This window comes from Deltaproteobacteria bacterium RBG_16_64_85 (assembly GCA_001798885.1).
Classification (GTDB): Bacteria; Desulfobacterota; Deferrimicrobia; order Deferrimicrobiales; family Deferrimicrobiaceae; genus FEB-35.
Window position 1 is genome coordinate 1 of record MGQW01000007.1, and the last position, 57457, is coordinate 57457.

49 protein-coding genes and 4 tRNA genes (1 of these 53 cut by a window edge) are annotated in these 57457 nt (G+C 63.5%); 10 read left to right on the forward strand and 43 right to left on the reverse strand.

Annotation, left to right across the window (positions count from 1 at the left end; translation table 11 throughout):
- Positions 1–132: 132 nt before the first annotated feature.
- From A2Z13_08815 to A2Z13_08890, 16 genes are all read right to left on the reverse strand, one after another.
- Positions 133–208, reverse strand: a tRNA-Thr gene (locus tag A2Z13_08815).
- Positions 209–228: 20 nt separating this feature from the next.
- Positions 229–304: transfer RNA gene (locus tag A2Z13_08820), tRNA-Gly, on the reverse strand.
- Between the two features lie 123 nt (positions 305–427).
- Positions 428–512 (reverse strand) — tRNA-Tyr (locus A2Z13_08825).
- Positions 513–524: 12 nt separating this feature from the next.
- Positions 525–599: transfer RNA gene (locus tag A2Z13_08830), tRNA-Thr, on the reverse strand.
- Between the two features lie 371 nt (positions 600–970).
- Entirely contained in the window at positions 971–1693 is a 723-nt protein-coding gene (locus A2Z13_08835) for a 23S rRNA (guanosine(2251)-2'-O)-methyltransferase RlmB (GenBank protein OGP81219.1), read from the reverse strand.
- 25 nt (positions 1694–1718) lie between these two features.
- Positions 1719–2411 carry an orotidine 5'-phosphate decarboxylase gene (locus tag A2Z13_08840; protein OGP81285.1) on the reverse strand — a complete coding sequence of 231 codons (693 nt, stop codon included), beginning with the start codon at positions 2409–2411 and terminating at the stop codon, positions 1719–1721.
- Entirely contained in the window at positions 2408–4138 is a 1731-nt protein-coding gene (locus A2Z13_08845) for a proline--tRNA ligase (protein ID OGP81286.1), read from the reverse strand. Before A2Z13_08845 ends, A2Z13_08840 begins: the two co-directional genes overlap by 4 nt.
- The gene (locus A2Z13_08850; GenBank protein ID OGP81220.1) at positions 4138–5214 is read right to left on the reverse strand and encodes a 4-hydroxy-3-methylbut-2-en-1-yl diphosphate synthase; all 1077 of its coding nucleotides are present in this window, start codon (positions 5212–5214) and stop codon (positions 4138–4140) included. The genes A2Z13_08845 and A2Z13_08850 overlap by 1 nt, the downstream gene beginning before the upstream one ends.
- Positions 5215–5257: 43 nt before the next feature.
- Entirely contained in the window at positions 5258–6241 is a 984-nt protein-coding gene (locus A2Z13_08855) for a hypothetical protein (GenBank protein OGP81221.1), read from the reverse strand.
- Positions 6238–9630 carry a hypothetical protein gene (locus A2Z13_08860; GenBank protein OGP81222.1) on the reverse strand — a complete coding sequence of 1131 codons (3393 nt, stop codon included), beginning with the start codon at positions 9628–9630 and terminating at the stop codon, positions 6238–6240. The genes A2Z13_08855 and A2Z13_08860 overlap by 4 nt, the downstream gene beginning before the upstream one ends.
- Before the next feature lie 27 nt (positions 9631–9657).
- The gene (locus tag A2Z13_08865) at positions 9658–10107 is read right to left on the reverse strand and encodes a hypothetical protein (protein OGP81223.1); all 450 of its coding nucleotides are present in this window, start codon (positions 10105–10107) and stop codon (positions 9658–9660) included.
- Complete coding sequence (locus A2Z13_08870; GenBank protein ID OGP81224.1) at positions 10104–11093, reverse strand: hypothetical protein; 990 nt, start codon at positions 11091–11093, stop codon at positions 10104–10106. Before A2Z13_08870 ends, A2Z13_08865 begins: the two co-directional genes overlap by 4 nt.
- 2 nt (positions 11094–11095) lie before the next feature.
- Complete coding sequence (locus A2Z13_08875) at positions 11096–11548, reverse strand: hypothetical protein (GenBank protein ID OGP81225.1); 453 nt, start codon at positions 11546–11548, stop codon at positions 11096–11098.
- Positions 11535–12041, reverse strand: coding sequence for a hypothetical protein (locus tag A2Z13_08880; GenBank protein OGP81226.1), 507 nt, complete (start codon positions 12039–12041; stop codon positions 11535–11537). Before A2Z13_08880 ends, A2Z13_08875 begins: the two co-directional genes overlap by 14 nt.
- Before the next feature lie 136 nt (positions 12042–12177).
- Positions 12178–12954: an RNA polymerase subunit sigma gene (locus tag A2Z13_08885; protein OGP81287.1), complete on the reverse strand. Its 777-nt coding sequence runs from the start codon at positions 12952–12954 to the stop codon at positions 12178–12180.
- Between the two features lie 20 nt (positions 12955–12974).
- The gene (locus tag A2Z13_08890; protein OGP81227.1) at positions 12975–13298 is read right to left on the reverse strand and encodes a hypothetical protein; all 324 of its coding nucleotides are present in this window, start codon (positions 13296–13298) and stop codon (positions 12975–12977) included.
- A gap of 104 nt (positions 13299–13402) precedes the next feature.
- Between A2Z13_08890 and A2Z13_08895 the strand changes: the two genes are divergently transcribed.
- Positions 13403–14005: a dephospho-CoA kinase gene (locus A2Z13_08895; protein OGP81228.1), complete on the forward strand. Its 603-nt coding sequence runs from the start codon at positions 13403–13405 to the stop codon at positions 14003–14005.
- A gap of 70 nt (positions 14006–14075) precedes the next feature.
- Here the strand turns inward: A2Z13_08895 and A2Z13_08900 are convergent, their stop codons facing one another.
- The 4 genes from A2Z13_08900 to A2Z13_08915 all read right to left on the reverse strand — a co-directional run bounded on the left by A2Z13_08900 (position 14076) and on the right by A2Z13_08915 (position 17983).
- Complete coding sequence (locus A2Z13_08900) at positions 14076–15182, reverse strand: alanine dehydrogenase (GenBank protein ID OGP81229.1); 1107 nt, start codon at positions 15180–15182, stop codon at positions 14076–14078.
- A gap of 6 nt (positions 15183–15188) precedes the next feature.
- Positions 15189–17213 (reverse strand): hypothetical protein, encoded by a 2025-nt coding sequence (locus A2Z13_08905; GenBank protein OGP81230.1) that lies wholly within the window; start codon positions 17211–17213, stop codon positions 15189–15191.
- Between the two features lie 132 nt (positions 17214–17345).
- On the reverse strand, positions 17346–17549 hold the full coding sequence (locus tag A2Z13_08910) for a cold-shock protein (protein ID OGP81231.1): 204 nt from the start codon (positions 17547–17549) through the stop codon (positions 17346–17348).
- 194 nt (positions 17550–17743) lie between these two features.
- Entirely contained in the window at positions 17744–17983 is a 240-nt protein-coding gene (locus A2Z13_08915) for a hypothetical protein (GenBank protein OGP81232.1), read from the reverse strand.
- Between the two features lie 660 nt (positions 17984–18643).
- On the opposite strand from A2Z13_08915, the gene A2Z13_08920 reads away from it, so the two are divergent.
- Genes A2Z13_08920 through A2Z13_08935 form a run of 4 tightly spaced genes read left to right on the forward strand, consistent with a single transcriptional unit; the run spans position 18644 to position 28740 of the window.
- A complete protein-coding gene (locus tag A2Z13_08920) occupies positions 18644–21325 on the forward strand; it encodes a hypothetical protein (GenBank protein ID OGP81233.1) in 2682 nt (893 codons plus the stop codon).
- A complete protein-coding gene (locus tag A2Z13_08925) occupies positions 21322–26328 on the forward strand; it encodes a hypothetical protein (GenBank protein OGP81234.1) in 5007 nt (1668 codons plus the stop codon). Before A2Z13_08920 ends, A2Z13_08925 begins: the two co-directional genes overlap by 4 nt.
- Before the next feature lie 43 nt (positions 26329–26371).
- A complete protein-coding gene (locus A2Z13_08930; GenBank protein OGP81235.1) occupies positions 26372–27706 on the forward strand; it encodes a cytochrome BD ubiquinol oxidase subunit I in 1335 nt (444 codons plus the stop codon).
- A gap of 2 nt (positions 27707–27708) precedes the next feature.
- Positions 27709–28740 carry a hypothetical protein gene (locus tag A2Z13_08935; protein OGP81236.1) on the forward strand — a complete coding sequence of 344 codons (1032 nt, stop codon included), beginning with the start codon at positions 27709–27711 and terminating at the stop codon, positions 28738–28740.
- Here the strand turns inward: A2Z13_08935 and A2Z13_08940 are convergent.
- The 9 genes from A2Z13_08940 to A2Z13_08980 all read right to left on the reverse strand — a co-directional run bounded on the left by A2Z13_08940 (position 28731) and on the right by A2Z13_08980 (position 37073).
- Entirely contained in the window at positions 28731–29669 is a 939-nt protein-coding gene (locus A2Z13_08940) for a hypothetical protein (GenBank protein OGP81237.1), read from the reverse strand. The two genes, A2Z13_08935 and A2Z13_08940, sit on opposite strands and share 10 nt — an antisense overlap.
- A gap of 1 nt (position 29670) precedes the next feature.
- Positions 29671–30393 (reverse strand): ABC transporter ATP-binding protein, encoded by a 723-nt coding sequence (locus A2Z13_08945; protein ID OGP81238.1) that lies wholly within the window; start codon positions 30391–30393, stop codon positions 29671–29673.
- Between the two features lie 21 nt (positions 30394–30414).
- Complete coding sequence (gene livG, locus A2Z13_08950; protein ID OGP81239.1) at positions 30415–31191, reverse strand: high-affinity branched-chain amino acid ABC transporter ATP-binding protein LivG; 777 nt, start codon at positions 31189–31191, stop codon at positions 30415–30417.
- Positions 31188–32141 carry an ABC transporter gene (locus A2Z13_08955; GenBank protein ID OGP81240.1) on the reverse strand — a complete coding sequence of 318 codons (954 nt, stop codon included), beginning with the start codon at positions 32139–32141 and terminating at the stop codon, positions 31188–31190. The genes livG and A2Z13_08955 overlap by 4 nt, the downstream gene beginning before the upstream one ends.
- A gap of 16 nt (positions 32142–32157) precedes the next feature.
- Entirely contained in the window at positions 32158–33042 is an 885-nt protein-coding gene (locus tag A2Z13_08960) for an ABC transporter permease (GenBank protein OGP81241.1), read from the reverse strand.
- Between the two features lie 12 nt (positions 33043–33054).
- Positions 33055–34188 carry a branched-chain amino acid ABC transporter substrate-binding protein gene (locus A2Z13_08965; protein OGP81242.1) on the reverse strand — a complete coding sequence of 378 codons (1134 nt, stop codon included), beginning with the start codon at positions 34186–34188 and terminating at the stop codon, positions 33055–33057.
- Between the two features lie 119 nt (positions 34189–34307).
- Positions 34308–35456, reverse strand: a complete 1149-nt coding sequence (locus A2Z13_08970; GenBank protein ID OGP81243.1) for a sorbosone dehydrogenase — start codon at positions 35454–35456, stop codon at positions 34308–34310.
- Between the two features lie 7 nt (positions 35457–35463).
- Positions 35464–36558 carry an A/G-specific adenine glycosylase gene (locus A2Z13_08975; GenBank protein ID OGP81288.1) on the reverse strand — a complete coding sequence of 365 codons (1095 nt, stop codon included), beginning with the start codon at positions 36556–36558 and terminating at the stop codon, positions 35464–35466.
- Positions 36559–36641: 83 nt separating this feature from the next.
- Positions 36642–37073 (reverse strand): ferritin, encoded by a 432-nt coding sequence (locus tag A2Z13_08980; protein ID OGP81244.1) that lies wholly within the window; start codon positions 37071–37073, stop codon positions 36642–36644.
- A 173-nt stretch (positions 37074–37246) separates the two neighbouring features.
- Here A2Z13_08980 and A2Z13_08985 point away from each other — a divergent pair, with 173 nt between their 5' ends.
- Positions 37247–38173 (forward strand): thioredoxin-disulfide reductase, encoded by a 927-nt coding sequence (locus tag A2Z13_08985; GenBank protein ID OGP81245.1) that lies wholly within the window; start codon positions 37247–37249, stop codon positions 38171–38173.
- A gap of 7 nt (positions 38174–38180) precedes the next feature.
- On the opposite strand, the gene A2Z13_08990 is transcribed toward A2Z13_08985, so the two are convergent.
- The 5 genes from A2Z13_08990 to A2Z13_09010 form a co-directional block, all read right to left on the reverse strand.
- Complete coding sequence (locus A2Z13_08990; GenBank protein OGP81246.1) at positions 38181–38531, reverse strand: hypothetical protein; 351 nt, start codon at positions 38529–38531, stop codon at positions 38181–38183.
- A 333-nt stretch (positions 38532–38864) separates the two neighbouring features.
- Complete coding sequence (locus tag A2Z13_08995; protein OGP81247.1) at positions 38865–39068, reverse strand: cold-shock protein; 204 nt, start codon at positions 39066–39068, stop codon at positions 38865–38867.
- A 146-nt stretch (positions 39069–39214) separates the two neighbouring features.
- The gene (locus A2Z13_09000) at positions 39215–40333 is read right to left on the reverse strand and encodes a hypothetical protein (protein ID OGP81248.1); all 1119 of its coding nucleotides are present in this window, start codon (positions 40331–40333) and stop codon (positions 39215–39217) included.
- The gene (locus A2Z13_09005) at positions 40330–42363 is read right to left on the reverse strand and encodes a hypothetical protein (protein ID OGP81249.1); all 2034 of its coding nucleotides are present in this window, start codon (positions 42361–42363) and stop codon (positions 40330–40332) included. The genes A2Z13_09000 and A2Z13_09005 overlap by 4 nt, the downstream gene beginning before the upstream one ends.
- A gap of 57 nt (positions 42364–42420) precedes the next feature.
- Entirely contained in the window at positions 42421–42792 is a 372-nt protein-coding gene (locus tag A2Z13_09010; GenBank protein OGP81250.1) for a hypothetical protein, read from the reverse strand.
- A 93-nt stretch (positions 42793–42885) separates the two neighbouring features.
- On the opposite strand from A2Z13_09010, the gene A2Z13_09015 reads away from it, so the two are divergent.
- Positions 42886–44160, forward strand: coding sequence for a DEAD/DEAH box helicase (locus A2Z13_09015; GenBank protein OGP81251.1), 1275 nt, complete (start codon positions 42886–42888; stop codon positions 44158–44160).
- Here the strand turns inward: A2Z13_09015 and A2Z13_09020 are convergent.
- Together A2Z13_09020 and A2Z13_09025 are read right to left on the reverse strand one after the other, a co-directional pair.
- Entirely contained in the window at positions 44150–45136 is a 987-nt protein-coding gene (locus A2Z13_09020; GenBank protein OGP81252.1) for an aldo/keto reductase, read from the reverse strand. The genes A2Z13_09015 and A2Z13_09020 overlap by 11 nt on opposite strands.
- 18 nt (positions 45137–45154) lie before the next feature.
- Entirely contained in the window at positions 45155–45568 is a 414-nt protein-coding gene (locus tag A2Z13_09025; GenBank protein OGP81253.1) for a hypothetical protein, read from the reverse strand.
- Positions 45569–45674: 106 nt separating this feature from the next.
- Here A2Z13_09025 and A2Z13_09030 point away from each other — a divergent pair, with 106 nt between their 5' ends.
- Positions 45675–47096 carry a hypothetical protein gene (locus tag A2Z13_09030; GenBank protein OGP81254.1) on the forward strand — a complete coding sequence of 474 codons (1422 nt, stop codon included), beginning with the start codon at positions 45675–45677 and terminating at the stop codon, positions 47094–47096.
- Between the two features lie 4 nt (positions 47097–47100).
- Here the strand turns inward: A2Z13_09030 and A2Z13_09035 are convergent, their stop codons facing one another.
- The 7 genes from A2Z13_09035 to A2Z13_09065 all read right to left on the reverse strand — a co-directional run bounded on the left by A2Z13_09035 (position 47101) and on the right by A2Z13_09065 (position 55768).
- Positions 47101–47325, reverse strand: a complete 225-nt coding sequence (locus tag A2Z13_09035) for a hypothetical protein (GenBank protein ID OGP81255.1) — start codon at positions 47323–47325, stop codon at positions 47101–47103.
- A gap of 85 nt (positions 47326–47410) precedes the next feature.
- Entirely contained in the window at positions 47411–49780 is a 2370-nt protein-coding gene (locus A2Z13_09040; protein OGP81256.1) for a hypothetical protein, read from the reverse strand.
- Between the two features lie 16 nt (positions 49781–49796).
- Entirely contained in the window at positions 49797–50504 is a 708-nt protein-coding gene (locus tag A2Z13_09045; GenBank protein OGP81289.1) for a protein-L-isoaspartate O-methyltransferase, read from the reverse strand.
- Positions 50504–52918, reverse strand: a complete 2415-nt coding sequence (locus A2Z13_09050) for an ATP-dependent protease (protein ID OGP81257.1) — start codon at positions 52916–52918, stop codon at positions 50504–50506. Before A2Z13_09050 ends, A2Z13_09045 begins: the two co-directional genes overlap by 1 nt.
- A 126-nt stretch (positions 52919–53044) precedes the next feature.
- Positions 53045–53515: a hypothetical protein gene (locus tag A2Z13_09055; protein ID OGP81258.1), complete on the reverse strand. Its 471-nt coding sequence runs from the start codon at positions 53513–53515 to the stop codon at positions 53045–53047.
- A gap of 108 nt (positions 53516–53623) precedes the next feature.
- Positions 53624–54928, reverse strand: coding sequence for a guanine permease (locus tag A2Z13_09060; protein OGP81290.1), 1305 nt, complete (start codon positions 54926–54928; stop codon positions 53624–53626).
- Positions 54929–54991: 63 nt separating this feature from the next.
- Positions 54992–55768, reverse strand: coding sequence for a hypothetical protein (locus A2Z13_09065; GenBank protein ID OGP81259.1), 777 nt, complete (start codon positions 55766–55768; stop codon positions 54992–54994).
- Between the two features lie 113 nt (positions 55769–55881).
- On the opposite strand from A2Z13_09065, the gene A2Z13_09070 reads away from it, so the two are divergent.
- Together A2Z13_09070 and A2Z13_09075 are read left to right on the forward strand one after the other, a co-directional pair.
- Complete coding sequence (locus tag A2Z13_09070; protein OGP81291.1) at positions 55882–56493, forward strand: peptide-methionine (S)-S-oxide reductase; 612 nt, start codon at positions 55882–55884, stop codon at positions 56491–56493.
- Between the two features lie 259 nt (positions 56494–56752).
- Positions 56753–57457 carry the start of a hypothetical protein gene (locus A2Z13_09075; protein OGP81260.1) on the forward strand. 1854 nt of this gene lie beyond the right edge of the window, so 705 of the gene's 2559 nt are visible here — the first part of the coding sequence; the start codon lies at positions 56753–56755; the stop codon falls past the right edge of the window.

The following is a 57457-nucleotide window of genomic DNA, read 5'->3' on the forward strand; positions in this document are numbered from 1 at the left end:
CGCCGCCGTCAGCGTCGTCTTCCCGTGATCCACGTGGCCGATCGTACCTACATTCACGTGCGGCTTCGTGCGCTCAAACTTCTGCTTGGACATGGCTTTCCGCTCCTCCAGGAAAAATGGTGTTGGCCAAAGTGGAGCCCACGAGCAGGATTGAACTGCTGACCCCGTCCTTACCAAGGACGTGCTCTGCCGACTGAGCTACGTGGGCAATCTCCTTGCCGGAATCACTGGAGCGGGCGACGGGAATCGAACCCGCGACCAACAGCTTGGAAGGCTGTGACTCTGCCAACTGAGTTACGCCCGCTCTTTCCGTAACCTTAAAAGTTTATATAGAAAATTCAAGCGCGTCAATCCCTTCGTGCGATCGACGCGCAACCCCTCCGACTCCCCTGCGCCCGCCTGCCGGCTGCGGGGGGGGAAGGAAGCCTGGTGGAGGGGGGAGGATTCGAACCTCCGTAGGCGCTGCCAGCAGATTTACAGTCTGCCCCCTTTGGCCACTCGGGTACCCCTCCACGCCGTCATTCTGGAGCCGACGAAGGGAATCGAACCCCCAACCCCCTGATTACAAATCAGGAGCTCTACCGTTGAGCTACGTCGGCGCATCCCCTTGCGGCGCAAATCCGGAAATCATTAATTTGACTCCGTTAACGGTAAGTTGTCAACGGGTTTCGACGCAATAACGAAACGTCGGCCGACTCCGTTTCCTGATTCCGCTGGATTCCTCACGTGGGGGCTTCCTCTCTGCTGCGGCATCCCGCGAGGAAAGGGAACTTGCAGCCGCGTCGGTACGTGCACCTAACGGAAGGCGCATACTGCGGGAGGGTACGGCGGAGCCGCCGCAGGAGGGGGGCGAAGTGAGGTAAAGCGCAGACGTGCGGGTCCACCGCACGTCGAGCCACGAACGGAGTCCCCCTCCGAGGCGGCGAAGCCGAAGGGGGTCCGGCGCAGCGAGTCGCCGCGGCGGAAGCGGCTATTTCGCCATGAGGTTGCGAAGATGGAAGGCCAGGATGCCGGCGGTGACCCCGACGTTCAGGGAGTCGACGCCGGGCTCCATCGGGATCCGGACGGATCCGTCGCATTTTTCCCGGACGAGCTTGCGGATCCCGTGCTCCTCGCTCCCCAGGATGATCCCGGTCCGGGTCGCGGGCTTCATCGTGGAAATGTCGGTTTCCCCTTCCTCCTCCGCCGCGTACAGCCAAAAGCCGTCCTCCTGCAGCGTTTCGACCGTCCTCGCAAGGTTGGTCACCTGCGCGATGGGGACATGCGCCGCCGCCCCGGCCGAGGCGCGGAAGACGGCCGCCGTCACCGGGCAGGACCGGTCCTTCGGAACGATTACCCCGTCGACACCGAAGGCGCGGGCGCTGCGCAGGATGGCGCCCAGGTTGTGCGGGTCGGTGATCCCGTCCAGCAGGAAAACCGTTGCGCGCCCGGGAAGCGCCGCAACCCACTCGTGAAAATCCGCGTACCGGTATTCCCCCAGCTCGGCCGCGATCCCCGGTCCTCCGCGTTCCCCCGTGCGCCGCTCCCACTCCTCCTTTGGACACGCAAGGCACGGGATCCCCAGGACCGATGCCCTGCCCGCGAGACCCTTCTTGACTTCCGGAGAAACCGACCCGGAGAGCAGCAGCCGAAGGGGCTTCTGCCGCGTCGATGCGAGCAGCTCCTCCACCGGATGCCTGCCGGTGATCCACATCGGGCTCACCTGGAGGCTTTCCGCATCAGAGGGTCCGTCTCATCTCCGAGGCGAATTTCCGCGCCGCCGCCACGGGATCGGACGCTTTCGTTATGGGACGTCCGACGACGATATAATTCGCACCGGCCCGGACCGCCTCGAATGGGGTCACCACCCGTTTCTGGTCCCCGACGGAATCCTCGGGAAGCCGGACGCCGGGGGTGACCAGAACGACCTCCTTCCCCACGCGAGCACGGACGGCGGCAACTTCCTTTGCCGAGCAGACGATGCCCCCGATCCCGGCATCCACCGCGAGTCCCGCCAGCCGATCCACGGCTTCCGCCGCGCGCAGGGCAAATCCGACGGAGGAGAGGTCCGCGTCGTCAAGGCTGGTAAGGACCGTGACCGCGAGGAGCGTCGTCCCGCTGCCCTCCGCGGCGGCCGCGGCCGCGGCGAGCATCGCCTTCCCGCCGGATGCGTGGACGGTCGCGAATTTCACGCCCAGTGCCACGGCGGACCTCACCGCGCCGGCAACCGTGTTGGGAATGTCGTGGAACTTCAGGTCGAGGAAGACCTCGGCGCCTGTTGCACGGATCCTCTCGACCAACTCCGGCCCCCCTCGCGGGAACAGCTCCATCCCCACCTTGAAGAGACCGACCTCCCCCGCCAGGGCGGAAACGGCCGCCAGGGCGGCCTCCGGTGAGTCGGTGTCCAGCGCCACGATGATCCGCTCTTTCATGGAGAGCACTCCTTTTTCTTCGCTTCCACCGCCGCCGCCACGGTTTCCACGATCCGGGAAATCTCCACCCGGTCGGTCTCCCCCGTCTTCCGGTCCCGGACTTCCGCGTAGCCCGCCGCAAAGTTCTTCTCCCCGAAGGTCACCCGCAGGGGAATCCCGCAGAGGTCGGCGTCCTTGAACTTGATCCCCGGGCGTTCGTCCCGATCGTCCAGGAGGACCTCGATTCCCCGTGAAGAAAGTTCCTCCGCCGCCAGCGAAGCTTCCCGAGCCAGCCTCTCGTGCTTCCTGTTCACCGGGACGACGATCACCTCGAACGGCGCGATGGAGATGGGCCAGAGGATGCCGTCGGCGTCATTGTGCTGTTCGATTGCGGCGGCGGCCGTGCGCCCGACACCGATCCCGTAGCACCCCATCACGATCACCTGCTCTTTTCCCGCCGCGTCCAGGTACGTTGCGGAAAGCGCCTTGCTGTACTTCGTGCCGAGCCGGAAGACGTGGCCCACCTCGATCCCCCGGGAGAAGCGCAAGCCTCCTCCGCATCTCGGGCAGGGATCTCCCTCCGTTACCAGCCGCAGGTCCGCATACGCCTCCGGCGAGAAGTCTCTCCCGGGGACCACGTCCACCCAATGGGCGTCCTTCTCGTTGGCGCCGGTCGCGCCTGCCGCGATCCGCCGGACGGAGTGATCGGCCAGAAGCCGCATCGAGAGACCCACCGGACCTGCATACCCCGACGGCGCGCCGGTCAGCGCCCGAACGCGCTCCTCCGCCGCAAGGCGGACCCAGTCGGCGCCAAGAAGGTTTTTGACCTTGACCTCGTTAATCTCGTACCGGCCGGAGACCAGTACGGCAACGTCTCCCTTGTCCGTTTCGAGCACCAGCGTCTTGATCAAGGCACCGCGTTCGATTCCGAGGAACCCGGCAACCTCCTCGATGGTCCGCTTCCCGGGGGTGGAAACCTTTCGGGCCGTGCGGAGAGCGCCGCCGCAGGCAGAGGGACGGTCTCCTGGGGTCGCGCACTCCGCCTTTTCGACGTTCGCACCGTATTCGCAGGCCTCGCAGGAGACGATGGCGTCCTCCCCGGAATCCGCGATCACCATGAACTCGTGGGAGCTGCTCCCCCCGATCGACCCCGTGTCCGCCTCCACCGCTCGGAATTCCAGGCCCATTCTCCTGAAGCTCCGGCGGTACGCCTCGTACATCTTCCGGTAGGATTCCGCCGCCCCCTCTTCGTCCGCGTCGAAGGAATAGGCGTCCTTCATGAAGAACTCCCTCCCACGCATCAGCCCGAACCTAGGTCGGATCTCGTCCCGGAACTTGTCCTGGATCTGGTAGAGATTCATCGGCAGCTGGCGGTACGACCGGATCTCCCTGCGCACCAGGTCCGTGATGACCTCTTCATGCGTGGGCCCCAGGCAGAACTCGCGGTCGGCCCGGTCCTTGACCCGGAGCAGCTCCTTGCCGTATGCCTCCCAGCGGCCGCTCTCCTTCCACAGCTCCGACGGGATCAGGGCAGGCATCAGCACCTCGTGCGCCCCCGCCCGGTCCATCTCCTCCCGGAGAATGCGCTCCACCTTGCGCAGGACGCGAAGACCGGCGGGCAGGTAGTTGTAGATGCCGGACGCCACCTTCCGGATCATCCCGGCGCGCAGCATCAGCCGGTGGCTGGCCACTTCCGCGTCGGACGGCGTCTCCTTCGAAGTCGGCATGAGGTAGTTCGAGTACCGGATCAACGGGCTCTCCTTCCCGAAGCGGCCAGGCGACGCGCAAGCCGGACCACCTCGGCCACGATCTCTTTTTCCTTCACCTTCTTCATGATCTTCCCCTTCACGAAGATCAACCCCTCCCCCTTGCCGCCCGCAACCCCGACGTCGGCCTCTCTTGCCTCTCCCGGCCCGTTGACCGCGCACCCCATGACGGCCACCTTGAGAGGGACCTCAAGTCGCGAGAGACGGCGCTCCACCTCCAGCGCGATTCCCGTGACGTCGATCGAAGCCCTTCCGCACGTCGGACAGGAGATGAAGTCCGGCCCCCTCTCCCGCAGCCCGAGGCTTTTGAGGATCTGCCACCCCGCCCTCACCTCTTCCTCGGGGGGGCCGGTGAGCGAAACCCGCAGGGTGTCGCCGATCCCTTCCGAGAGGAGGATCCCCAGGCCGACGGCCGATTTCACGGTGCCGGAGAACGTCGTCCCCGCCTCGGTTACCCCGATGTGGAGGGGGTAATCGAATCGGCGGGAGAACAGGCGGTTCGCCTCGACGGTGGCAACGACGTCGGAGGCTTTCAGGGAGAATTTCAGCCGCGTGAAGCGGGCCTTTTCGCAGAACCGGACCCAGCGCGCGGCGCTCTCCGCCAGCGCCCTCGGGGTCGGCCCTCCGTATTTGCGCAGGAGATCCTTCTCCAGAGAGCCGGCGTTCACGCCGATCCGCACGGGGATGCCATTCGCCCGCGCGGCGGAAAGGACTTCCCGGGTCCGTTCCTCTCCCCCGATGTTCCCGGGGTTGATCCGTAAGCCGTTCGCCCCCGCGTCCGCGCAGGCAATGGCAAACCGGTGATGGAAGTGGATGTCGGCGATCACGGGGATCGGCGAAGCCGCCCGAATCCTCCGGAACGCCCGCACGGCGGCCTCGTCCGGGACCGCGACGCGGACGATCTCGCACCCCTCCCGGGCGAGCGACCGGATCTGGCCGATCGTCGCCCGCACGTCCCGGGTGTCCGTGTTGGTCATGCTCTGCACGGATATCGGCGCGCCGCCGCCCACGCGAACGTCGCCCACGCGAATGAGGCGGGTCTTCCTTCGTTCCTTCATCGTGAAGGATTACTATAAGCGAGAAGGGGCTTTACCGTCGACGCTATTTTTGACTGGCGATCAGCCGGAACGAGTATTCCACGTCTCCCCCGTCCCCGTCGGAGAGCAGGAGGACGACCGGTGCATCTTTCCCCGGCGGCAGGGCGGATTCCCTCCAGGAAAGAGCGGTCTCGGAAAGATCGATCCCATCGGGGAGCGACTTCGCGAGAATGGTGACCGGGTCGCCGTCGGCATCTCGGACACGGAGATTGGCCGTGAAATACCCCCCGGTTCCCCGCGTGATGGCGACCTGCTCCACCGTGGGGGGGGAATTGATCACGAGAACCTTCGGGGTGAACCGCTTCGAACCGGGGGAGATGCCGTCAAACGCCTGGACTTCGGCGTGCACCCACGTCCCCTTCGGCACCTTCTCCAGGGAAAGGGCGTTCATGGACTGGCCTTCCACCTCTTTGTCGTTCAGGAACCACCGGTACCGGAAGGACACCGGATCCCCGTCTGCGTCCTTCCCGGACGCGAGGGCGCGCACCTCCTGCCCCGTCTTCGGCTCCATGTTGGACAACGCTGCGGAGAGCACCTCGGGCAGGCAGTTGCGAACCGTGATCTCATGGCTGGTCAGGATCTCCGTCTTCCCGCCCGCTTCGATCTCGGCAATGGCCTGCACGCGGTCGCCCCTCCGAATCATACCGGCCGGGAGCCGTTCCCTTTCGCCGGGAAATCCCGTCCCGTTGATGAACCAGCTCACCTTTTTCCACTGCACGGCGACCTCCGGAGGGATCCCTGCCAGTCTTGCCCGCACCCCGCTTTCCGCATCCGGGTTGTCGGGGGCGAGCACGAGACTCGCGTTGATCCGCGGCTCGGCCGTTCTTGCCGGAGTGCTCTCCGCGGGCGAGGGGAGAGCGGGCGTCGCCTGGGGAACCGGAGCCGGGGGATGGGGGGGCGGGGGCTGCTTCTCCCCTCCCCTCCCGCACCCGGAAAAAATGATCCACAGGAAAGCCGCAAGAAACAGCGCCGGGCGAGCCGTTGTCACTGGGAAATGAACTCCTTCCATCTCCTGAGGCGCTTGAACGCCGCGGGAGAGTCGATCGCGAACGACTGCACCCTTGCGGCGTTCGTCGTTCCGATGTAGAGACTGGCGCCGCCGGAAGCGCTCATCGAGACGACGGGACTGCTCGGGATACCGCCGGAATCGAGCAGGCGGCTGCGGACGCGTGTGGTTCCGCTCGCGGGGATTAACCCACCGGCCCCCGCCGACATGTCGGACGTCCCCGTGGAAGCGGACAGGGAGGCCCTGATGCCATAGAGCCTCGCTTCCCCTCCACCCATGCACAGGTTCGTCGTCTCGGATCGGAAGGCCGAGAAGAAGAGCACGTCGTTGAACAGGACCGGGTCGGAGAGCACCTTCTCGTTCGTGTTGGGCATCACCGCGTACCACCCTTTCTGCGTGGGGGTCACGGTTCCGGTAACCGTGCTGTCCACGTTGGCGATGACCGAGGTGAAGTTGCTCAGGTTCGATTCGCTGTATGGCGTAGACGGCACGGTCCCGTCGTCACGGATGGCGTAGATCCGTCCCGTTCCCGTGTTCTCGGGCTTTTCGCGGTCGCCGGTGCCGAAGAAGATCCACCGGTTGAACCCCGCGTCGAAGGCGACCTCCACCCGGTGGAAGCTCCTCTGGACGGTGGGAGTCGTCGAGGGTGAGGCGGCAAAGTACCGGACGCCGCTCCATTCGGTTCCCGTGATGAGATTCGAAACGTTGTCGAACGTGGCGGGGGTCCCGACATTAAATCTCCACAATTGACCGCCCAGGTCCACGATGTAGACGAAGTTGAGGAACCCGTCGTTGTCGCTGTCGACCCCCACCGGTCCGGAGGTCATGGGATACGCCACGGCATTGTCGCTCGCGGACGAGGCCTCCAGGCTCCAGATGACCTTCCCCAGCTTGATGTCGACCACATAAAAACCCCTGGCGATGCCGGAGGACGAGACCACCTCTCCCGCCGTGTGGGCTCTGGTGATGCGGCCGGTTCCGGAGGATGGAATCCCCGTGATGGACGTAGTGGACGACGATCCGAAGTTGATCCCCCCCTCGGTGCCGATGGAGAGAATCCCCGTGCCCGAGGAGGGAAACCCTGTCGAGTCGACCACGCTGATGGAGGTCGCTCCCGCCGCGGCGTTGGCGGAGAGCGTCGTGTTGTGCCAATACCCCCCGCCGACGAAGGCCACCCACCGGTCCTTGACGTCCGTTCCCTCCCGGATCTTGACCCGGCCGATAAACGGCTCCGACCAGGTCTGTCCGAAGTTCGGGACGGTGGCGTTCGTGATTTCCCACAGGGGGACCGGATACGGGTCGCTGACGGAGTCCAGGTTCTCGGGCGAGGTGATGTCCAGCGCGAACAGCCCCCTGCCGCCCTTCCGCTCCCCGGTGATGATGACGGTCTTCCACTCCAGGGTCTCCTGGAGGCCGTCGTTGTCGGCGTCGAGCCAGACATCCGCTGCCTTCGGCGAGCTGTCCACCATGTACTGGTGGGTCGAGGTGGTGGTCACCGTCATGTTCTTGAGGCTGGGCAGGAGGTTGTTCGGGATGTACCCGAATAGTTCATTCCCCCCCCCAACCCCTCCGGCGTTGTAGGCAGGTGGACTTAAAGTTGTATCCCAGATCCCGGCGTTGAACGCATGGAGCATCCCGTCGTTGGACCCTGCGTAGATCACCCGCTGCCGGTGGATCTTATCCTGCAGGAAGCTGGTGCCCGAGCCCACGTTGGTGCTGAAACCGGGGGCGGTGAAGAAAAGGCTCGGTGCGCCCACGACCACCGGCGTCGAGTGGAAGATGTCCCCCAGGCGCTTCGTACTGGAGGCCCGAAGGACGACATTGTCGACCAGACTGGCCTTCACAGCCGACGGGACGGCGAGGATGTTGTTGTCGAGCCAGCCGTTCGAGTTCGAGAACTCCTGCCGCGACCACGTTGTCCCCGAAACGGAGGCGGTGTAGACCTTCCGGGGATTCGTGGAGTAGTTCCGGTTCGTGCTGTTGAGCTTGCTTCCCGCATCCCAGTTCGTTGCGGCATCGAGATCCGCGGGGATGGAACCGTCCACGTTCAGGTTGATCGACTTGCACGCCCCCTCCCAGTACGTCTCCGGCGGGTTGTCCGGCCGGAAGGTGGAGAGATAGAGCCGGTTGGAGTCCGTCGTCCGCACCGCGGGGACGACGGGAGCGGTAAAGGAGTACGCCTGGATGATGATCGTGTCGAAGACCTGCTGCAGGGCGGCCAGCAGTTCGGTCGCGTCTTCCGCGAAGAAGGTCTTCCCCGCGCCGATGGCGGTGTTGTCCCCGTTCTGTGCCACGTATGTATACTCCGCGGCCGAGAGATCGATGTTTTTCTGTTCGGCCATGCGCCGCACGACCTGCCGGAGGACCTTCAGATGCGGAACGTCGTTCCCCGCGCTATCCCGCTTCATTCCGATCCCGACGACTAGGAGGATTACGTTGTCGTCCGCCAGCAGCTTCGCCTGGGAGATGCTCTCGGTGTTGCGCGCCTTCTGTCCGGTATTGGTGGATCCGGGATACCCATTGGCATTGAAGTTGGCTAATATCCCGTAGTTCGTGTCGGTCGTCGCGTCGGGCTGGGAGCCGCCGGGGCCGTAATATTTCGGCACGTTCCCGGATCCGCTGGCGGCGATCGTGTCCTCCCCGTCCGTGATGAGGACGACGAACTTCATCCGGCACGCAGTGGAGTTGTCGCTGGCCGCCGCAATCGGGAAATAGCGTCTTCGGGCCGCTTCCAGGGAACGCGCCATCGGCGTCGGGTTGTTCCCCGGGGTCAGGTTGTTCTTGATCGCGCTCCAGAAGGAGGAGTAGCTGGTGTTGAACGGCGGGAGGTTGTTGTCCGTCCCGTTGATCTGGACGGGAACGCGGATGTACTGGAACGTCGGGGACCCGGAACTGGGCCAGGTGATGTTGGGGCCGTAGATCATCAGACCCAGCCGCAGCTTCACGGCATCCTCGTCGGCGCTTGTCAGGTTCTGGTTGTATTTCAGCCCGTCCGTTCCCGATCCGTCCGGGGAGACGTGGGATCGCTGGGTGGGAAAGGACGATGTGAGACCGCTGGGTACCGAGCCGTTTCCATTGAGAAGCTGGTACAGGACGCGGTAGGCGACGTCGACCCGGCTGCTGGTCTGGGTCCCGGTCCCCCCGAAGGCTGCCCGGGTCTGGCCGTCGAGGTCTCCCACCTCGGTACCGCCGTACGTTCGGGCCATCGATCCGGAGTCGTCCACGATGACGAGCACGTTCGGAGTGGCCCGGAACCGGAAGATGTCGGAGTCGTCCGCGAAGGAAGGCGGCGGGACCCCCCCGAGAGAGACGGCGAACGCGAAGCCCGCGATCAAGAGGGGCCGTAAGGAACCGAATCGTGCGGTCGTCATGGTGGGTACCTCCTTGGATTTCCGATACTAGTAGGACGTTCCGGCCGGGATGGGGCCGTAATTGACGGTCGCATCCACCCGGCCACTGGCGGTGAACCCGGACGGCGGCGCGGATAGGGTCGACGTCACGTCGTAATTGGCGAAGCGGAAGTTCGCCCCGTACCCGGGCTGGATCACGAGGGCCCCCGAGATGCCCGATGTCACCCTGTAGGTGGCCGTCATGTTCTGGCCCACGGTGAGGGTCTGGAAGGCGGGGGCCGCGCTGTCGAATGTGATCGGGACCGCATCGATCCCGAAATACACCCCTGCCTCGGCAACATTCCGCGAAATCGTCCCCACGCGCGAATGCAGGGTGATGTCCATCTCGGTGGTCGTGATGCTGACCGCGTAGACCCCTATCGCTGTGAGGATCACCAGCAGCATCATCGTGATGATCATTGCGTTGCCTCGCCGGTTCATCCGCGTCGTCTCCTTCATGGGAGTCCCGAGTTCCGGACGTGGACGACCTTGTCCAGGATCCTGCGCTTGTACCCGTCCGCCGTCGTCCCGGCGGCCCTGTTCCCAAGGGCGGGACGTATCTCGTTCCAACCCGTTTCCTGTGTGCGCGTCCTCGCGAGGAGGAAAATGCGGACCTGCCGGATCTGCGTGATCTGCGCGGTGGTGACGTTGTCGACCCAGGTATCCACGATGCCATCCGGTGTCCCCGTTGTGTCCAGGCCGTACCGGAACTGCATGTCCTCGATGTCGTCGGCCACGGGCTGCGGGGCCTGCCCCGCCATCATCCGGTCCACCATCAAGGTCGGGTGCACCGGGTCGGTCACGCTGTCGATGAAGTACCGGAGGAACCGCGCCTTGGCGACCGTGGAAGCGGGGGGGCCGACCCCATAACCCCCGGCGGGGAATTTCGGGTGTGCAGCGGTGTTGTAGTTCATTCCGCCCCCGAACGTCAGCACACCGCCTGCCGCAGCCGAAGTTTCGAACAGGTCCGCCGTGATGCCGTCGGTGATGAGGACCAGTTCTCCCCCCCCCGCCAGGAAGCCGGAAATGCTGGCCACACTGACTTGTCCGGAGCCACTCAGCATGATGTTGGTGTTCGTGGTGGGGGGCTGGTTGGTATCCATATCATAGAGATAGAGGATATACAGGGAGTCGGGTCCCGCCGTGCTGTCGACGGGGAACAGGGTGCGGATCGCGGTCCCCGACGGAAGAAGGCCGACGGGAACCGTCACCCCTTCGGGCGCCCCGGCCGAGGGAATCCCGTACCCGGCCATCCGGATGTCGCGATCGAGGTACGCCTCAGCCAGCCGCAGGTTCTGCTGCATCTCGGCGATCCTGCTCTGCGTGGTGTAGGATTTCTGCTGGAAATCGAACGTGGAAAATACCGCGGCCATCGCGATCGTCAATATCGCCACGGCCGCCAGGACCTCGACGAGAGTGAATCCGCTCCTTCCTGCGAGTCGCATCGTCAGGTTCCCAAGGGGGTGCGCTGGGTGACCAGCATCACGTTGTGCCAGTTCCCGCGGTCGTCCCGCCAGCAGCACCATACGGTGATGGTCTTGAACGTGTTGGCGGGATTGCTGTTGACGAACCATACCCTGTAGAATGGCGTCCCCCGGACGGACCTGCTATCCCCTTCCGCCCCCGGAAAATTCGCGTACGCCGGGATCATCGGTACCGAGGAGTTGTCGAGTCCGGTGGAGGATAAGATATTATCCCATCCGCTATTGCGGAACCACTCCAGCTTGTCCTGGGCCAGCCCAGTGGCGACGGTCGACTTGGATGCGGTGGCGTTCCCCTTGATGGCCGTTACCTGAAGCAACGCCAGTCCCAGGAGTCCGACCGCCAGGATCGCAAGCGAGACGAGCACCTCGATCAGGGAAAACCCTTCCTCACCGGCACGGGAATTACGTCCAGCCATTCTCCAACCTCGTTTTCGCCGTCCAGCCGAAGATCCGGATCGTGTACTGGTCGCCGACCGAACTGCGGATGTAGATACGGGCAAGGTCCAGAGGGAAGGTGTCGCCCGCCGGATTGAACAGGATCGTTGCCGTCCCGACGGCATTCGTCGTCACCGCGCCTTGTGTCGTCAGGACGTTGTCGATGAAGGAACCCGCGGGCACCGGGATCGTTGACCGGACGGCCGTCCAGGCGGTGGAACCCGTCCCTAGATTGCCCCTTTCCAGTAAAACGCTCTGGGCCGTGAGATCGATCACGATGCGATGCTGGAATTGGGAGGACAGCGCACGGGTCCTCGCCTCCTGGCATTCCGAGTAGAATTGGCGCTGGAACCCGGAGAAATTCGATCGATACACCCAGCGCTGCATGTTCGGGATAGCGATGATCACTCCGATTCCGATGATCATGATCACGATCGTGGTCTCGATAAGGGTGAATCCCTGTCGCCTCTTCATGCCGAAACCTCTCTGCAATGGGATTACAGCAAGAGCGATGCCAATCAAAATATACTTCCAAGTGGCTGATTTGATTAGAGGGCACTTACAAAGCGAGGCGGATTTTGCCAAAATTGTTTAATGGATATTAAAAGTTTTAATGTTTTTCTTTCCCTCCCTCCTTCCCGGCAATCCGACGGCGAACCTCCTCCAGCAAGCCGTTGATGGAGGAAGATGCGGTTCCGGAAATGTGCAGGTCGGTGACGGAGCGCGTCAGGGAGGTCTCCTCGGGATTGATCTCGATGATGAACGCCCCGTGCTCCTTGGAAATCCGCGGGATGTCGCATGCCGGCGTGACCTGCGCCGAGGTGCCGATCACGAGCAGTACCCCGCAGGTCCGGGCCTCTTCCTCGGCCTGCTCCTGCGCCATCCACGGGATCGACTCGCCGAAAAACACGATGTCGGGTTTGAGGATCGCCCCGCAGCCGCACCGCGGAGGGATCCCCTCCGCGATTTTCCGCAAGGAGGGATACCGCTTCCAGCAGTCCACGCAGACCAGTTCCCGCGGGTTGCCGTGGAACTCGATCACCCTCCGGGACCCCCCTGCCTGGTGGAGCCCGTCCACGTTCTGGGTGATGACGGAGCGCAGGATTCCCATCCTCTCCAACTCCGCAAGGCCTTGGTGCGCGGGGTTCGGTGCGGCGCGCGTCAGGACCTCGATCATTTCCGCGAGCATCTCCCAGACTTTCCCGGGATCCCGGAGGAAGGCCCCTATGGTCGCATATTCCGCAGGGTCGAACCTCTCCCACATCCCCTGTGCGCCGCGGAAGGCGGGGATCCCGCTCTCCACGGAGATGCCGGCCCCGGTCAGCGCGACCGCGTTCCCCCGGGAGGCGAGGATCTCCGCCGCTTTTCGGTAGAGGTTTCCCGCGATGGGGGCAGGATCCTTCGTCGTCACGCCTTGAGGAGGGATTCCAGCTTGAGCGCGAGCCCGAAATCGCCGGCGACCTTCAGCTTCCCCGTCATGAAGGCCATTTGGCCGTTGAGCTTTCCCGACAACAGGGCGAGGAAATCGTTTTCGGCCATCGTGACGGTACAGCTCGGGGCGGAGGCTTCTCCCTTGGCCACTACCGCTTTCCCGTCCACGAACGTCACGTTGTAGCTTGCATCTCCGACCCGGAACTGATAGACGCAGCTGAGGCCAGCGAGCTTCGCCGGGTCTTTCGCGAGCTTTTCCTGGAGCGACTCGAAAAATCCTGTCACCGTGGTCTCGGCCATCGTGTCTCCTCTCTCGAAAATAATGAATGACAATTCATTCCGTTCTGAACGTACCACCCCGGCAGCCGCATTGTCAACGACCCTCCCGCTGATATAATTCCGCCATGCGGGTTTTCGGCCTGACAGGCGGCATCGGGACCGGGAAGAGCACGGTGTCGCGGATGTTCCGGGAGGAGGGGCTGGCGGTTGTCGACGCCGACCGGATCGCCAGGGAGGTCACGGCTCCCGGCCGACCCGCCTACGAGGCGATCGTCCGGAGGTTCGGGCGGGAGGTCCTCCTTCCCGACGGCCGGATCGACCGCAAGAAGCTCGGCGGCATCGTCTTCTCCGACGCCGCAAAACGTGCGGAGCTGGAGGAGATCACCCATCCCGAGATCGCGATCGGGATCGCCGCCGAGATCCACCGCCTCGAATCGGAGGGACACAGGATCGCCATTGTCGATGCCGCGCTCATCCATGAAACGGGCCGCCGGGCACGCTTCGAAGCCGTCATTGCCGTGCATTGCGGCAGGATGCAACAGGTGCGTCGACTGGTGGAGCGGGACGGCATCTCCGATCAGCAGGCCCTGCGAAGGATCGCCGCCCAGATGAACCCCGACGAGAAGGCGCGGGCCTCGGAACACGTCATCGACAACTCCGGGGACAGGGCGTCCACCCGCGCCCAGGTCCGCGCCCTCGTCGAGCGCATCAAAGCGGGCAACACGTAATTCCCATTATGGGCAGCGACAGGAGTGTCCGGCGAAGGCGAAGGGGGATTCGGCGTAGCGCCTTCAGTGATTAAAGGAGCGATTCCGGGGGAGTATAGTCCTTGCCAAGCGCCCGCGCGACCCCCTCGCAGGTCACCTTTCCCCGGAAGGTGTTGAGACCCGCCATCAAACCCGGGTCCTTCCGCAGCGCATCCTCGATCCCGTCGCGGGCCAGCGCCAGGACATATGGAAGCGTGGCGGAAGTCAGCGCCACCGTGGAGGTGCGGGGTACTGCCGCCGGCATGTTGGATACGCAGTAATGCACCACTCCCTCCTCGACATAGTAGGGAGCCGCGTGCGTCGTCGGCCGGGAAGTTTCCACCGATCCCCCCTGGTCGATGGAGATGTCGACGATCGCCGCCCCCCGCTTCATCCTTCGGAGCATCTCACGGGAAATGAGCACCGGCGCCTTCTCCCCAGCGATGAGCACGGTGGAGATCACCAGGTCGGCCTCCGCGACCTCCGAGGAGATCGCTTCCGGCGAGGACAAAACCGTCCGGACGCGGCCCGGGATCTCCCCGGCCGCTCGGACGAGCATCGACGGCGAGAGGTCGAGGATCGCCACGTCCGCCCCCACCCCCGCGGCGGTCCGCGCGGCACTCCTTCCCGCGTTGCCGGCGCCGATCACGACGACCCGTGCGGGTGCCGCCCCGCCGACCCCCGACAGCAGCACTCCCCTGCCTCCGCACGATTTCTCCAGCGCCCTCGCGCCGACCTGCACCGCGAGGATCCCCGCAACCTCGCTCATCGGGCGAAGCAGCGGCAGTCTCCCTCCATCCGAAACCGTTTCGTAGGCGATTCCCGTCACCCGGCTTTCCAGGAGCACGTCGGTAAGTTCCGGCAAGGCAGCCAGGTGAAGATAGGTGAAAAGAGCGGATTTTACCGAAAGGAAGGGAAATTCCTGCCGGATCGGTTCCTTGACCTTTACGACCAGGTCGGTCTCCCACGCATCGGCAGCGGTTGGAACCACGCTCGCGCCCGCCGCCGCATATTCGGCGTCCGGAAAGCCGCTTTCCTCGCCGGCTCCGGCCTGGACCCGCACGTCGTCCCCCGCACCCTTCAGCGCCTCCACGCCGTGCGGCGTCAATGCCACCCGGTTTTCCCCCGGTTTGACCTCCCGGGGCACCCCGACGCGCATTCTTGTCTACGCCCCGCCGGCGGGAATCACCCTGGCATCCACGATCTGCAGCCCCTTTTCGTGCACGATGACGGGGTTCATGTCCAGTTCCTCGATCTCCGGGTGCCTCGCCACGAAATCCGAAACCTGCACGAGAAGCCTGTGGATGGCGCCCACGTCGGAGGGCTTTCCGTCCCTGTACCCCAGCAGAAGCCGGCTTCCCCGGATTTCGTCGACCATTTCCGCCGCATCCTTCTCCGCAATAGGCACGATTCGGAACGAGACATCCCTCAGGGCCTCCACCAGGACCCCCCCCATCCCGAACATGACGGCATGCCCGAACTGCAGGTCCCTGATCACACCGACGATCACCTCCCGCCCCGGCGAGGCCATGGCGCTTACCAGCACGCCTTCGTCCCGCGCGCCCGCCCGCTTCGCGGATTGGGAAATGTTCCGACAGGCCTGCCGGACGGCCGGCTCGTCGGCCGCGTCGAGGATCACCCCGCCGATGTCGCTTTTATGCGTGGCGTCCGGGGAGTTCATCTTGACCGCCACGGGATAACCGATCCCGCGGGCCGCAGCAACCGCCTCTTCCTCGTTTATCGCGTGCCGTGAGGGGATCACCGGGAATCCCGACTCCGCAAGAAGGCGCATCGATTCGACCGGCGTGAGCGCTTTGCGTCCGTCCGTTTCCCTCTTCGCGGCCTCCGGTGTTCCGGAGTCCAGTGGAAAAGTCTTCCTGCGGAAGCGGGCGTGGCAGGAAAGGGCGCGCACCGCCCGCTCCGGGGTCGGAAACACCGCGATCTTCTTCTCGTGCAGCAGAGCCCGCTCCTCCCGTTCGACATCCGCTCCGCCGAGGTAGGCGACGAGTTCGCAGCGGCCGGGGGTGATCACCTCGCTGGCCCCCGGGATCGGGTCGCCGAAGATGGGCATGACGACGTCGTAATGGCTCTCCGACGCCTCCAGGACCTTCCTGTATCGCGCGGCGTCCGTGTCGCCGGTGAGATCCAGCGGGTTTCCGACAATGCAGTGCGCGGGAAGCATTTCCCTCAGGCGCGCGGCAAGCTCCGTCGGCAAGGGGGTGACCCGGAATCCCTCCTCTTCCGCAACGTCGGTGGCGATGATGGCGGACCCCCCCGAGCTCGTGACGATCAGCATCCTGGGTCCCGCCGGGGAAGGAAGGTAGGCGAGCGCCTTGGAGAAATCGTAGAGATCCTCCAGGGAGGACGCCCGGTGAACGCCGAACTGCCGGAACACCGCGTCGTAGATCTCGTCCCTGCCGGCGAGCGACCGGGTGTGGGATTCCGCCGCCTTTCTCCCTCGCTCCGTTCGCCCGGCCTTGAAGATCACCAACGGTTTCTTGCACTTCCGGATCGCGGCGAGGAACTTTCCCGCGTCCTTGACTCCCTCGATGTAGAGGGAAACCACCTTCGTGTTCGGGTCTTCGGCGAAGAATTCGATCAGGTCCGCCTCGTCCACGTCGGCCCGGTTCCCCATGCTCACGAACGCGGAGAACCCGAGCCCGTCCTCCGATGCCCAGTCGATCATGGCAGCGCCCACCGTGCCGCTCTGGGACACGAATGCGATGTCGCCTCTCCGTGTGATGAGGGGCCACGACGCGCACAGGCCGTGGTAGGGGTAATTGACCCCCTGGCAGTTCGGACCCACCACGCGGATCCCGCATCGTGCGGCGTTCCGGGCGAGCTCCGCCTGGAGAACCGCGCCCTCCTCGCCCGATTCGGCGAAACCGCCGCTGATGACGATGGCCGCACGGATGTTCCGCTCCCCCAGTTGGAGAAGGGTCCCCGGCACGAGTTTCGCCGGGATGATGAGAACGGCCAGGTCGGTGCCCGCCGGTAGGTCCGCCGCCGATTTCAGGGAGGGTCTGCCAAGGATCGTTTCTCCTTTCGGGTTGACGGGAAGGATCTCCCCCCGGAAGCCGCCTTCCACGATGTTCCTGAAGATCTGGAAACCCATCTTTTCGGGGTTGGACGAAGCGCCGATGACGGCAAGGCGCTCCGGGCGGAAAAGTGGGGTTAGGGAGCCGGACATGAGGCACCGCCGCAAAGATTTTATGACAATCTAACAAAGGGGGGACGACGTGTCATCCCCTTTCGGGGAGGAAAAAGAAAGGCGCCCCGGACGGGGCCGGGGCGCTTTTTCATGCGGGATCGGGTGTTGCGGTCACACTACTTTGCGGACGTTTGCCGCCTTCTTCCCCTTGGGACCGGCGGTCACCTCGAACTCCACCTTCTGCCCTTCGGCGAGCGACCGGAAACCGTCCCCGGAGATCTCGCTGAAGTGCACGAAAATGTCCTCCCCTTCATCCTGCGTGATGAAGCCGTACCCTTTCGCGTCGTTGAACCACTTGACCGTTCCCGTTGCCATGCTGCTCTCCTTTTGGTATCGACCCGTCGGGTCGATCGTTTGGGGCGATGCGCTGCCCCGATGCGTTCGGCCCGTCAGGATGAAACAAAACGCCGCGCGCCGACTCCTCGCGGAGAACCGTCCGGACTGGGGACCGAAAGAATGAACCGTCTTCTTCGTAATGGAATTGCTCTGGTTTGTCAATGAAATTCTGGTCAGCCGGCGGAAAGGGCGATCTCGTACTCCCTGGAGATTTGCACGCGTTCCAGCGAGGAATCGGAGCCGACGACGATGATGTCGCCGGGCTCCCGGGCGAAAAGCTTCTGCGCAAGCTTGGCCAGGCCAAGCCGGTTCATGCTCCGACGGCTCCGGCGAAATTCCAGGATCGAACCGACGCGCACAACACCGTTCTCGAGAGCGTTCATCCGATAAACGGGATAGCCGCAAATCCCCATGAAGTGCCTGTCTTCCCTTGCGAATTCGTGAAATTCCCGCAATTTGAAATGTTGGATATCTGTAAAGATCTCAAGCAATTATTGGGCCACTGGGATAAAAATTAAAAAACCAATTGATTATCGATATGCTTCTGCGCGATTTCCTTGTGGACAACCCGCACGTGTGTAACAGATTACCCAATTTGGGAAAAAAACCGTCAACCTGATTCCCGATTGCCATCCTTTAGGAAGTCTTCGGCATTCTTCGTTATTTCTGGAGGAGCGACGATTTTCCGCTCAACCCTTTCCAGATCTCCCGCTCCTTCTTCCCCTCCCAGATCGCCCGGAAAACCGAAACGATCATCACGGCCATCACCACGAACCCGACTCCGAAGAACACCCAGAACAGGAGATTCAGCATCGCAACCCCCTTCCGCTGGAAGGTTGGTCCGCACGTTCCCGCCTATCCGCTCTTGCCGCTCCCTTACATTTTTATTTTACTTATTTTGAGGAATCGATTCCAATGGTTTGGAATCGAAAGAAGGCGGCGAATTTCGGACGAATGCCAAGACGTTCATTCCACTCTCGGAGGAAACCCACTTGACCGGATCGACTCCGCCCTCAGACGGCCTCTGGGCTCTTGGCACCCCGCCCCGATTGGGAACGCCCCTTCCCGGAAGAATGGTTGCGCTCACGATCCATCGCGACCGCTACGGTCCCCCCTCCGATGCGCTGCAGCAGGAAACGATCTCCGCACCCCGCCTGCGTCCTTCCGACGCGAAACGGGTCCTGGTGGCCATCCTGGCGACGGGGCCCAACTTCAACACCAACTTCGCGTCCCTCGGTCTTCCGGTCCCCGTGTTCGGGCGCGGGGATGCGGCGATGCTGCACGTGCCCGGCAGCGACGCTCTCGGTATCGTGGTGGATGCCGGCGCCGCCGTCACGCGGGTGAAGGCCGGACAGGCGGTCATCCTGGATTCCTGGACCGGGAGGAACATCCGCGGGTACGAGACCCACGACGGGTTCAACGCCCAGTTCGCAATCCTCGACGAGGAACGGGCGATCCCTCTCCCGGGGCCTTTGCGGCGCCATACCCCCGAGCGGCTCGCCGCCATGCTGCTCACTTTCGGGACGGCGTATCGCGCTGTCGTGGAGCGGCTCCGGGTGTCTCCCGGCGAAGCGGTTCTGGTCATGGGGGGAGGAAAGGGAACCAGCTTCGCGGGTGCGCAGATCGCCAAGGCGCTGGGGGCCCGCGTGATTCTTGTGGGATCCAACCCCGATCTGGCCCGGTCGCTGATCGACCGCGGGATGGTCGACGCTTTCGTGGACCGCACGGGAATTCCACGTGAGGTCTTCGGGCCCATTTCCATCGACGAGGATCATGAGGGATGGAAACGCCGGACCGAGCCGTTCCGGCGCGCGGTCTTTGAAGCGAACCTGGAGGGCCCGGTGGACGCGATCTTCGAACACACCGGCGGCGCCAACTTTCCTCTCCTGGTTTCCGTCCTGTCGGAAAAGGGGCGCCTCGCCTTCTTCGGCGCCACCGGGGCGGGGCTTCGGGGCGAGTACAAGGAAACATTCTTCTACCAGGGTCGTCGGTTCGTGATGGACGCCCGGTGGGTCTGGATGCGGCAGAAGCAGGTCCTCTTCCGCAAGGGAAGCCCGGAGTCGATCTTCGAGGAGATCGGGCTTCCGCCGGGGCGCCGGGGGTTGATCTGGGGAGCCGACGCCTACGCCCGGAAATTCGCCCGCGCCGCCCTGGCCCGGGGGACCGAAGTGGCGGTCATCGCCTCCCGGAAACAGGAAAAACGCGGGACCTCGGAACTTCAACGGATGGGGGTTCCTCCGAAGAACATCCTCGATCGCGACACCTTCACGCTGCCCGAGGACATGCCGGACCCGCTGACTGCGAACGGGCGCCTGAACCCGGAATACGCCGCCGGCTTCATGAAGCATGCGCAGGCTCTCGGGAAAGCGCTATGGGGGATTTTCGGGCCGAGGGTGAGCCCGGATTTCGTCGTCGAGCGCCCGGACCGGAGCACGATGCACTTCAGTTCCTTCGTCCTTCGCGACTATGACGAGGCGGACGCCATGCCGAGCGGTTATATCGTCGTCCGCGGGGCGTCGGACCTCTCCATCCTGGGCTCTCACATGTACAACTCGTCGCAGGCGATGGAAGTCCTCCGGCTGCTCGCCGGAGGCAGGCTCACGATGGAGCAGGACGACCTGGAGGTGACCACGCTTTCCAAACTCCCGGAGCTGCAACAGAGGATGCTCTCCGGCACGATGAGGAAGCCCAAGGGCGTCGCCCTCGTCCAGGCGGACCGCCCGGGACGGTCGATCTCGGAATACGAAGATTTCTTCCTCGGCGAAAAGCTGCGCGTCGCCGATCCCGCGCAGAACCGTTTCATCGGCATCCGCCTGATGGATGAGGTAGCCGTGCTCACCCTCACCCGGCCCGACGCCCTGAATGCGCTCAGCGAAGACCTGCTCTCCCAGCTCGCCTCGGTCGTGCGGGAAATCCGCGACCTCGGCACTTTGGAGGGGAAGCCGGTGCGCGCCCTGATCGTCACCGGCGCGGGAAGATCGTTCGTCGCCGGGGCGGACGTCAAGGAGTTCCTCGCGAAGCCGGGCGAAGCCATCGCTTCGCTTGCCGCAAGAAATATCGCCGTCTTCTCGGAGCTCGAAAACCTTACCGTGCCGGTCATCGCCGTGGTCGACGGGTTCGCTCTCGGCGGCGGGAACGAACTGGCGATGAGCGCCCATTACCGGATCGTGACGGAGAACGCGAGCCTCGGCCAGCCCGAGGTCAAGCTCGGCATCATCCCCGGCTACGGAGGGTTGCAGCGGCTCCCGCGCCTGGTGGGTCCCTGGAAGGCGGCGGGGATGTGCATCAACGGGGAGTCCGTCGACGGACACGAGGCGGTCGACATCGGGCTCGCGGACGAATTCTGTCCCTCCGCGACCGCGCTTCACCGCGCCGTCCGGCTGGCGCAGGAGGTTCTCTCGGAGAGGAAATCCCTGGCACGGAAGGAATGGGACGGCACAGGCGCAAGGCAGAAAGAAGCCCTCGCCCGGCTGTTCGCCAGGCCGGAGGTCCAGGACCTTCTTTCCGCACCCGAACCGGATGCCGCAGGCGCGGGGGATCTGCGCGCGGCGCGCAGGGCCGCGGGAAAAGCAGCCCTACGGGCGATGCGGTACGGATACGACAACGGCTTCGTCGCGGGCCTCGCCAACGATGCCCGGGCATTCGGGGAAGTGGCCGCCTCCCCCGCAGGGCAGGAATGGGTGCACCGGTTCCTCGACAAGGATCCCCGCCAGTCTTCCTTCCTTACGCTCCTCTCGTTGCAGGAGGCTCCATGACGGAAACGAAGCCGATCTCGAAAAAGGCTCCCGGAGACCGCCCGCTCACCTTCGAGGAAATCGGCCGGATCGCCGCCCTGATCCTGGAGAAGGAGGCGGAGGGAAAGGTTTCGGACCTTCCCGCAGGCCCCCTGAAGGAGATTCTCTCCCTCCTTCGCGAGCGCACCGTCCCCGATTCCATCGGTTCGCTCGTCTCCGCAGCACGCGGCAAGATCGGTGAGCGGGTCGCCCGCCTCCTCCAGAAAGGGGAAATCCGCGTCGCGGTCGTCGACTTCGAGGAACAGACCGGCTTTCCGCGAGAGCACGCCCGACCGACCAACGAAGTCCTCCTCGTCCGGAAGGGGAAGGAACTTTTGTGGCTGGGGAAAAAGCGTCTCCTCGAGGGCGGGGATGCCGTGCCCTGCATCTTCCTCACCAAGGCGTTCCTTTCGAAAACGCGGACGCGCCCGCACCTGCTCCTCCAGGCGATCCTCCACCCCATCGTGGAGTGGGTCTACGGGATGCCCCACATGGTGGCGGTGCTGTGCGAATCGGCATACAACGCTGCTCCTCCCGCCCCGGACGGCGGCGATGTCAGCGACCTCAATCGTTTCATCGCGGAGGAGGCCGGTCGGGATCGCGACTTCGCCTACTTCGACCGCATCCTGGGCACTTCCTACGAGCCGGACGAGTTCCGGATGGACGAACTGTCCACAGCGTTCGGCCCCGACGACCGCAGGATCGGCGAGGTGGTCTCCCGGGCCCGCGTCATGGGGGTGAACTACCGGAAACTCGTGGAGACGGTCCTTGCCGCGACGCGCGAGGAGATCGCCCGCGAACAGATCGCGCAGGGACGGAAGGCCCTGGACGAGGGGGATGCCGACCGGGCCCTGCAGATTCTGCGCAAAGTCGCGCTCTCGCCCGACACTCCGGAGAGCGCACAGGAGGAATCGGACGCGCTGATCGGGCTGGCCGTCCGCTCCTGCGCCCTGGACGCCGATCCGGCGTACGAAGGTCTCCGGATGGAGAGCGGCGGCATCCGGGTCGAGCCTTGGGCGGGCCGCAAGGCGCGGGAATTTGCCGGCCTGCTCCATGCGGCAGCGGACGTCGTGCGGAAGCAGCGGGAAACCCTCTCCCCCGGCAACGGCGGCGATGCGGGTACGGACCCCTTGGGAGAAAGAGGCGCCCCGAGGAGCATCCACGTCCTCGTCGACCTGGAACGCCCTTCGGCGAAGTTCATCGACGGCCACGACCGGGTTCACTGGGTTTTCGAGAAGTCGTTCGTTGAGGCGTTGCTTGCCGGGATGTCGGCCGGGATTACGTCAGACGGGATCCTCGCCCTGATGGCCTGCCGGTTCGTTCGGGATGGCGCTTTCCCGGATGAAAAACTCAAGATTGACAAGCAGTTCGCCGTGGCGGTGAAAGGAGCACTTGAAGGCTACCGTTTTTTCCAGGCCCTCCCCCGGGAAACCCGGGACCAGATCGCGGCATTCTGCGAAGCCAGCGGCGTTGAAGACCGCCTCTACAGACTCTACATCTCGCTCGGAGAGGAAACGAACCCGGCCCGCGCGAGCCATCTCATACGCCGCGTCGTTTCCCGGACCCACTCTTACAACTATGTCCGATACCCGGACACCTTCCTCGCCGGGCAGGTGGTCGTCATCACGGGAGGAGGCACCGGGATGGGAAGGGCGATCGCGCTCGAGGCCGCCCGGAGCGGAGCGAACGTCGTCATCACCGGGCGCCGGCCAGCCCCCCTGGAGGAGACCCGGGCGGACATGGACGACCTGATCCGTTTCCTCGGGCTCACCAACCAGACTCTGATCGTCCAGGGGGACGTGAGCGATCCCAAGTACGTCGGCGAAATGTTCGAGCGGATCGAGCGCGAGCTCGGCCGGATCGACGTCCTCTATAACAATGCCGGGGTTTCCGGCCCCGTGGAATTCGGTTCGGCGTACCGGGAAGAGCACTTCGATCCGTACCGGGATGCGGTGAACATCCACCTCACGGGGGCCTGGCTTGCCAGCCTCGAGGCCGCGCGGCTGATGGAGGCGCAGCCCCGGGGCGGGGTGATCGTCATGGTGGGGACCTTCTACAGCGAGAGCATCCATCGGCACGTGCTGCACGCCTACCCGGGCCGGCTCCCCTACACGTCCGCCCAATCCGCCAAGCTGGCCCTCGGCGACTACCTGGCCTGGATGCTTGCCGACCGGAACATCACGGTCCTGTCGCTGAACCCTGCAGCCGTGGCAACCGAACGCATCCAGAGGGGGGCCGGGGTCTTCGACAAGGGCTCCCGGGCGCGGGCCCGGATCGGCCGGAAGGTGTCCCCCGAGGCGCTGGAGCGGGACACTCTCGACCGGACGGTGAGGCACGAGTTCGTGCAACCCCGGGATTTCGCGAGGGTGGCGCTCGAGGTTCAGAATATGGTATTCCGCCGCACGATCGGCGGGCAGCGGCTCCCCATGGGCGGGGTGACCTACGAGCAGCCTCCGGGCGTTCTCCCGTCACCCGCCGTCCTCGGCCGTTACCCGGACCTGGTGGGGAAGGTCGCCCTGGTCGCCCTTCACGGTTTCAAGGGCGACGACGCCCCGCTCATCGAAGCGTCCGCAAGGGCGCTTGCCCGTTCCGGTGCGAACGTCGTCCTCGCCGGAAGCCGGCCGGAGGACCTGGAGCAGCTCGCCCTTCAGATCAACTCCTCGGGAGGCGAGGGGATGGCGACCGTTTCTCCCGTGAACCTTTCCCGGCCGGCGGAGGTGCAGGAGCTTTTCGACAGGCTTCCCCGCGTTGATCTCCTCCTCCACTTCACCGGCAACGTCGACTGGAAGCGCCCCCTCACCCACCTTCCCTTCGAGGAGTGGAGCGCGTACGTGGACCGGTTCGGATTCATCCCCCGTCTCCTCTGCTGGCAGGCGGAACGCCGGATGGACCGGGACGGGACCGACGGGACCATCGCCATCGTGGGACCGGACCTCTCCGGTGTCCCCTCCATCCGGGAACGGCACCTCGTCCAGGTGTTCCAGGCGATGCTCCGCCCCGCGGTGGCCACCGAATCCATGGAACGCGCCCTAATGCGAAAAGCCCAGGCCGAGGGTACGGCGCCCGGGCACGTGAGCGACATCAACCTCGGACTGATCCTCCCCGGGAGGACGGATGGGAGGAACAAGAGCGCGAGTGCGGCGAAGACCGCGGCGACGGTCCTTTGGCTCGTCGAGGAGGGGAAGATGGTTTCGGGAGCCTCCCTCCTCCCCGACGAGCAGAACAGCCTCGCCGGCCTTCCCGAAGAACCCCGCGAGGCCTCCGGTTCCATGGCCGGCAAGGTCGTCGTGGTGACCGGCGGTATCCGCAATCTCGGCAAGGAGATCTCCCTTCGATTCGCCGCGGAACGGGCGACCGTGGTGGCGGCGAGCCGGCACCCCCGCATCGCGGGCGTTCCCGCCGAGGATGCGGAGAAGGCGCGCGCGGAGATGGCGGCGGCGGACGCCGCGCTCGCGTCGATGCGCCGATCCGGGGGCCGGTCCCTGTGGATCGACGCGGATGTCTCCCGCCCCCAGAAAGTGCGGGCCCTGATCGAGGAAACGCGGAACCGCTTCGGGAAGATCGACGCGTACGTGAACAACGCGGGCGCCGGCGGCGATTTCTCCCTGATCGGCGACGTCCTGCGGGAACACCGGCAGAGCTGGGACGCCGTGCTGCGCGCCAACTTTCTCGGCCCCTGGACGGCCATCTCCCTCCTTCGTGAAATCATGAAGAACCAGCCGGGCGGGGGAACGATTGTCAACGTATCCACGCACTACGCGGACCATCCCTATCTCTTCCGGACGATCTACACGGTTTCCAAGATCCTGCTCAAGGGGCTGACTCTTTCCCTCAGCGCCCGCCTTGCGGACGAAAACGTCCGGATCGCCGACGTCGCCCCCAGTCTCATCGCGGGGCCGCGGATGGACTGGGTGATGCGCAATTACGCCGGCAAGTTCGCGGAGCAGCTCGGCTCCCTGCGGGATCTGCGGGGTGCCGAAGCCAAAACCTTGCAGGAGCTCTTCATCCGCTGCTTCGACCGGTCTCTTCCGGTCCCGGAGCGGGGGTCCTCGTCAAAAGCCTTCCTTTCGGCAGTCCGGGGAAGCAGTCTGTCGAAGGCCAGGCGCGCCGAGCTGGAATCGTGGTTCGCGAGCATCCGGGAATGGTTCGGGGCCACCGTCCCGGAAGACCCGCCCACGAACGAACAGGTGGCTGACGCCGTGCTGTTCGCCGCCAAGAACGCACGGTTCCTCGAGGACCGCTTCATCGGGGTTTCCCCGCTTCCTTCCTTTTCCTCCTTTCCGGGGGAAACTCCCTGGAAAAGAGAAACCCTGTCCGGCGAACCGTTTCTCTTCCTTTCCATCGGCATGAAAGCGGGAAATGCGGAGGGCCAGACCGAAGCGCTGCGGAGCGCCGGTGCCGTCGTCACCTCCCTGCTGGAACACCCTTCCAACCCCGGCCGGGTGGACATCTCGCGGCCGACGCCGGGTGCGGCAAGCGGTGCCAGGCGCCGTCCCGCCGAAAAGATCACCCGCGACCTGGACGTTTCGGACCCCCGTCTCCTCGAACCCTGGCTGGACAATTCCCTCCTGGGGGGATCCCCTCCCGCCGGTGCGGTTCTCTTTCTGGGAACTTCGACGGCCGGCAGGCCGGTACCGGAATTCAGTACCGAAGAGAGGGAGGGATTTCTCGTTCATCTTGGCAAGGCGCTCAACTCCTTCACCGAGTCCGCCAGGGCGGTCCGCGAACACGGGCATGTGATCGTCATCGTTCCTCCCGGCAACTCCGAGGAAGGGCACCTCGTCCGCGTGGCGGCGCGGCAAATGATCCGTACCTGCATCGCTGAACAGCACTTCCTCCCCGTAGGGAAAAAGGTGCGGGTGAGCCTTCTGACCGCGCCCGGCGCTCAGGAAGAGCGGGCGTTTCATCAACGCCTGATCGACATCCTCTCCGGGCAGGTCCCTCCGGCGGTCGATGCGATCCCCGCCGGCCGTTTTCGTCCTTAGTGCCTCGCCATCCGGTAAGGTAGAATAGCGGCCGGAGGCTCCGTTGACCGAACTGCTGCTCGCGCGCGCGCAGATGGCGATGCTCTTCGCCTTCCACATCCTCTTCGCCGTGGCGGGGATCGGGATGCCGCTCCTCATGGTGATCGCCGAGGCGGCGCACCTGCGGACCGGGAAACCGGTTTTCCTGGAGCTCGCGAGGCGCTGGGCCCGCGGAACCGCCGTCCTCTTTGCAGTGGGCGCGGTCTCCGGGACCGTCCTCTCCTTCGAGCTGGGACTCTTGTGGCCAGGGTTCATGTCGTTCTCCGGCGGGATCATCGGCCTCCCCTTCGCCCTGGAGGGATTCGCTTTTTTCACAGAGGCGATCTTTCTGGGTATTTACCTGTACGGCTGGGGCCGCGTCCCCCCCGTGGCGCATCTTCTTTCGGGGGTCGCAGTGGCGCTGGGGGGCGCCCTCTCCGGAATCCTCGTTGTCGCGGTGAACGCCTGGATGAACAGCCCGGCGGGGTTCCTGTTAAAGGACGGAAAACCGGCCGCGATCGACCCGCTTGCCGCTATGGCCAACCCTGCCTGGCCCACCGAAGCCGTCCACATGACGCTTGCCGCCTTCGCGGCGTCCGGATTCGCGGTCGCCGGTATCCACGCGTACAAGCTCCTTCGCGACCGGGAGAACCTCTTCCACCGGCACGCCCTTTCCATCGCGCTGGCAGTGGGCGGGACAGCCGCCGTTCTGCTCCCGGTCAGCGGGGATTTCAGCGCGCGGTTCATCGCGCGGGACCAGCCGGTCAAGCTGGCGGCGTTGGAGGGGCAGTTCCGGACCGAGCGTGGCGCTCCCCTGCGCATCGGCGGGATACCGGACAGGGAAAAAGAAACGACGCGGTATGCGATCGAGATACCGAAGGGATTGAGTCTTCTTGCTTTCCACGACGCCGATGCGGAGGTCAAAGGGCTTGCCGCGTTTCCGCATGCGGACCGGCCCAACCCGTTGCCGGTCCATCTCGCCTTCCAACTCATGGTGGCCTGCGGATCCGCGCTAGCCGCGGTTTCGCTTTTTGCCGCGTGGTGTGCCCTGAGAAGCCGTAAGAAACTGTTCCATCCCCGGTTCCTGCTGGCCGTTGTGTTCTGCAGCCCGCTCGGCATCCTCGCCGTGGAGGCGGGATGGACGGTCACGGAGCTTGGACGGCAGCCGTGGGTGATCCGCGGGGTCATGCGCACCGCGGACGCGGTGACGCCCGTGAGCGGGCTCCTGGTTCCCTTCGCATTCTTCTCCGCGCTCTACCTGGCCCTCGGGATCTCCGCAGCCTGGCTGCTCCGCCGGGAAGTGTCTCAAAGCCCCTCCTTTCCGCGTGAAGAGAGCGACGCCGGAGCGGCGAAGGAGTGACCATGCCCGATCTTCCGACCCTCGCCGCAGGAAGCATCCTGGCCGCCCTGATTCTTTATGCGCTCCTTGGAGGGGCCGATTTCGGCGGCGGAGTCTGGGACCTTTTCGGCCGGGGACCACGCGCGGCCGCCCGGAGGCTCCTCATCGCCCGCGCCATCGGTCCCGTCTGGGAAACGAACCACATCTGGGTCATCGTCGCGGTCGTGGTCCTGTTTACCGCATTTCCACAGGCGCTTGCCGTCATCTCCACTTCCCTTTTCGTCCCGGTCACCTTGATGATCGCAGGGATCGTGCTGAGGGGGGCGGCCTTTGCCTTCCACCACTATCACCTCCACGAGGAAGGGGGTAGGGGCCGGTGGGGGATGCTCTTCTCGGGGGCCAGTCTCCTCACGCCGGTACTCCTGGGCGTGATCATCGGGGCGGTTTCCTCCGGCGACATCCGGGCGCAAACCGCGATCCTGGCAGGAGCCTCCACGGCATGGATCGCACCCTTCCCCCTCTCGGTGGGGCTCCTCACTCTCGCGGTCTTTTCCTACCTGGCTGCGGTCTACCTGATTCTCGAGACGGACGACCCGGATCTGCGGGAAGACTTCCGTATCCGTGCCCTTTGGACGTCGGTGGCGGTAGCGGGTCTCCTGGTCGTCGTCCCCCTCCTCGCGCGGAACGGGGCACCCGATTTCTTCCACGCTCTCCTGGGGAGCGACTGGTCGGTGGGGGTCGTGTTCCTCGTCGCCTCGGTGGCGCTCGGCTCGCACGTGGCGTTGCTCTTGCGAGCTTACGGCCTCGCGCGGGCTTGTGTGGCCGCAGAGGCGACGCTCATCCTTGTCGGATGGGGGGCGGCGCAATACCCCTTCCTCGTCCGCCCGGATCTCTCCATCCCTTCGGCCGTCTCACCGCCGGAAACGCTTCGCGTAATTCTGATCGCCCTCGCGGCGGGTGCGCTCTTCCTGTTTCCGTCCATCTTCGCGCTCTTCCGCCTCTTCAAGAAGGAGGCCTTCCTTGGTCATCCCCCGAAGCCGCCCTCTCATCGGTAGACCGTACTGAGCCGGTCGATCTCCGCCTGGACGGCATCCCGCAATTCCCTGGGCGCCACCACCTCGACCTCCCCGCCCTGCTGGAGGACCAGCCCGAGGACCTCGAGAACGAGGGCCTCCGGCAGCTCGAGCACGACCGACCCGTCCAGCTCAAGCTGCAGGCGCTGGTCCGGGTGCCATGCCTGCGCGGACGCCCACGCGGCCTTCCCCCGGGCGAACCGTATCCGTGCATTCCGGACCTTTCCGCCCCGGATCCCTCTGCGGACCAGGACGTCCGCGTCGAACGGTTTCTTCGACGGCAGGAAACGTCCCCCCGTCACCTCAACCCTCCGGATGCGCGACAAAGGATAAAAGTTCGCACCTTTCCGCCGCCGGGAAATCCCGATGAGGTGCCAGGCTCCCAGGGAAAAGTGGAGCTTCAACGGCTCGACCTCCCGCTTGGCGGCTTCGCTTTCTTCGCGGGAAACAAGCCGCAGCAGGACCAGCCTGCGCTGGGTGATCGCTCGGAGAAGATCGAAGAATACCTTGCCGGATGTTTCGGTCCCACGGCCGAAGTCAAAGGATACCGCTTCCTCCACGTTCTTCAACGCCGTGGTCTTGAAGAGTCCGTCGAGCCGGCTGGAGATCGCCGCCGCTTCCTCCCTTAATGGAGGCTTGATCTCCCTGAAGAGGCGCCTGGCAAACAGGAGGGCGATCATCTCGTCTTTCCGGAAGAAGGCCTGGGGCAGGTAGAACCCGGGATCGCCGTAGGAGTACCCTTTCGCCGCCTTGTCGTATCGCAAGGGCGCCTGGAGGCGGTCCCGAAGGAACTCGATGTCCCGCTGGGCGGTCCGGAGAGAGACCGTGAAATACGCGGCAAGGGTCCCGGAACCCGGGCGATGCCCGGCACGGATACGCTCGTCGAACCATAAAATCCGCTCCATCGTCATGTCACCTGCCCTCCGACAAGTCCCCAAGGTATGCCGCCTGCACCCTGGGATCATTTTTAAGATCGGCAGAGTCCCCATGCAAGACAATACTTCCGGCTTCCAGCACATAGGCACGGCGGGCGATGGAAAGCGCCATGTAGGCGTTCTGCTCCACCAGCAGGATGGTGGCGCCGCTCCGGTTCACTTCCGTTATCATGTCGAAGATCTCCCCGACCAGCAGCGGAGAAAGCCCCATGGAGGGCTCGTCCAGCAGCATCAGGGCGGGCCTTGCCACCATGGCCCGCCCGATCGCCAGCATCTGCTGCTCCCCGCCCGAGAGGGTTCCCGCCATCTGGCCGGACCGTTCCGAGAGCCTGGGGAACAGCGCGAAGACCTTTTCGAGGCTTTCCGTCACTTCTCGCCCCGACCGGCGGGTATAAGCCCCCATGTCCAGGTTCTCCCTGACGGTCAGGTTCGCGAAGACCCCGCGTCCTTCCGGAACGTGGGATATCCCCATCCGGGCGATTCTGTGCTGAGGGATGCCCGTCAGGCTCCTTCCGCCGAATTCGATTCTTCCGGAACGCGGCGCGATGATGCCCGAAACGACCTTCAAGGTCGTGGTCTTCCCGGCTCCGTTGGCCCCGATCAGCGACACGATCTCCCCGGCATCCACGCGCAGGGAAACGTCTCTCAGGGCATGAAGATTCCCGTAATATACGTTTATATTATCGATAGTTAAAACCAATATCCAATCCTTAGCTTCATATTATTTTCCCCCTGAAGCATTCCGGCCGAGATACGCCTCGATCACCCGCGGGTCGTTGCGGACCTCCAGGGGGGTTCCCCGTGCGATCACTTCGCCGAAATCCATCACGATCACGCGCTCGCAGATCCCCATCACCAGGCGCATCTGGTGCTCGATGAGAAGGACCGTCAGCCGGTACCGTTCCCGGATCTCCTGGATGAACTCCATCAGTTTCCCGACTTCGGACGGGTTCATCCCGGCGGCGGGCTCGTCGAGGAGGAGGAGCTTCGGCTCCGAGGCGAGCGCACGGGCGATCTCCAGCCTCCGCTGGTCGCCGTAAGGAAGATGTTTCGCAAGCTCCCCTCTCCGTTCCTGCAGGGAGAAGATGGCAAGGAGGCCCATGACCTTTTCCCGGATCTCCCTCTCCCCTTCGAAAAACCGGCGCGCGCGGCACAGTGCGGAAACCGGGCCGTACCGCACATGGGGGTGGTAGGCGGTCCTCACGTTGTCCATCACCGAAAGATTCCTGAACAGCCGGATGTTCTGGAACGTGCGGGCGATCCCCAGCCTGCTGATCCGATGGGGGGGGAGCCCCGTGATCGACTTCCCCTCGACCGCGACCGATCCATGGTCCGGCCGGTAGATCCCCGTGATCACGTTGAATACGGTGGTCTTCCCCGAACCGTTCGGTCCGATCAGGCCCACCAGCTCCCCTTCGCGGAGATGAAGGTCAACGCCGTTAAGCGCTGTGATCCCGCCGAAATACTTGGCCAGTCCGAGCGCTTCCAGAAGGATCATTCGGTATCGCCCCGGAGAAGCGGGAATTCCCGGATGCCGAAAAGTCCCTGGGGACGCAGCAGCATCGTGACGATCAGGAGGACGGGGATCAGCACCCAGCGAAGCTCGATGTAGCCGGGAGGAAGGATTACGCGCAATCCCTCCAGGAGGAAGATCCACCCGAAGGAGGCGACCAGGGTCCCGCTCATGTTCCCCAGCCCCCCCAGGACGACAATCATGAGGACGTCCACCGATTTGAAGAAATCGAAGTTGCTGGGGTGCAGGAAGGCATAGAGGTGGGCGTAAAGCCCCCCGGCGAGCCCTGCGAAGGAGCAGCCGACGACAAAACCGGCCATCTTGTACCGGAACGTGTTGATCCCCACGATTCCGGCCGCGATCTCGTCCTCGCGGATCGAGACGAGCGCGCGCCCGTGGCTGGAATGGATCAGGTTCCGGGCAAGATACAGGGAGACCCCCAGGAACATGACCGCCCATGCAACCGTGGTCATTTTCGCGATCCCCGTCATGCCTCTCGCGCCGCCCAGCTGGGGGAGGAAGCTGTCGGCGTTGTCGAAGAAAACCTTCATGATGACGCCGAATCCCAGCGTGGCGATGCCGAGGTAGTCCGAGGTCAGCCGAAGGGTGGGAAGCCCCACCAGCCAGGCGATCAACGCGGCGCATCCCCCGCCGGCCAGTAGCGAGGCGAGAAAGAACAGCTGCGATTCCCCTCCGTACGATTTCATGAGGAAGGCCGCGGTGTAGGCGCCGATGCCGTAGAAAGCGGCGTGCCCCAGGGAAAACAGGCCGGTGAATCCGTAGATGACGTTCAGCCCCAGTGCGGAAACGGCCATGATGCAGGCCAGCTGGAAAATCTGGACCCAGTAAGGATTTACGACCCCGCCTGTCGAAAGCCCCCACCCTGCCGCGGTCGCCGCGGCGAAGGGCGTGAGGAACCTGGCAAGGTGGAGCAACGCTCTCATGGCACCTTCAGACTTTCTCCGTCCGCGCGGTTCCGAGGATCCCCGAGGGCCGCAGGAGGAGGACCAGGATCAGGATGAGGAAGGCGATCCCGTCCCGGTACGTCGAGGAGAGATACGCCGAGGTCAGGGTTTCGGACTGCCCCATGATCAGGGCCCCGAGCGCTGCCCCGGGGATGCTCCCGATCCCTCCCAACACCGCGGCGGTGAAGGCCTTCAGTCCCGGCATGACTCCCATGAAGGTGTTGACCTGCGGATAGGCGAAGCCGTAAAGCACCCCTCCGATGCCGGCCAGGGCCGCCCCCAGCCCGAAGGTGATGGAGATCACAAGGTCGACGTTGACCCCCATGAGTCCCGCCGTCACGTGGTCGTAGGAAACCGCACGCATCGCCCTGCCCAGGCGGGTACGGTAGACGATGAATTGGAGCAGGCCGAGACAGGCAAGCGTAACGAAGAAGATGATCGCCTGGATATTGGTCAGCACGATGCCGCGCACTTCCCAGGAGGTCACGGCGAACGGCCGAGGGAAGGAGTAGAAATTCGGGCCGAAGACCTGTCGCAGCGCGGTAAAGTATTCGAGAAACAGGGAAACCCCGATGGCGGTGATCAGAGACGCGATTTTCGGCGCCATCCGCAACGGACGGTAGGCGACCCGCTCCATCGCGATCCCGAGGAGGGAGCACCCGAGGACAGCAAGAAGGAATACGGCGGCAAGGGGCAAGTGGAATCTCTCGATGGCGTACAGGCCGATAAAGGCCCCCACCATGAAGACATCGCCGTGGGCGAAGTTGATCAGCCGGACGATGCCGTACACCATCGTGTAGCCGAGGGCGATCAGGGCATAGACGAACCCGATTTGCAGCCCGTTAATGACCTGCTGAAGGAAAACTTCCACCCGGCCCCGCCGTCAGGGGTTCACCACCTTGACGAATTTCTGCTTGCCGTTCACAATCTGCAAGATTACGGCACTCTTGATGGCGTTCCCGTTGTCGTCCATGGCGGACTCCCCCGTCACGCCTTTGAATCCCTTGATCGAGGCCAGCGTCTCCCGGATCTTGACGGGGTCGTCGCTGTTCGCCTTCCGGATCGCCTCCAACATCAGGTTGGTGCCGTCGTAGGCGAGCGTCCCCAGAGCGTCCGGGGTCTGCCCGAACTTTTCCTTGTACTTCTTCACCCAGGCGACCACTTCGGGGCGGGTGTCATCCGGTGAATAATGGTTGGAGAAGTATCCCCCTTCGATTGCGTCCCCGGCGACCTTCACGAGATCCGGTGAATCCCAGCCGTCCGGTCCAATCATGGTTGCCCGGATCCCCTTCTCCATGGACTGCTTCGCGATGAGCCCCACCTTGTTGTAGTAATCCGGAAGGAAGAGAACGTCGGCCCCGGAAGCCCTCACTTTCGTGAGCAGCGCGGAGAAATCCACGTCGTCCTTCCCGTACGATTCGTAGGCGACCACCTTGCCTCCCATGAGCTTGAAGGCATCGCTGAAATACTCTGCGATCCCCTTGGAGTAGTCGTTGGAGGCGTCGTACAGGACGGCCGCCTTCTCCTTGGAAAGCGTCTCCCGGGCGAACTTCGCCATCACCTTCCCCTGGAACGGGTCGATGAAGCAGGACCGGAACACGAAATCCTTCCGTTTCCCGTCGGCGACGGTCACTTTGGGATTGGTTGCCGTAGGTGAGATCGTGGGGATTCTGCTGCTCTGCGCGAGGTCGGACACCGGGATGCTGGCCTTGGAGGTGACGGACCCGATGATGACCTTGACCTTCTCCTGGTGGATCAGAAGGTTCGCCGCGTTGCTCGCCTCCGTCGGGTCGTTCCTGTCGTCCACCACGACGGTGACGATCTTCATCCCCGCGACCCCCCCTGCCTTGTTGGCCTCTTCGACCGCTATCTCGAAGGAGTTTTTCACCGACTCCCCGTAGGTCTTGACGTCCCCCGTGAGCGGAGTGATGAGGCCGATCTTGATTTCCTTGGCGGGAGGCGCCTTGCACCCTGCGAGAAGCAGTGCCATCACCGCAACGATCGCCGTTTTTTTCATGTTTCCCTCCCGTCGGCTCCCGGAATTTTCCCCCCTCAACCCCCCCATCCTATTTTGAGTTTCCTTTTTCGTGTAGCCCTTTTTTTTATTTGCTTCGCATCCATGTCTCCAGGGTCGATTCACTTCTTCCCTTCCGGTCTCCGGTAGCTGATCCGGTAGATCGCCCCCGCCTTGTCATCGGAAACGAGGAGCGCGCCGTCCGGCATGACCAGCACGTCCACCGGACGGCCCCAGGCGTTGCGTCTCTGGAGCCACCCCTCCGCGAAGACCTCGTAGCTTACCGCCCTGCCGTCTTTCAGCCGGACGAGCGTCACGCGATAGCCGATGGGCGTGGTGCGGTTCCAGGACCCGTGTTCCGCGATGAAGATCTGGTTTTTGTATTCGACGGGAAACATCGTACCCGTGTAGAAGCGCATGCCGAGGGAGGCCACGTGCGGCCCCAGCTCCTTTTCGGGAGGCGTAAACACGCGTCCACCTGCCTTTCTGCCGTACTCGGGGTCGGGGATGTCCTTCCCGTGCAGATAGGGATAACCGAAGTGCATCCCCTTTCTCGGGGCGCGGTTCAATTCGTCCGGCGGCCGGTCGTCGCCCAGCCAGTCCCGTCCGTTGTCGGTGAACCAGAGCTCCTTCGACTCCGGATGCCAGTCGAACCCGATCGAGTTCCGGACGCCACTTGCGAAGACCTCCATCCCGGTCCCGTCGGGCTTTATGCGCAGGATCGCGGCGTATCGCGGGTCCTTCTCCTCGCAGATGTTGCACGGCGCACCCACGGACACGTAAAGATAGCCGTCCGGGCCGAACCGGGCGACTTTCCATCCATGGTGGGGACTTCGGGGGAAGGCGTCGCCAACGACGGCAGGCCTCGGCGGAGCCTTCAGGCGGCCTTCGATGCCGTCGTATCGCAGCACACGGTTCGCCTCGGCCACGTAGAGCGCCCCGTCCCGGAACGCGACGCCGTTGGGCAGGTCCATCCCGCTCGCGATGGTGATGACCTCGTCCGCCCGGCCCTTCTTTCCGTGGTCGAGAACGGCATAGACGCTTCCAATGTCGCGCGTCCCGACAAACAGGGTACCGCCGGGGGAGAGCGTCATCGACCGCGCGCCGGGCACGCCGGCGGCATATACATCGATCCGGAATCCCGGCGGGAGCTTGATCTTTTCCAACGGCAGCTCCGCGCCGAGGCCCCGCGCGGCAACCAGCAGGACGACGAAGACAAGGGCGGACCCCAGGCTCGCCCTTCGGCACAATCCCGGTTGGATACGGGTCATGGGCTCCTCACTTCCTCCTTTCCCGCACTTCCGCGCCGTGCGGCTGCCGGTTCGCGATGAGCTCCAGGAGTTTCCGGTGGGCGCGCGGGAACGCGAAGCTCTCCAGCTCCCCCGGCGTCACCCATCTCCGCTCGCGGCTCGACCGGACCCTTCCCCCCGCCTTCGTGCACCGGTAGGCGTGGAGGGTCACCCGGAAGTGCGAATACCCGTGCCGGATCGTGCCGATCTTGTCGAGGACCTCGATGTCGAATCCCAGTTCCTCCCGGATCTCCCGCGCAAGCGCTCCCGCAAGGGTTTCGCCGGCCTTCCGCTTCCCTCCCGGAAGCTCCCAAAGACCACCCAGAAGACCATCGTCCGGACGCCGGTCGATCAGGAGCTTTCCCTCCCGGTCACCGATCACGCCAACGACAACGTCGTGATGGGGAAGAAATCTTTTCGCCGACTTGCGCGGGATGCTTTCCTGAAGGCCCTGGCGGCGGGCCTTGCACCAGTGCGCAAGGGGGCAGACAGGGCATTGGGGATTCCTGGGAGTGCAGACGATCGACCCGAGGTCCATCATGGCGAGCGCAGTTTCCCTCCCTCTGCCCGGAAGGATCATCCGGCGGGAATATCCCCAGAGCGACTTTTCCACGGCGGGCCGCCGTAACTCTTCCCGCACTGCATGGAGCCGGGCCACCACCCGTTTTACATTGGAATCGAGAATGGGAACATCCTGCCGGAACGCGATGGCCGCGATCGCACCCGCCGTCGATTTCCCCACGCCCGGAAGGGCCGTGAGCGCGTCCACCGATTCGGGCAGCCGTCCGCGGTGTCCGTCGAGGAGGATTCTTGCCGCTTTGTGGAGGTTCCGGGCGCGGGAGTAGTACCCCATTCCCTCCCAGATCTTCAGGACCCGGTCACGGGGCGCTTCGGCCAACGCTTTCAAGGTGGGGAAGGCCGAAAGAAACCGCTTGTAGTAAGGGGCGACGGTGTCTACCCGGGTCTGCTGGAGCATGACTTCCGAAACCCAGATCCGGTAGGGATCCTTTGTCTCCCTCCAGTCCATCCGCCGGGCGGAGCTGCGGAACCACTCCATGAGGGCAAGGGAGGCTTCCCGCATCATCCTCCCCTGGATCTCTCGTTCCACTTCGTGATCTCTCCCGCCAGGACGGGGTCTTTGGTCTTTCTGGATGCTTGGCGACGCCTCTAAATTTCTTCCAGAAGGGACGTGAAGATGTCGTGATGGTCCTCTTCGTCGGACAGGATTTCCCGGAACAGGTGATTCGTCACTTCGTCCCCTTCCCTCCTCGAAACCTCGATGATTCTCTTGTAGAGGACGATCGCCCCCTCCTCGTCCTTCTTGTCCTGCTCGATCATCTCCTTGAGGGTATCCCCCAGGAAGATCGGTGTCGGCTTCGTGGTGGGGATTCCACCCAGGTAGTTCAACCTCTCCGCGATGGCCTCCGCGTGCTTCATCTCTTCGATCGCGATCTTTTTGAGCGCATCCTTCACTGCGAAGCCTTTCACCCCCTTCCACAGCACATGCTGCCACATGTACTGGACCGAAACCTGAATTTCCCTCGCAACGGCCTGATTGAGCAGGTCCATGAGTTCCTTGGGCGCTTTCCGTGCGGTCATGACGAATACCTCCAGTCAGGGATTTGGGATACCGACTCAACCTACCACAAAAAAATGGATGTCCGCGACCCTTGCCGGGATTCGCTGTATTTCCATCTCCGCATCCTCCTTGACAATCCTCGCATCCCGCGGTCACACTTCAACGGTACGAAAACGCTCACGGAGGAAGCCGAATGGTTCGCAACGTGATCATCCTGGGCTCGGGATGCGCCGGGTCCACCGCCGCCATCTATGCCGCCCGGGCCAACCTGAACCCCCTGGTCCTGGAGGGGCGCGAGCCCGGCGGCCAACTCACCCTGACCACCGACGTGGAAAACTTCCCGGGGTTTGTCGACGGCATCCAGGGACCCGAACTCGTGGACATCATGAAGCGACAGGCGCAGCGGTTCGGAGCCGAATACCGGTCGGAGTCGGCTACGGAAGTCGATCTCCGGCGGCGGCCTTTCATGGTCAAAACCGATGAAGGGACGTACCATGCGAAGGCGCTGATCATCGCCACCGGAGCTTCCGCCAAGATGCTCGGTCTCGAGTCGGAGAAAAAGCTCCTGGGCCGGGGAGTGTCCACCTGCGCCACCTGCGACGGCGCGTTCTTCCGCAACCGGGAGGTGATGGTGGTGGGGGGCGGCGATACCGCCGTGGAGGAGGCCATCTTCCTGACTCGGTTCGCCTCCAAGGTGATCCTTGTCCATCGCCGCGACCAGTTCCGGGCCTCCAAGATCATGATCGACCGGGCGAGGAAAAATCCGAAGATCGAGTTCCTGTGGAACTCGGTGATCACGGAGATTCTCGACACGGAGAAGAACGAAGTGTCGGCGGTGCGGTTGAAGAACACCAGGAATGGAATCGAAGAAACGCGGAAGATCGACGGCGTCTTCGTAGCCATCGGCCACGAACCCAACACGAAGATCTTCGAAGGCCAGCTCGAGCTGGAGAAGGGATACATCCTCCTCCGCGGAGACTCAAGAACCAGCGTGGAGGGGGTCTTCGCCGCCGGCGACGTCCATGATTTCGTCTATCGCCAGGCGGTGACGGCCGCCGGCTGCGGGTGCCGCGCCGCCATCGACGCGGAACGGTTCCTGGAGGCCGAGGAAGCGGTGTAGGACCTCGTCACCCCGCAGGGGGATCCTCGGGAGGCGTCCCCCCCTGGCGGGCGATCTCCGCCGTATTCCTTGCGATGTCGGCGGTATGGTCGGAGATGCGGAAGACGACGATGGCGAGCTCGTAGACGATCCGGGTGGAGATCACCAGGATCAGAAAAACCAGGGGGGCCACGAAAAAGAGCGACAGGATCCCCTTGCCCACGGACTCGGAAAATCCCTCGATGATCAGGACGATCGAGATGAACCCCGCCGCAACGATGGACAGCGCATACAGGACCTTGATGACGCGCGGGGTGACCAGGGTCCTGAACGAAATGTCGAAAAGCGACTCGAAAAGCCCCCTCTCCTTTTCCTTCATCTCTTCTCCCTAAAAACCGAACGGTCCCGGCATCCCCGGTTGGCCCAGCAACCTCGGTTGTGTGACTGCGCCCGCTCTCGCCCGGACATCCTGTCCGGGCTGCGCTTTGCCGCCTCGGCAGCTTCCTCGGCCGTCCCTGGCCGCTCATCCTCCTGCTCGTCGACGCTGCCTCGGAGCTCGCATCCGCCTTCGTTCGGCCCATTCCGGTTGGATGCTCGCTCCCCTTGTGGTCCTGCCAAGTCCCTCTCCGGGACCGTCCTTAAAAAAAAACCCCGGCGAGCCATCGCCGGGGTTTTCATCGTCAAGGGGTTGCACCCCTTGGGCGGTTCCCGCTTACTTCACTTTGGTGACGTTGGAAGCCTGCGGTCCCTTGGGGCCTTGGGTAATTTCGAACTCGACGCGGTCACCCTCGTTCAGCGACTTGAACCCTTCGGCCTTGATCGCGCTGAAGTGCACGAACACATCCGGGCCGCCTTCCTGGGAGATGAAGCCGAACCCCTTCGCGTCATTGAACCACTTCACTGTGCCTTGTGCCACTTGCCGTTCCTCCTTAAATTTTTACTGCTGTAAAACCTGAGCGAAAAGCTCAAATTTAACAACATTTGGGAATTTAACAGGTATTCTCCCACGCGTCAAGGAAAGATCTTCCGCGCAACCGCAATCTCCCTTGAACCGGGCGGAGTTCACGGATGCAGTTCAAGGAATCTGTCGAACAGCCGCGGCTCGAACTCCGTGCCCCTGCCTTCCTTCATGATGGAGAGGGTCGTGTTCAGGTCCAGGCTTTTCCTGTATGGGCGATAGGTCCGCAGGGCGTCGTAAACGTCTGCTATCTGCGTCATGTACGAAGCGGGCTGCATGGCCCCTTCGAACCGGAGTGCGGGATATCCCGACCGGTTGTATTTGACATGATGCTCGAAGGCGACGACCATCGGCAGGTCCGAGCCGCAATCGATCTTCCGGAGGATTTTCGCGCCGGTTGCAGGGTGCTCCGCCATCCTTTCGAACTCCCTGGCATCCAGTCTTCCCGGCTTGTTCAGGATTTCCGACGGGATCGTCTCCTTCCCGACGTCGTGCAGGAGGGCCGCCATGCCGATCTCCTGGACCTGGGATTCGGAAAAGCCGAGGTGGATGGCCTGCGCCACGACGATGATGCAGACGTTCAGGGAATGGGTCACCGTGTAGTCGTCGTGCGCCTGGAGGCGCATCAGCTGGTCGATGAGCATCCCCTCCTGGCGCAGCCCCCTCATCACGGCGTCGACAAGATCGCGTCCCTCGGAAACCCTTACCCCCGCCCCCGCGACACTCCCCCCGGCAAGCGACACCAGAAGGCCCTTGAGGACGTCCGCGGCACCCAGGAGGACGTGCGACCGCACGACCGTCGACAGTCCGGAAGGAAGATTCTCCCCTTCCGTGACCTCGTGGATCCTTCCGTAGCTGATGTGCTCCCAGCGCAACTCCGCGGCGCTTTCCCCGCCGCCGCCGACCAGGTAGACGAAACGCTTCAGCTCGCCGAACGTGATCCCCTTGCGGAAAGAGACCTTCTCGATTCCCTTTTCCTGCATCTTTCTAATCAGCTTGTGCAGGGTGGGGGAAAGCCCAAGGAAAGGGAACTCGTCCACTATCGCGTGATCGCCCATGAAGCCGATGTGCAGGGTCGAAAGCCTCCCCGCCTCTTCGTGGATCCGCTGGTGGAGACGCACAAGGAGATCCTGCACGCGTTGATGGCTTTCCGGATAGACGGACACGGCCTGGACCGCCAGGGCAAGGTCGGATACGACCGCGAAGAGATCCTGGTTTTTCACCGGCCCTCCGTCGATTTCAGAAGGGCGGCGCAATGGCTGCGAACCGCCGCCCGGCGCGACTCCTTGCCCCGGTGCAGGTAGCCCAGCGCCTCCGCCCCCCCGATGCGGAAAAGCGCGGTTGCGGCGTCCAGTCTCAGGGAAACCTCCTTCGTGGACGAGAAAAACGCCTCCTCCAGGAGGATCCTTCCGAGGGAAGGCATCGTCTCCGGGACCTTGAGTTTTCCGAGCGCGAGGATCACCTCGCGCTTCACGCGGATGTCGGGGTAGTCGAGGACGCGAACCAGCCCTTGCGCTGCACCGCGGGCCCCGATCTCGCCGAGAAGGAAGCACATGTTCCGGACGAAATACCAGCGGGGATGGGAGAGCTTTTCCAGGATCGCCGGGACGGCCGTTCCCCCCATGCGGACGGCCAGGGACAGCAGAAGCTTTCGCCTGCTCGCGTCCGACTCCACGAGGAGGCGGTTAAGCACTGCATGGATCGCGTCCTCGCTGAACGCGGCGAGAAAGACGGGAATCCTCCCCGAGTCCTCGGTGGAAATATCGCGGGAGAGGTAGAGGTCGATGAGATGGCCGAAATCGACCCCTTCGATGACCCTGCGCACCTCCTCCCGCCCCTCTTCCGGGGCATTCTCGCGGATCGAGGAAAGGGCGCCCAGCACGGTTTCGAGAAGAGCGAACTCCTTCCGTGAGATGATGTTCGGGAGGTATTTCCTTATGTCCTCGAGCAGCTGGAGGAACTCCGCCGCGTTTTTCTCGCGCGCGAGAAGCTCCAGCATCACCAGGACCGCTTTCCTGTACCTGGCCTCCTCGCGGAAATGGTCGAGCACCGCCGGGTCCGGAGGCGAGGCGCTTCGCGCCTGCAATTGCATGCCGGCATCGCCTGCCAACGCATCCATGAAGCGGGAATGTCCCTCATCCAGATACGCCTTCTCGGACCTGGCGAGCAGGAGCTTCTCGACGGCCTCCCAGGTCTTGACGGCGTAATATTCCTTGGCACGCAGGCTTTCCCGGGCACGCTCCTTGAGCCGCGGGAGAAGGGAGCCGTGCACATCGCGTTCGGCCGCGATGATCTCGAATATCTTTCGAAGCCGCTTGCCCCCTTTAACTTCGGTGGACAGCAGGCTTGCGGTCAGGTCGATAAAATCGTCGTCCGTGTAATCCGCCGCCAGGGCCCGGGTGAAGGAAACCGGAAGGGAAAGAGCCGCTTCGTCCAGGTCTTCCCCGCGGTCTTCTCCCGGCCCGGCGAACCCGTCATCAAGGAAATGCAGGAGTTCTTTCTTCCTGTCCTCGGGAAGGGTCCGGATCGTTTCCCCCAGGTGCCGGAACATGCGGCGCAGCACTTCGGGCGAAACCGCATCCTCCTGAGCCGGGGGGCCGGATGCACCCGTCTCCCTTTCCGCGAAGGCGCGGGCTCGTCGAAGGATCACGGGAATCAGCTCCGGCGATCCGGAGAGCTCTTCCACGACCTTTCTTTCCCCTCCCTCATCCGCGGTGTTCGCGGTCAGGAGCATTTTCCACAGCATATCTTCGCGCCCCGGAAGCTCGGGGCCGTCTGCCGGGTTCACGATCCGCCGGGATAGAACCTCTTTGTAGTTGTAGGGATAAATGAAGATTCCCGGCAGCCGCTCCCGCTGCAGGAACGCCTCGGGGGATTCGTTCGATTTGCCCGACCTTGAATCATGAAGGCAGCGGAAAAACATGAGCAGCCCTTCCGGCGTGGCATCCCCCCCGAAACCGAGCGTGGCAACCTGGTTGAGATATAGCGTCTCCGCGAAAGGTGAAATAAGCGCATGTCCCGCCCCAATAAAGGTGTCCCGGTAAAGGACCCTGTCCCGCGCGATCCCGAATAGAACGCGGTGTCCCGGCTCCTGCGCAATCCGGGAAACCAACGCGGCGTGGACCGGTTTCACGCGCTCCGCCAGGAAAGGATGACCGGCCTGGTACAGGCCCGTCCAATGGCAGACGCGGGCAAGGTCGAGGAGGAGCCGTTCGATCTCGGGGAATACGATCTCGGGTTGCCCTACAACCATATGGGGGAATCCTCCGATTGCGGGTTGTTTCCCGATCGTTTCTACTCCCGGAGATCCTTATCGTCCTAACGCCCGGAGATCTTTACGGGAAAATCGGTCCGGCCGCCCTCCCATCTCCCCGTCCTTCCTTCGTTCGATGCCACACAACTTCCGCTCCGTCGAAATCCATCCGCCTCTTCCGTGCAAGCCCCCCGAACGGAGCTCGAATGCCACGTTAATTGCGAGATGCTGCACCAGATTCGCGATTTCGCTTGCTTTCAGGATTTCCGGATGGTATGGTGGTGACAGCTTGAAAAAACACGAAACGCAATCCTCTCCCCAACGGTCCTTTCGCGGAAGCGGGTTCGGCGTCTCCCCCGGGCGCCTCTTACGCTTCCCCCAAAGGCTTCCCCTTCGGAAGATCGGATAAGGCTTCCACGTCTTCTCCATGGGTTGTGCTTGGTGAATCTTCAGCGACCGCGTCATCTTTCCGTGCCATGCGGAAGCTCTCGCGGACAACTTCCTTCAAGGAGAAGAGAAAAAATGTCTTTCGAAACATTCGGGCTCTGCCCCGAAATCCTTCGCGCCGTAAACGCGAAAAACTACAAAACGCCGACTCCCATCCAGGAGAAGACCATCCCTCACGTGCTGGAGGGAAAGGACCTCCTCGGGTGTGCCCAGACCGGGACGGGCAAGACGGCGGCGTTCGCCCTCCCGATCCTTCAACGCCTTTTTGCGACGCACGACAAGGGCCGCAGGCGGCGCGCGATCCGCGTCCTCGTGCTGACCCCGACGCGCGAACTGGCCAACCAGATCGCCGACAGCTTCGGCGCCTACGGCAGGTATACGGGGTTGCGGCATACCGTGGTCTACGGTGGCGTCAGCCAGAAACCCCAGGATCAGGCCCTCCGGCAGGGGATCGACATCCTTGTGGCAACCCCGGGACGGCTGCTCGACCTGTGCTCGCAGGGGCTTGTGAATCTTCGTGCCATTGAAACTTTCGTGCTGGACGAGGCCGACCGGATGCTCGACATGGGCTTCCTTCCGGACATCCGGCGGATCATCGACAAGCTGCCGGACAGCCGGCAGACCCTTTTCTTTTCGGCAACGATACCGGCCGATATCCGGAGACTTTCCGACACGATCCTGCGCAACCCGGTCCGTGTGGCGGCGACGCCGGTGTCCTCGCCGGCGGAGGCCGTCGAGCACTCGGTCTATTTCGTGGAAAGGCACGGCAAGGGGGAGCTGCTCCGGCACCTCCTTTCCGACGATTCCATCAAGAACGCGCTGGTCTTTACGCGTACGAAGCACGGGGCCGACCGGGTGGCCCGGCAGCTCTCCCGCGCTCACGTCAGCGTCGAGGCGATCCACGGCGACAAGTCCCAAAACACCCGCGAACGTGCCCTGGCCGACTTCAAGCGGGGCGCGACGCGGGTGCTGGTGGCCACCGACGTCGCCGCGCGGGGCCTGGACATCGTCGATCTCTCTCACGTCATCAATTTCGATCTGCCCAACGAGCCGGAGGCCTACGTCCACCGCATCGGCCGCACCGGGAGGGCCGGCGCGTCCGGCATCGCCCTGTCCTTTTGCGGCATCGAGGAGCGGCCTCTCCTCGTCAACATCGAAGGGCTGATCCGCAAGCACCTGAGCGTGGTGGAGGAGCATCCTTTCCGTTCCGAGCTTCGGCCTCCGCTCCGGACGAATCTCGACCCCCGGCGCTCGCAAAGCGCCACTCGTCCCTACATGATCCGCGCGGATGAGCTTTTCTCTTCAGGGAAAGACGGCGGACTGCACCACCGGCCGGGCGTCAACGGTTGACGGCCCGCATCGCCTCTTCAGGGTAGCGCGGGCCCGATGCGGCTCCCGGCGGCAGCGCCTCGTCGATCCGGGCCAGGTCCCGCATCGTAAGGATCACCTTCAGCGCGCCGACGTTTTCCTCCAGCCGGTCCCGCCGCTTGGTACCGGGAATGGGCACCATGTCCTTCCCTTTCGCCAGGAGCCAGGCCAGCGCGAGTTGAGGCGGTGTGCATCCCTTTTCCGCCGCGATCTCCCCGACCAGGCGCACCAGGTCGAGGTTGCGCTGGAAGTTTTCCCCCTGGAAGCGCGGGGAATTTCTCCGGTAGTCCCCTTCCGGGAGATCCTCGGGCCGCATGATCTTCCCGGTCAGGAACCCCCTGCCCAAGGGACTGTAGGGGACGAACCCGATGCCGAGCTCCCGGCAGACGGAAAGGACTTCCCCCTCCGGGTCGCGCGTCCAAAGGGAATATTCGCTCTGCAAGGCTGCGATCGGGTGAACGGCATAAGCGCGGCGGATGGTTGCGGGGGCCGCCTCGGAGAGGCCCAGGAACCGGACCTTCCCCTCGCGCACGAGCGCCGTCATCGCCCCCACGGTCTCCTCCTCGGGAGTTTCCGGGTCGACGCGGTGCTGGAAATAGAGATCGATGACGTCCACCCCGAGACGGCGAAGACTCGCCTCGCACGCCCCCCGGACGTACTCGGGCTTTCCATTGACCCCCTTCCAGCTCCCGTCGCTCCCCCGGACGATTCCGAACTTGGTGGCCAGGATCACTTCATTGCGGCGGTCCCGGATCGCCTTCCCGACGAGCTCTTCGTTGTGGCCCAGCCCGTAAATGTCGGCGGTGTCGAGGAAGTTGATCCCCAGGTCCAGCGCCCGGTGCAGGGTCGCGACCGATTCGTTGTTCTCGCGCGCGCCGTAAAATTCCGACATCCCCATGCAGCCCAGACCCAACGCCGAAACGGTCAGACCGCTTTTCCCCAGCCGCCTGGATTCCATCGGCGTCTCCTTCCTTGATCAGGAAGCGCCGAGGGCCTTCACCGCCTTTGGGATGTCCTTCGACTCAACCCAGAGGATCGCGCCGTACCGGCCGCCGCCGGCATCGATCCCGTCAAGGGCTCTGATGCCGATCCCCGCCTCCGCCAGCTTCGCCGCGACGGCCGCGATCGCGCCCGCCCGGTTTTCTCCCTGGATCAGGAAGCAGCTCTTTTTCCCGGCGATTTTCAACCCCGTGCGTTTCGCCGCCTTCCGGAAAACGTCCGCATCCTCCGGCACGAAATCCAGCTGAACGCGCCGGCCGCGGGGAAAGCCGGTGAAGGCAAGCAGGTTTACTCCCTCGTCCCGCAGCGCTCCCAGCACTCGCGCCCCCTCGCCCGTCTTGTTGGAAATACCGACCTTGAAATAGTCCACTTTGCGAATCGAATCGGACATTTTTCCCCTCCTTCCCGCATGCTTTAGTTAACCTTGATTTATTATAGATTACTTTTTCCCTGTAACGGTACTATGTCCTCAATCCGATTCATCCCAAGGGGCCCAGATGGCAGGACACGTCACCCTTCCCTTCTGGCTCGCCGCCCTCCTGGTCCTGCTGGCGGTCTGGGCCGTGCTGGAACGCCTGTTGATTCCCAGCGTCCGCTGGATCCTCCGGCGGAGGGTCAATCTGTTCATCGAGGAGATCAGCAAACGCCTTCACCTTGAGATCCATCCCTTCGCGTTGACGAAACGGCAGGTCCTGATCGACCGGCTGATGTACGATCCCAAGGTCCTGGAAGCCGCCGCCACCCGCGCCCGCGAGAACAACCTCCCGCGGGACGTCGTGATGGCCGAGGTCGAGCGGTACGCCCGGGAGATCGTCCCCTCCTTCAACGCGTACGTCTATTTCCGGATCGGCTACTGGCTGGCGCGAAAAACCGCCCGCATCCTTTACCGGGTACGCGTGGGCTTCACCGACGAGGCGGGCCTCTCCCGCATAAGCCCGAAATCCAGCGTCGTTTTCGTGATGAACCACCGCAGCAACATGGATTACATCCTGGTCGCTTACCTGGCGGCAACCCGGACCGCGTTGAGCTACGCCGTGGGGGAATGGGCGCGGATCTGGCCGCTTCAGACCCTCATCCGGGCCCTGGGAGCCTATTTCATCCGGCGCAACTCGGGCAATCCTCTCTACCGCCTCGCATTGGAGCGGTACGTCAACATGGCCACCGAGAGCGGAGTCGTCCAGGCGGTCTATCCCGAAGGCGGGCTGACCCGGGACGGTGCGCTGCGGAGGCCGAAGCTCGGCCTGCTCGATTACATGGTGAGGTCGTTCAACCCGGACGGCGAGCGGAACCTCGTGTTTATCCCCGTTGGCATCAACTACGACCGCACCCTCGAAGACCGCAGCCTACTGGTCGAGCTGGACTCCCGGGTGCGCAGGAAAAGCATCCCGTTCGTGGTCGGCACCGCGCTCAGATTCTTCCTGCACAACCTGTACATGATGCTTCGCGGTCGCTGGTACCGGTTCGGTTACGCCTGCGTCAACTTCGGCTCCCCGGTCTCCATGAGGGAATACTGCAAGGCGCGCGGAATCGACTTCCGGGCGATGGACAAAGAGGAGCGTTTCCGCAAGGTGGAGGCCCTGGCAGAAGAACTGATGGTCGAGGTGGGGAAGGTGATTCCCGTTCCACCGGTCTCCCTGGTGGCAACCGTGTTTCTCCGGAACGAGGAGAAACGGTTCAGCGGGCTGGAATTGAAAGCCGAGGTCCACCGGCTGATCAACGCCCTTGCTGCCGCGGGAGCCCACGTCTATATCCCCCGCCAGGACCAGGAATACGCCGTCGACGTGGGGCTGCGCATGCTGACGCTGCGTCGCCTGGTCCTCGAGGAGGAGGGGCTCTACCAGGCGAGGCAGGAGGAGCTCCCGCTCCTGCGATACTACGCCAACTCGATTGCGCACCTGCTCCCGGCGTCGAGCTCCTAGGACTTCAGGACCTGTCGCGCTTGAGAACGGGAACCCACCTGGCGTTCCGCCAGATGTAAGCCTGATCTTCGGTGATCTTCAGGGATAGGACGCCGTGAACCCTCGCCAGGCTCACGAGCGTGTCCTTCGAAACCCACAGTTCCTCGAAGGACGGAAACTGTCTGGGCGCTTCTTCGATGCGCATGCTGCACATTATGACGAGGAGCAATAAAGCCAAGTAGGTTCGCACGAACCCTCCTTCACGCCAGGCGGGCGATCGGATCCTCTGGGTTCTCAGGTATTCAATCTTGGATTACGGCTGTTTCAGGCAGGATTCAGGATCCGGGTGTTTTTCCGACCCGGGGAAATAGCCCTCCAGCGGCAAGGTAAAGGATCCCGCCGATGGCGACGGTCCCGCGAAATCCGATCCACATCGCTCCGACAGAGGCCAGGGAGGCCCCCGCCACCGAGAAAAAGCCGTTGATCCCCCACGCATAGGGGATCGCAGGCGCAGCCGCTCCCGCCAGCCGCGAAAGCCCCGACGGGAACGGCATCCCCATGAAAAACGCCGCCGGACCCAGTGAGGCGATGAAAACGGCAATCCGCGTCGTCTCTCCCATGGGCAGGAGGAACCTTGCGGACAGGGAAAGGAAGAGGAATCCGGCAAGCGCCAGGAACGCAATTCCGGGAAAGACGCGGCCCTTCATCGTCGCCTCCGACTCCCACCTCCCGGAAACCGCGCTTCCAAGTCCCGAGAAAAAGGCAAACCCTCCGATGGCGACCGTGGCGGCGCGGATGGCGTCGCCCAGGAGGAGGATCCCGATTTTCAGAAATGTCAGCTCGATCAGCATGTACGCCATGCCCAGGGCGGAAAAATAGGCCGCCAGGTAAATCCCGCCCGCCTTCCCCGGCAGGCGCGCGACGGCAAGCGGAACCAGGAGGCAGACCGAGGCGAGCACCAGCGAGACGGCGAGGGACGCAAGCAGGAAAACCACTCCCCATTCCACGAATGGAACCCACTGGCTTCCCAGGAGCCTGCGGAACTCGGGCAGGGAGCGCAACCGCAGGAAGCGGTGGAAATAGGGGGAATCGTCGGTCGCGGGGGAAAGGTCGAAGAGTTCGCCTTCCCGCCCGCCGGAAGGCCCGGCGAGGACCCTCCGCACGGCGGTCCGCAGTCCCTTTTCCCCGGCTCCCTCTTCGGCCGCGGGGCCGTCCGGCGGCCACACGATCGAAAACCCCGTCTGCCCGCAGAAACGCTCCACCCGCACCCTTTCCTCGCCGGTAAAGGGAAGCCGCCTTGCGAGAATGGCGAACGAACCCCAGCCCCGCACCATTATGATTCTCTGCGATGCGGGGACCGGATCGTCCTTTTCCAGTTCCAGTCGGAGCGTTGCAAGGATCTTGACGCTTTCCCTGGGGGGAGTCTTCAGCCAGCCGGAGAACGCGATCACGCCTTTTTCCGTCAGGCGCGACAGCGCCGACCGGATGCCTTCCCGCGTGAGGAGGTACGTCTCGCCCGTGGCATGAATCCCCAGCGAGGAATACGTCGCCGACGATATCTCCGACACTTCGATCAGGTCGAACCTGCTTCCCTCGCGCGCCAGGAAATTACGCGGGCCCTCCGTCCGGATCTCCGTCGGCATCGCCGCCGGCAATCCCGCGGAGAACCCGGAAAGGTCCGACCGCACAAGCGCCACGAATTCCGCCGCGGGCTCCACGACGGTGACCGAGGCTGCTCCGTTTCTCGCCGCGGTAAGGATCCCCTCGGTCCCCCTGAGGCCGAACTGGAGGACCGCGGGACGGTCGACCATCCGGTACGCCGCCACGAATGGAAAACCGTCGAGGTAGGCGGGAGGGCTCTTTCCCCCGTTCTCCGGGACGACCCCGCGGGCCTCGCCGTCGAAGAACAGCGCAGCCTGCGGGGGGATGTCTCCGGCGAACCGGAAGCTCAGGCCCGGGGCGCTGTGGATTCCGCCGGCGAACAGCGCGCGGTAATCCCCGGACGGGCCTGAGCGCGAAGCGAGGGTTTTCGCGCCGGGAAGCCGCCGGGCGACCGCCAGATCCTTGTAAGGGGAAAGGCGCAACTCGGCCGGAGAAAGGAACAACAGCAGCATCGAGGCCCCGCAGACCGCCATCCGCCCCCTGTAAAGCCGCCCGGCGGGAACCCCAAGCACGAAAAGAGCCGCCGCAATAGCAAGGGCCAGCGGAACGCGCAGGAGGGATTCCGTTCCCACCAAGAAGAAGACGGGAAGAGCCAGGACCGCGCCTGCGGCTGAACCGGCGAACGCGGCCGCGTAGACCGGACCCGGCTCTCCGAAGCGAAAGGCGAACGGGACCGCGATCGCCCCTCCCGCCAGGAAAAACGGGACGGCGAGCAGGAGAAAGAACCCTCCGAACCCGATCCATGCGGAAGGCTCCCAAAGGAGAAGGAACGGGTCGAAGGTGACCGCCTGGGAAGCCCGGAAAGCGAGGTCGAACGACGGGGCCGCCAGGAGAACCAGCCAGGCGAAGAACGTCACGGGGGCTTTTTCGATTCTCCGGCGGAGCAGGTGCATCGCGAGCCCGGCTCCGCCGAAGCCCAGCATCGCCTGCGAAACGATCAGCGGGACGAAGTGGGGCCAGAAGCGGAAAGACAGGAGCCGGATGAGGAAGATCTCGTCCGCCAGCGCGGCCGCCGACAGGAGGAAGACGACGGGAAGAACCACCCCGTGCCCGGGGCGGTCAGTGGCCAAGGAGCCGGACGAAGGCGACGGGGAGGACGTTTCGCTGGGAGACGGAGCCATCGGCGCTTTTCTCGATGAATACCAGGTTCTGGGTCAGGAAAGGGCCTCCGACCGGCAGGATCATCCGTCCGCCGTTTTTCAGCTGCCGGAGGAGCGGCGGCGGGATGTGGCCGCCCGCGCAGGTAACGATGATGGCGTCGAAGGGAGCCTTCTCCTCCCAGCCGTAATACCCGTCCCCCTGGCGGACATGTACATTTCGTAACCCGAGGTCGGAGAGCGTCCGGCGGCTCCTCGCCGCAAGGGACTCGAAGATCTCCACCGTGTACACCTCTTGTGCGATCTTCGATGCGATCGCCGCCTGGTACCCGGAACCCGTGCCTACCTCCAGGACGCGGTCGGACGGCTTCAGTCGGAGGATCTCGGTCATGAAACCGACAATATAGGGCTGGGAGATCGTCTGCCCCTCCCCGATGGGCAGCGGGCGTGGATCGTACGCACGGGAGCGCACCCCGGAAGGGACGAAGAGATGGCGGGGAACCTCGAGCATCGCCTGCAGGACCCGGGGATCGGAGATCCCCTCCCGCCGGATCTGATCCCCGACCATCGCCTGCCGGGCCGCGAGGTAGGGATCCTCCTGCGCTGCGCACAGGCTGTGGCCCGCCGACAGTGCAAGGACCAGGAAGATCGCGGGCCAACGGAGGAACATCATTTCCCGCCCTTGCCCTTCTCCTCTTCCTCCTTCTTCACCGCCTCGCGCAGCTCCGTCAGACGGTCCTCGACGAGCCGGTTCAGCGTTAATTCGGGATACTTCCCGTCCGGGCCGGGCTCCCCCGCGGGGATTCCCATCAGGATCTCGATCCCCTCCTCCACGTGATCGATGGCGTGGATGTGGAATTTCCCCTCCCCGACGGCCTCGACGACCTCTTTCTTCAACATCAGGTTTCTGGCGTTCCTCTGCGGGATGATCACCCCCTGCGCCCCGGTCAGCCCGCGCAGCCGGCACAGATCGAAGAACCCCTCGATCTTCTCGTTCACACCGCCGATCGGCTGGACGTTTCCGTTCTGATCCATGGAGCCGGTGACCGCCACGCTCTGCCGGATCGGGACCCCCGAGATGGCGCTCAGCAGCGAGTAGAGCTCCGCGCAGGTGGCGCTGTCTCCCTCGATCATCCCGTAGAGCTGTTCGAAAGTGATCGACGCCGAGAGGCTGATCGGCTTCTTGGCGGCGTATTTCCGGCCCAGGTAGTTCGAGAGGATGAGGACGGCCTTCTCATGGATCTTCCCCGAGAGCTTGGTCTCTCTCTCGATGTTGACCACGCCGCCCTTCCCCGTGTAGGCGGCCGTAGTGATCCTCGAGGGTTTCCCGAAGCTGTAGTCCCCCATGTCCAGCACGGCCAGGCCGTTCACCTGGCCCGCCGTCTCTCCGGAGGTGTCCACGATCAGCGTCCCTTCCGCCATCACTTCCCGCATCCGGTCCTCGATCCTGCTGTGGCGGTAGATTTTCTCGTCCAGCGCCTTTTCCACGTGCGTCCCGGACACGACGACGGCGTCCGTCTTCTTCGCCCAGTAATGGGATTCGCGGATCAGATTGGAGACGTCGCTGAACTTCGAGGAGAGCTTCTCCTGGTGCTCCGCCATCCGGGACCCGTACTCCACCACTCTTGCCACGCCGGAAGCGTCGAAGGGGAGCAGGCGCTCCTCCCTGGCCTTCGTCGAGACGAACCCGGCATATTTCAGGACGTTCTCGTCCGTTCTTTCCATGCGGTTGTCGAAGTCCGCCTTGACCTTGAAGAGCTCCCGGTATTCCTCGTCCAGGCCGAACAGCAGGTAATAGATTTCCGGGCTCCCGATCAGGATCACCTTCACGTCCAGGGGGATCGGCTCCGGTTTCATCGTCGTCGTGGTGATCAGCCGGTACTGCTCCCATACGTCCTCGATCTTCACCTCGGCGTTCTTGATCGCCCGCTTCAGGGCATCGTAGGAGAAGATGTTCCGGAGAAGATCGAGTGCGTTCACGACGAGGTATCCGCCGTTCGCCAGGTGAAGCGAGCCGGCCTTGATCATCGTGAAATCGGTCACCGCGGCTCCGAACTGGAGCTTGTGCTCGACCCTGCCGAAAAGGTTGTAGTACGTGGGATTGCTCTCGAAGACGCAGGGGCTGCCCTTTTGCTTCCCGTTGTTCACCAGGGCGTTCACCGAGAAGCGGGTGAAATCCGGTTCCTGCCTCTGCATCTTCAGGAACGGAAGCTGCGGCGCGGGGGTCTCCTCCGTCGAGGCCTTGAAGTCCTCGACGTTCGCCAGGATGTCCTCCTGCACCGCATCCAGGTAGGCGAGCAGCTTTTCATTGTTCAGGTATTTGTTCTTGAGGTCCTCGACCAAATGCCCCAGGACGAAGAGCGCCGCGGATCGTTCCAGCTCGTTCAGCCTCTCCCCGTTCGCCTTTTCCTCCCTCTTCAGCGTCCGCATCACCTCATCCAGTCTCTCCTGGATGTACTTTCCGTTCTCCCTGAGCGCCTCCTTTTCCTTCGGATCGAACGAGTTGAACTCCTCCTCCGTCAAGGGCTCCCCGGACTTCCCGATGGCCAGGAGGGAGAACCCTCCCATCGCGGCCTTGATCTTGAACCCCTTCGACTCCGCCTCCCGCTCGAGCACCTCGAAAAGCTCCTTTTGCTTCTTCTGGATTTCTTCGGTAACGACGTTTCTCTGCTTCTTGTACTCCTTCGATTCGAAGATCTTCGGGATCTCGACCTTCAGGTGGTCGATGAGCTCCTGCATGTCCTTCTGGAACTCGATCCCCCGCCCGGGCTCAAGCCAGATCGCGATGGGATCGGCCGAATCCCTGAAGTTGTAGACGTAGCACCAGTCCGGGGGGACGATTTCCGTCTCGGCCTTCATCGAGATGAAGGAGCGAATGGCCGAGGTCTTGCCGGTCCCGCTGTCGCCGAGAACATAGATGTTGAACCCGGAGCTCTGCAGTTTCAGGCCGAAATCGATCGAGTCCAGGGCCCTCTGCTGGCCGATAATCCCGTCCAGCGGGGGAAGATCCTCGGTCGTCCGGAAGGAAAAAAACTTCGGGTCACAGCGTTTATAGAGGTCGTCCGGGGTCAGGGTCCTTGCCATGCTCCCTCCCGCTTTCCGAAGGCTATGACTGACCCTATCCTATCGCCAACGCGCGGGAGGGGGTAGGAGAAAAGTTCCGCGGGGCCGGCCTGGCCGGCGCCGGCCCCGCGGACGTTCGGTGATCGGTTACTCGTAGATCCCCGCTCCGACGTACATGTCCTTTCCCGGCACCCGGTAAACGTAGGTGATCTTCTTCCTGGGCTTCGGATCTCCGGGGTTGATCCACATGTAGTCGACCCAGCCTTCCCCCTTTCCCTTGGCGAGCTCCCCAAATTCCTTGAAGAGGAGCTTTCCCGGGTCCCCCTTGTCCTTCATGGCGAGCACGTTCGTCCCGACCAGGGCGGGGCTCATGGGATGGGCAAGCATCTTCCCTTCCAGATCGGTCAGGAACACGTACGTGTCTTTCCAGACGAATTTTCCCTGCTTGTTGTTGATCTCCTTGATCGCCTCGTCCAGGCCCTTCGCGTTGATCATCTGGGCCGCCTCCTTGGCCTTGGCCACGCACTCCTCCTTCGTGGCTTTCTCCGCCGCAATGGCATTCGCAGCAAGGAAAAGGCCGACCAGCATCGCCAGCGTCAAAACCGCAGCTTTCTTCATGTCTCCTCCACTCGTTGGGGTTCACTGTCCGTTGGTTTCCTGCTCCCTTTGTTCCTTACGATCGATGAAGAATCGAACCGCTCACCTCCTTTCTTCCCAACCTTCGGCCTATTTGGGGTAGGGATAAAAAATATAGAAGGAAATCGAAAGGGCCGCAAGTACCCACATCCCACGTGGAACTTCCATGTGCCTGCCGCTCAGGGTTTTCAACAGGGGATAGGCGATGATCCCCGCCGTCATACCTACGCCGATATTGTAGGTGAAGCTCATCAGCACGATGGTGAGGAAAGCCGGGATCAGTTCCGTGTAATCCTCGAAATCGATCCGGGTGACGGGGCGGATCATGAAAACCCCGATGATGATCAGCACCGCCCCGTACGCATGGGGTGGGACGGAGGTCAAGAGGGGGGCCAAGAAAAGCGAAAGCAAAAACAAGAACGCCACGACAAGGGAGGTGAACCCTGTCCTCCCCCCTTCCTCGATCCCGGCGGCGGATTCGATGTAGGCGCCGGTGGTCGTCGTCCCCAGCAAGGGCGCCACCGTGGTGGACAGAGCGTCGGCCAGCATCGGCTTTTCGATTTCCGGCAGGTTCCCTTGATCATCCAGCAGCCCGGCGCGGGCGGAAAGGCCGATGAGAGTCCCCACGGTATCCACGAACGCCATTACGAACATCGTCAGGATAACCGGGAAAAAGCTCACGCTCAAGGTCCCCGCGAGATCCAGCTTCAGCAGGATCGGGCGAGGATCGGGGGGAAGGCTCACCCACCGGCCGGGGGCCGGCGTCACCTTGAGCAGGAAGGACAGGAAGGTGGTGGCGAGGAGGCCGATGATGATGGCGCCGGGAACCCTCCGGATCATCAGCAGGACGATTGCGATGAACCCGAAGAGGGCCAGGAGGGCGGTGGGCTGGGAGATGTCGCCCAGGGAGACCGGGGCGCCGGGGACCCCCAGCCGAACGAGTCCCGTCTCGTTGAGCCCGATGAAGGTCAGGAAGAGCCCGATCCCCACGGCGAAGCTGTATTTCAGCGACTGCGGGAGGGATTCGGCCAGCCAGCTGCGGACCCTGAACACCGTCAGCAGGGTGAACAGAACACCGGCGATGAAGACCGCGCCCAGTGCGACCTGCCAGGAATACCCGAGGATCCCGACGACGGTAAACGCGACAAAGGCGTTCTCCCCCATGTAGGGAGCGATGGCGAAGGGGCGCCTGGCGTACAATCCCATCACCACGGTGCCGAACGCAGCGGCGAGGATCGTGGCCACCATGGAGGGCCCCTTGGGGATCCCTGCGGTGGAAAGGATCGCGGGGTTGACGATGATGATGTAGGCCATCGTCAGGAAGGTCGTTATGCCGGCGAGGATCTCCTGGCGGTAGCCGGTGCCGTGCCCCGCGAAGTCGAAGTAGTTCCTCACCCGTATTTCTCTTTCATCGGCCGCCTTCCGGGAGGAAATCCTGTCCAAATCATCATACAGGAATTACGATTCGGGGGGCCTCTCCCTCTCGCGAAGTTTGATCACGCGGAAGCCCTCGGCGTACTTCGGCGGGTCCGTGTGACCGGGGTTGTCGCTTTGGGCGGGCGCCCCTTTTTCACGGGCCTTCTCCGCTTCGCTTTTGCCCCATTCGAGGATTCTCCCCGACGGGTCCCATCCCCCGAGCTGGCTGGCGTGCGCCTTGAGCGCCTCGATCTTCGTGTCGATCGTGCCGGTGATGTCGACCCAGGTGTTCGGCGAGTGGGTCGAGCTGACGTAAACCGCCTGGACCTTGTGCGGGGTCCCCTCCTCGGGCCACAACAGCTCCATCTCGGCGGCGGGGAACACGGCCTCGAGCGCGGCCACACCCGCCGCGCGGTGGTCCGGATGGTTGATGTAGTTGTCGTTGTAGAACCACGCCTGGGGGTCGCCGCAGATCACGACTTCGGGCCGGAACCGGCGGATCTCGCGCACCAGCTCGCGGCGCAATTCCAGCGTGGGCTGCAGGGCGCAGTCGTCGTGTCGCAGGAAGACGACGTTCTTCACCCCGAGCACCCTTGCGGCAGCCCGCTCCTCCCTCTCTCGCGTCCGGGCCAGCGTCTCGCGCGTAAAGCTGCGGTCGTGGGTGCCGGCGTTTCCGCTCGTGATCACCACGAGCGTCACTTCGCACCCGGCCTTCGCCCATCCGGCGATCGTCCCGGCAACGGTGAATTCGGCGTCGTCGGGGTGGGCGAAGATCGCCATCGCGGATCCTGGAACATAGCCGGCATCGTATTTCAACATGGCGCTCCTCCCGATTTCAGATGCCGGAACGGGTCCTGCGGATTTAACCCTACCCGAAACCAACCCCCGAGAACAGTACTCAAAAAGATATGAATCTTCGATTTATGCTCGGTATGGCCGTCGTCAACCTGCTGCTGCTTGCGGCTGTCGTTGAAGCAGCGGGGAAAAACGATGCGGCCGGAGAGGGGCGTCGGATGGAAAATGCGACGTTCGCGGGGGGCTGCTTCTGGTGCATGGAGCACCCCTTCGACCGGCTGGAAGGCGTGGTATCCGTCACGTCCGGATACACGGGGGGCTCGAAGAAAAGCCCTACGTATCAGGAGGTTTCGGCCGGCGGTACCGGGCATGCGGAATCCGTCCAGATCCTTTACGACCCGGCGAAGATCGGTTACGGAAGGCTGCTGGACGTCTTCTGGCACAACATCGACCCCACCACGCCGGACCGGCAGTTCTGCGACGTGGGGAACCAATACCGTCCGGCCATCTTCTATCACAACGAAGAGCAGAAGCGGCTCGCCGAGGAATCGAGGCGGGAATTGGAAAAGACAAAGCCGTTCAAGGGAAGTGTCGTCACGGAGATCACTCCGGCGTCGGAGTTCTACCCCGCGGAGGATTACCATCAGAAGTATTACGAGAAGAACCCGATCCGGTACAAGTTTTACCGATACAACTGCGGCCGCGACCAGCGCTTGAAGGAACTCTGGGGGGCAAAATCAGGCTCGTGATCCGGCAACATAAACTAAATATTATTCAATACGATAAATAATACAATCTAAATATATACCTCATCAATTCCTTTGGCGATGCAAGCCCCTGGAATTCTATCCTAGCAGGTACTCCCGGCCCGTTTCCTTCGTCCGGCTCGATTTTAAAACCATTTAAGTTCCTTCCCGTTATTGCCGAAAAAGATTCAAAGACTCCGTTCCGTTCAGCCGGTCGCCGGGTTCGCCGGACAGCCGGAAGAAAGGTGCCGCCGGAAAGACCATGGGCAGAACAAAGAACCTCTCCAGGAAGGTAAAAATCTCTCTGAAGCGCGCCAGGAACTACACGCGCAAGACGAACAGCCCGGAGAGGGACCAGGGATACATCCGCTTCATTCTTTGCCTGGCCTTCAATATCTATCTCTTCCGGCACAAGTCCGTCCCGGCCGCCGTGCTTTGGGCCGCGGGAACCTACAATTTTTACTCCACCGTGATGCTGGTTTCCACCTTCATCCAGCCGGGAAAGAGTACGCTCAGGCGCGTTTCGGGTCTCACGCTCGACACCCTCATCATATGCTACTGCATGTTCCTCTCCGGGAAAGCCGGGGCTCCGCTGGTCCTCGTTCTGTTCTGGAACATGTTCGGCTACTCGTTCCGGTACGGGAAGAACTACCTTTTCTATGGTATGGCGCTCTGTATCGTGTTCTTCGGATCGGTCGTCGCTTACACGCCTTACTGGGTTGCGAACAAGGAAATGGGATACGGACTCCTCGTCGGGGTCGTTATGATCCCCGCCGTCTTTGTGGGGTTCATGACCAGCAAGGTCACGAAAGCCATGGAGAAGGCGGAGGTGGCCAACCGGGCGAAGTCGAGGTTCGTGGCCAACATGTCACACGAGATGCGCACCCCGCTGAACGGGATCCTCGGCACGGTAGAGCTCCTCACGGGGACGCACATGGACCCGGAGCAGCAGGAATACATATCCACC

What these genes read in the sequence shown, in the direction of transcription:
- A2Z13_08835 (OGP81219.1), bottom strand. Translation starts at nt 1,693, where the DNA reads ATGTGGATCACCGGCAGGCATCCGGTGGAGGAGCTGCTCGCATCGACG.
- A2Z13_08840 (OGP81285.1), bottom strand. Translation starts at nt 2,411, where the DNA reads ATGAAAGAGCGGATCATCGTGGCGCTGGACACCGACTCACCGGAGGCC.
- A2Z13_08850 (OGP81220.1), bottom strand. Translation starts at nt 5,214, where the DNA reads ATGAAGGAACGAAGGAAGACCCGCCTCATTCGCGTGGGCGACGTTCGC.
- A2Z13_08860 (OGP81222.1), bottom strand. Translation starts at nt 9,630, where the DNA reads ATGACGACCGCACGATTCGGTTCCTTACGGCCCCTCTTGATCGCGGGC.
- A2Z13_08865 (OGP81223.1), bottom strand. Translation starts at nt 10,107, where the DNA reads ATGAAGGAGACGACGCGGATGAACCGGCGAGGCAACGCAATGATCATC.
- A2Z13_08870 (OGP81224.1), bottom strand. Translation starts at nt 11,093, where the DNA reads ATGCGACTCGCAGGAAGGAGCGGATTCACTCTCGTCGAGGTCCTGGCG.
- A2Z13_08875 (OGP81225.1), bottom strand. Translation starts at nt 11,548, where the DNA reads ATGGCTGGACGTAATTCCCGTGCCGGTGAGGAAGGGTTTTCCCTGATC.
- A2Z13_08880 (OGP81226.1), bottom strand. Translation starts at nt 12,041, where the DNA reads ATGAAGAGGCGACAGGGATTCACCCTTATCGAGACCACGATCGTGATC.
- A2Z13_08890 (OGP81227.1), bottom strand. Translation starts at nt 13,298, where the DNA reads ATGGCCGAGACCACGGTGACAGGATTTTTCGAGTCGCTCCAGGAAAAG.
- A2Z13_08895 (OGP81228.1), top strand. Translation starts at nt 13,403, where the DNA reads ATGCGGGTTTTCGGCCTGACAGGCGGCATCGGGACCGGGAAGAGCACG.
- A2Z13_08900 (OGP81229.1), bottom strand. Translation starts at nt 15,182, where the DNA reads ATGCGCGTCGGGGTGCCCCGGGAGGTCAAACCGGGGGAAAACCGGGTG.
- A2Z13_08905 (OGP81230.1), bottom strand. Translation starts at nt 17,213, where the DNA reads ATGTCCGGCTCCCTAACCCCACTTTTCCGCCCGGAGCGCCTTGCCGTC.
- A2Z13_08910 (OGP81231.1), bottom strand. Translation starts at nt 17,549, where the DNA reads ATGGCAACGGGAACGGTCAAGTGGTTCAACGACGCGAAAGGGTACGGC.
- A2Z13_08915 (OGP81232.1), bottom strand. Translation starts at nt 17,983, where the DNA reads ATGGGGATTTGCGGCTATCCCGTTTATCGGATGAACGCTCTCGAGAAC.
- A2Z13_08920 (OGP81233.1), top strand. Translation starts at nt 18,644, where the DNA reads ATGGTTGCGCTCACGATCCATCGCGACCGCTACGGTCCCCCCTCCGAT.
- A2Z13_08925 (OGP81234.1), top strand. Translation starts at nt 21,322, where the DNA reads ATGACGGAAACGAAGCCGATCTCGAAAAAGGCTCCCGGAGACCGCCCG.
- A2Z13_08935 (OGP81236.1), top strand. Translation starts at nt 27,709, where the DNA reads ATGCCCGATCTTCCGACCCTCGCCGCAGGAAGCATCCTGGCCGCCCTG.
- A2Z13_08940 (OGP81237.1), bottom strand. Translation starts at nt 29,669, where the DNA reads ATGACGATGGAGCGGATTTTATGGTTCGACGAGCGTATCCGTGCCGGG.
- livG (OGP81239.1), bottom strand. Translation starts at nt 31,191, where the DNA reads ATGATCCTTCTGGAAGCGCTCGGACTGGCCAAGTATTTCGGCGGGATC.
- A2Z13_08965 (OGP81242.1), bottom strand. Translation starts at nt 34,188, where the DNA reads ATGAAAAAAACGGCGATCGTTGCGGTGATGGCACTGCTTCTCGCAGGG.
- A2Z13_08970 (OGP81243.1), bottom strand. Translation starts at nt 35,456, where the DNA reads ATGACCCGTATCCAACCGGGATTGTGCCGAAGGGCGAGCCTGGGGTCC.
- A2Z13_08975 (OGP81288.1), bottom strand. Translation starts at nt 36,558, where the DNA reads ATGATGCGGGAAGCCTCCCTTGCCCTCATGGAGTGGTTCCGCAGCTCC.
- A2Z13_08980 (OGP81244.1), bottom strand. Translation starts at nt 37,073, where the DNA reads ATGACCGCACGGAAAGCGCCCAAGGAACTCATGGACCTGCTCAATCAG.
- A2Z13_08985 (OGP81245.1), top strand. Translation starts at nt 37,247, where the DNA reads ATGGTTCGCAACGTGATCATCCTGGGCTCGGGATGCGCCGGGTCCACC.
- A2Z13_08990 (OGP81246.1), bottom strand. Translation starts at nt 38,531, where the DNA reads ATGAAGGAAAAGGAGAGGGGGCTTTTCGAGTCGCTTTTCGACATTTCG.
- A2Z13_09005 (OGP81249.1), bottom strand. Translation starts at nt 42,363, where the DNA reads ATGGTTGTAGGGCAACCCGAGATCGTATTCCCCGAGATCGAACGGCTC.
- A2Z13_09010 (OGP81250.1), bottom strand. Translation starts at nt 42,792, where the DNA reads ATGGAGAAGACGTGGAAGCCTTATCCGATCTTCCGAAGGGGAAGCCTT.
- A2Z13_09015 (OGP81251.1), top strand. Translation starts at nt 42,886, where the DNA reads ATGTCTTTCGAAACATTCGGGCTCTGCCCCGAAATCCTTCGCGCCGTA.
- A2Z13_09020 (OGP81252.1), bottom strand. Translation starts at nt 45,136, where the DNA reads ATGGAATCCAGGCGGCTGGGGAAAAGCGGTCTGACCGTTTCGGCGTTG.
- A2Z13_09025 (OGP81253.1), bottom strand. Translation starts at nt 45,568, where the DNA reads ATGTCCGATTCGATTCGCAAAGTGGACTATTTCAAGGTCGGTATTTCC.
- A2Z13_09030 (OGP81254.1), top strand. Translation starts at nt 45,675, where the DNA reads ATGGCAGGACACGTCACCCTTCCCTTCTGGCTCGCCGCCCTCCTGGTC.
- A2Z13_09045 (OGP81289.1), bottom strand. Translation starts at nt 50,504, where the DNA reads ATGTTCCTCCGTTGGCCCGCGATCTTCCTGGTCCTTGCACTGTCGGCG.
- A2Z13_09050 (OGP81257.1), bottom strand. Translation starts at nt 52,918, where the DNA reads ATGGCAAGGACCCTGACCCCGGACGACCTCTATAAACGCTGTGACCCG.
- A2Z13_09055 (OGP81258.1), bottom strand. Translation starts at nt 53,515, where the DNA reads ATGAAGAAAGCTGCGGTTTTGACGCTGGCGATGCTGGTCGGCCTTTTC.
- A2Z13_09065 (OGP81259.1), bottom strand. Translation starts at nt 55,768, where the DNA reads ATGTTGAAATACGATGCCGGCTATGTTCCAGGATCCGCGATGGCGATC.
- A2Z13_09070 (OGP81291.1), top strand. Translation starts at nt 55,882, where the DNA reads ATGGCCGTCGTCAACCTGCTGCTGCTTGCGGCTGTCGTTGAAGCAGCG.